Annotated in this window: 51 protein-coding genes and 2 tRNA genes (1 of these 53 running past the window's edge); 23 read left to right on the forward strand and 30 right to left on the reverse strand. The window is 56.8% G+C overall.

From position 1 onward, the window contains the following. Nucleotides 1-1,063: 1,063 nt before the first annotated feature. The 3 genes from QT231_RS12100 to QT231_RS12110 form a co-directional block, all read right to left on the reverse strand. Nucleotides 1,064-1,726, reverse strand: a complete 663-nt coding sequence (locus QT231_RS12100; protein ID WP_007113812.1) for a response regulator transcription factor — start codon at nt 1,724-1,726, stop codon at nt 1,064-1,066. A gap of 255 nt (nt 1,727-1,981) precedes the next feature. Continuing rightward, nucleotides 1,982-3,931, reverse strand: coding sequence for an acetate--CoA ligase (gene acs / locus QT231_RS12105; protein ID WP_308337111.1), 1,950 nt, complete (start codon nt 3,929-3,931; stop codon nt 1,982-1,984). 195 nt (nt 3,932-4,126) lie between these two features. After that, nucleotides 4,127-4,675, reverse strand: a complete 549-nt coding sequence (locus QT231_RS12110) for a SprT-like domain-containing protein (RefSeq protein ID WP_308337112.1) — start codon at nt 4,673-4,675, stop codon at nt 4,127-4,129. 63 nt (nt 4,676-4,738) lie between these two features. Between QT231_RS12110 and QT231_RS12115 the strand changes: the two genes are divergently transcribed. Continuing rightward, nucleotides 4,739-5,398 (forward strand): YecA family protein, encoded by a 660-nt coding sequence (locus tag QT231_RS12115; protein WP_308337206.1) that lies wholly within the window; start codon nt 4,739-4,741, stop codon nt 5,396-5,398. Nucleotides 5,399-5,434: 36 nt separating this feature from the next. Here QT231_RS12115 and QT231_RS12120 read toward each other — a convergent pair whose 3' ends face one another. The 7 genes from QT231_RS12120 to ampD all read right to left on the reverse strand — a co-directional run bounded on the left by QT231_RS12120 (nt 5,435) and on the right by ampD (nt 14,825). Continuing rightward, entirely contained in the window at nt 5,435-6,556 is a 1,122-nt protein-coding gene (locus QT231_RS12120; RefSeq protein WP_308337113.1) for a phospholipase D-like domain-containing protein, read from the reverse strand. 32 nt (nt 6,557-6,588) lie between these two features. Continuing rightward, nucleotides 6,589-7,332: a class I SAM-dependent methyltransferase gene (locus QT231_RS12125; protein WP_308337115.1), complete on the reverse strand. Its 744-nt coding sequence runs from the start codon at nt 7,330-7,332 to the stop codon at nt 6,589-6,591. After that, on the reverse strand, nt 7,329-8,027 hold the full coding sequence (gene tsaB / locus QT231_RS12130; protein ID WP_308337116.1) for a tRNA (adenosine(37)-N6)-threonylcarbamoyltransferase complex dimerization subunit type 1 TsaB: 699 nt from the start codon (nt 8,025-8,027) through the stop codon (nt 7,329-7,331). The genes QT231_RS12125 and tsaB overlap by 4 nt, the downstream gene beginning before the upstream one ends. Before the next feature lie 123 nt (nt 8,028-8,150). Beyond that, entirely contained in the window at nt 8,151-8,804 is a 654-nt protein-coding gene (gene adk, locus QT231_RS12135) for an adenylate kinase (RefSeq protein ID WP_308337118.1), read from the reverse strand. Nucleotides 8,805-9,059: 255 nt separating this feature from the next. Continuing rightward, nucleotides 9,060-11,102, reverse strand: a complete 2,043-nt coding sequence (gene aceF, locus QT231_RS12140; RefSeq protein WP_308337120.1) for a pyruvate dehydrogenase complex dihydrolipoyllysine-residue acetyltransferase — start codon at nt 11,100-11,102, stop codon at nt 9,060-9,062. A gap of 58 nt (nt 11,103-11,160) precedes the next feature. Beyond that, nucleotides 11,161-13,833 carry a pyruvate dehydrogenase (acetyl-transferring), homodimeric type gene (gene aceE / locus QT231_RS12145; RefSeq protein WP_308337121.1) on the reverse strand — a complete coding sequence of 891 codons (2,673 nt, stop codon included), beginning with the start codon at nt 13,831-13,833 and terminating at the stop codon, nt 11,161-11,163. 413 nt (nt 13,834-14,246) lie between these two features. After that, nucleotides 14,247-14,825: a 1,6-anhydro-N-acetylmuramyl-L-alanine amidase AmpD gene (gene ampD / locus QT231_RS12150; RefSeq protein ID WP_308337122.1), complete on the reverse strand. Its 579-nt coding sequence runs from the start codon at nt 14,823-14,825 to the stop codon at nt 14,247-14,249. Nucleotides 14,826-14,918: 93 nt separating this feature from the next. Here ampD and nadC point away from each other — a divergent pair, with 93 nt between their 5' ends. Then, on the forward strand, nt 14,919-15,773 hold the full coding sequence (gene nadC / locus QT231_RS12155) for a carboxylating nicotinate-nucleotide diphosphorylase (protein WP_308337123.1): 855 nt from the start codon (nt 14,919-14,921) through the stop codon (nt 15,771-15,773). On the opposite strand, the gene QT231_RS12160 is transcribed toward nadC, so the two are convergent. Next, nucleotides 15,770-16,294, reverse strand: coding sequence for a GNAT family N-acetyltransferase (locus tag QT231_RS12160; RefSeq protein ID WP_308337124.1), 525 nt, complete (start codon nt 16,292-16,294; stop codon nt 15,770-15,772). The two genes, nadC and QT231_RS12160, sit on opposite strands and share 4 nt — an antisense overlap. Nucleotides 16,295-16,434: 140 nt before the next feature. On the opposite strand from QT231_RS12160, the gene tsaA reads away from it, so the two are divergent. After that, nucleotides 16,435-17,172, forward strand: a complete 738-nt coding sequence (tsaA, locus tag QT231_RS12165; protein ID WP_308337125.1) for a tRNA (N6-threonylcarbamoyladenosine(37)-N6)-methyltransferase TrmO — start codon at nt 16,435-16,437, stop codon at nt 17,170-17,172. A 15-nt stretch (nt 17,173-17,187) separates the two neighbouring features. On the opposite strand, the gene purC is transcribed toward tsaA, so the two are convergent. The 3 genes from purC to dapA all read right to left on the reverse strand — a co-directional run bounded on the left by purC (nt 17,188) and on the right by dapA (nt 19,882). Continuing rightward, nucleotides 17,188-17,904, reverse strand: coding sequence for a phosphoribosylaminoimidazolesuccinocarboxamide synthase (gene purC, locus QT231_RS12170; protein ID WP_088699390.1), 717 nt, complete (start codon nt 17,902-17,904; stop codon nt 17,188-17,190). Nucleotides 17,905-17,936: 32 nt separating this feature from the next. Next, nucleotides 17,937-18,920, reverse strand: coding sequence for an outer membrane protein assembly factor BamC (bamC, locus tag QT231_RS12175; protein WP_308337126.1), 984 nt, complete (start codon nt 18,918-18,920; stop codon nt 17,937-17,939). A 77-nt stretch (nt 18,921-18,997) separates the two neighbouring features. Then, nucleotides 18,998-19,882, reverse strand: coding sequence for a 4-hydroxy-tetrahydrodipicolinate synthase (dapA, locus tag QT231_RS12180; protein WP_088699388.1), 885 nt, complete (start codon nt 19,880-19,882; stop codon nt 18,998-19,000). A 266-nt stretch (nt 19,883-20,148) separates the two neighbouring features. Here dapA and QT231_RS12185 point away from each other — a divergent pair, with 266 nt between their 5' ends. Beyond that, complete coding sequence (locus QT231_RS12185; RefSeq protein WP_308337127.1) at nt 20,149-20,625, forward strand: peroxiredoxin; 477 nt, start codon at nt 20,149-20,151, stop codon at nt 20,623-20,625. 38 nt (nt 20,626-20,663) lie between these two features. Here the strand turns inward: QT231_RS12185 and QT231_RS12190 are convergent, their stop codons facing one another. Further along, nucleotides 20,664-21,776 (reverse strand): AI-2E family transporter, encoded by a 1,113-nt coding sequence (locus tag QT231_RS12190; RefSeq protein WP_308337128.1) that lies wholly within the window; start codon nt 21,774-21,776, stop codon nt 20,664-20,666. After that, nucleotides 21,773-22,036, reverse strand: a complete 264-nt coding sequence (locus QT231_RS12195) for a sulfurtransferase TusA family protein (RefSeq protein ID WP_308337129.1) — start codon at nt 22,034-22,036, stop codon at nt 21,773-21,775. The genes QT231_RS12190 and QT231_RS12195 overlap by 4 nt, the downstream gene beginning before the upstream one ends. A gap of 199 nt (nt 22,037-22,235) precedes the next feature. Here QT231_RS12195 and QT231_RS12200 point away from each other — a divergent pair, with 199 nt between their 5' ends. Then, nucleotides 22,236-23,699 (forward strand): M48 family metalloprotease, encoded by a 1,464-nt coding sequence (locus QT231_RS12200; protein WP_308337130.1) that lies wholly within the window; start codon nt 22,236-22,238, stop codon nt 23,697-23,699. Nucleotides 23,700-23,788: 89 nt separating this feature from the next. Here the strand turns inward: QT231_RS12200 and nadA are convergent, their stop codons facing one another. The 8 genes from nadA to QT231_RS12240 form a co-directional block, all read right to left on the reverse strand. Continuing rightward, complete coding sequence (gene nadA / locus QT231_RS12205; protein WP_308337131.1) at nt 23,789-24,817, reverse strand: quinolinate synthase NadA; 1,029 nt, start codon at nt 24,815-24,817, stop codon at nt 23,789-23,791. 280 nt (nt 24,818-25,097) lie between these two features. Beyond that, nucleotides 25,098-25,173 (reverse strand) — tRNA-Lys (locus QT231_RS12210). Between the two features lie 105 nt (nt 25,174-25,278). Then, a tRNA-Lys gene (locus tag QT231_RS12215) sits at nt 25,279-25,354 on the reverse strand. A gap of 144 nt (nt 25,355-25,498) precedes the next feature. Beyond that, nucleotides 25,499-26,374: a 23S rRNA pseudouridine(2605) synthase RluB gene (rluB, locus tag QT231_RS12220; RefSeq protein WP_308337132.1), complete on the reverse strand. Its 876-nt coding sequence runs from the start codon at nt 26,372-26,374 to the stop codon at nt 25,499-25,501. After that, the gene (gene scpB / locus QT231_RS12225; protein WP_308337133.1) at nt 26,361-27,197 is read right to left on the reverse strand and encodes an SMC-Scp complex subunit ScpB; all 837 of its coding nucleotides are present in this window, start codon (nt 27,195-27,197) and stop codon (nt 26,361-26,363) included. Before scpB ends, rluB begins: the two co-directional genes overlap by 14 nt. Beyond that, nucleotides 27,194-28,144 carry a ScpA family protein gene (locus tag QT231_RS12230; protein WP_308337134.1) on the reverse strand — a complete coding sequence of 317 codons (951 nt, stop codon included), beginning with the start codon at nt 28,142-28,144 and terminating at the stop codon, nt 27,194-27,196. The genes scpB and QT231_RS12230 overlap by 4 nt, the downstream gene beginning before the upstream one ends. A 29-nt stretch (nt 28,145-28,173) precedes the next feature. Further along, nucleotides 28,174-28,422 carry a DUF2442 domain-containing protein gene (locus QT231_RS12235; RefSeq protein ID WP_146875598.1) on the reverse strand — a complete coding sequence of 83 codons (249 nt, stop codon included), beginning with the start codon at nt 28,420-28,422 and terminating at the stop codon, nt 28,174-28,176. A 65-nt stretch (nt 28,423-28,487) separates the two neighbouring features. Continuing rightward, nucleotides 28,488-30,245 (reverse strand): DEAD/DEAH box helicase, encoded by a 1,758-nt coding sequence (locus QT231_RS12240; RefSeq protein WP_374694390.1) that lies wholly within the window; start codon nt 30,243-30,245, stop codon nt 28,488-28,490. A 193-nt stretch (nt 30,246-30,438) separates the two neighbouring features. Between QT231_RS12240 and QT231_RS12245 the strand changes: the two genes are divergently transcribed. Continuing rightward, entirely contained in the window at nt 30,439-30,678 is a 240-nt protein-coding gene (locus tag QT231_RS12245) for a hypothetical protein (protein WP_308337135.1), read from the forward strand. Between the two features lie 74 nt (nt 30,679-30,752). On the opposite strand, the gene purL is transcribed toward QT231_RS12245, so the two are convergent. Beyond that, nucleotides 30,753-34,703, reverse strand: coding sequence for a phosphoribosylformylglycinamidine synthase (purL, locus tag QT231_RS12250; protein ID WP_308337136.1), 3,951 nt, complete (start codon nt 34,701-34,703; stop codon nt 30,753-30,755). 184 nt (nt 34,704-34,887) lie between these two features. Here purL and mltF point away from each other — a divergent pair, with 184 nt between their 5' ends. Further along, the gene (mltF, locus tag QT231_RS12255; protein ID WP_308337137.1) at nt 34,888-36,351 is read left to right on the forward strand and encodes a membrane-bound lytic murein transglycosylase MltF; all 1,464 of its coding nucleotides are present in this window, start codon (nt 34,888-34,890) and stop codon (nt 36,349-36,351) included. 10 nt (nt 36,352-36,361) lie between these two features. Here the strand turns inward: mltF and tadA are convergent, their stop codons facing one another. Next, complete coding sequence (gene tadA, locus QT231_RS12260; protein WP_308337138.1) at nt 36,362-36,832, reverse strand: tRNA adenosine(34) deaminase TadA; 471 nt, start codon at nt 36,830-36,832, stop codon at nt 36,362-36,364. 112 nt (nt 36,833-36,944) lie between these two features. Between tadA and QT231_RS12265 the strand changes: the two genes are divergently transcribed. Then, the gene (locus tag QT231_RS12265) at nt 36,945-37,763 is read left to right on the forward strand and encodes an acyl-CoA thioesterase II (RefSeq protein WP_308337139.1); all 819 of its coding nucleotides are present in this window, start codon (nt 36,945-36,947) and stop codon (nt 37,761-37,763) included. 79 nt (nt 37,764-37,842) lie between these two features. Here the strand turns inward: QT231_RS12265 and QT231_RS12270 are convergent, their stop codons facing one another. Both QT231_RS12270 and rpmE read right to left on the reverse strand, forming a co-directional pair. Further along, nucleotides 37,843-39,114: a malic enzyme-like NAD(P)-binding protein gene (locus QT231_RS12270; RefSeq protein ID WP_308337140.1), complete on the reverse strand. Its 1,272-nt coding sequence runs from the start codon at nt 39,112-39,114 to the stop codon at nt 37,843-37,845. Nucleotides 39,115-39,457: 343 nt separating this feature from the next. Continuing rightward, a complete protein-coding gene (rpmE, locus tag QT231_RS12275) occupies nt 39,458-39,673 on the reverse strand; it encodes a 50S ribosomal protein L31 (protein ID WP_064234439.1) in 216 nt (71 codons plus the stop codon). A 222-nt stretch (nt 39,674-39,895) separates the two neighbouring features. Here rpmE and QT231_RS12280 point away from each other — a divergent pair, with 222 nt between their 5' ends. From QT231_RS12280 to tatC, 13 genes are all read left to right on the forward strand, one after another. After that, nucleotides 39,896-42,154, forward strand: coding sequence for a primosomal protein N' (locus QT231_RS12280; RefSeq protein WP_308337141.1), 2,259 nt, complete (start codon nt 39,896-39,898; stop codon nt 42,152-42,154). Between the two features lie 329 nt (nt 42,155-42,483). Beyond that, nucleotides 42,484-44,169, forward strand: a complete 1,686-nt coding sequence (gene argS / locus QT231_RS12285; protein ID WP_308337142.1) for an arginine--tRNA ligase — start codon at nt 42,484-42,486, stop codon at nt 44,167-44,169. 3 nt (nt 44,170-44,172) lie between these two features. Next, on the forward strand, nt 44,173-44,907 hold the full coding sequence (locus QT231_RS12290; RefSeq protein ID WP_308337143.1) for an SPOR domain-containing protein: 735 nt from the start codon (nt 44,173-44,175) through the stop codon (nt 44,905-44,907). A 158-nt stretch (nt 44,908-45,065) separates the two neighbouring features. Beyond that, the gene (hslV, locus tag QT231_RS12295; RefSeq protein ID WP_007113850.1) at nt 45,066-45,599 is read left to right on the forward strand and encodes an ATP-dependent protease subunit HslV; all 534 of its coding nucleotides are present in this window, start codon (nt 45,066-45,068) and stop codon (nt 45,597-45,599) included. A 51-nt stretch (nt 45,600-45,650) separates the two neighbouring features. Then, complete coding sequence (gene hslU, locus QT231_RS12300) at nt 45,651-46,973, forward strand: ATP-dependent protease ATPase subunit HslU (RefSeq protein WP_308337144.1); 1,323 nt, start codon at nt 45,651-45,653, stop codon at nt 46,971-46,973. A 76-nt stretch (nt 46,974-47,049) separates the two neighbouring features. Continuing rightward, nucleotides 47,050-47,433 (forward strand): DUF971 domain-containing protein, encoded by a 384-nt coding sequence (locus tag QT231_RS12305; RefSeq protein WP_308337146.1) that lies wholly within the window; start codon nt 47,050-47,052, stop codon nt 47,431-47,433. A gap of 147 nt (nt 47,434-47,580) precedes the next feature. Continuing rightward, entirely contained in the window at nt 47,581-48,336 is a 756-nt protein-coding gene (gene ubiE, locus QT231_RS12310) for a bifunctional demethylmenaquinone methyltransferase/2-methoxy-6-polyprenyl-1,4-benzoquinol methylase UbiE (RefSeq protein ID WP_308337147.1), read from the forward strand. A 67-nt stretch (nt 48,337-48,403) separates the two neighbouring features. Next, nucleotides 48,404-49,060: an SCP2 sterol-binding domain-containing protein gene (locus QT231_RS12315; RefSeq protein ID WP_308337148.1), complete on the forward strand. Its 657-nt coding sequence runs from the start codon at nt 48,404-48,406 to the stop codon at nt 49,058-49,060. After that, nucleotides 49,057-50,679, forward strand: a complete 1,623-nt coding sequence (ubiB, locus tag QT231_RS12320; protein WP_308337149.1) for a ubiquinone biosynthesis regulatory protein kinase UbiB — start codon at nt 49,057-49,059, stop codon at nt 50,677-50,679. The genes QT231_RS12315 and ubiB overlap by 4 nt, the downstream gene beginning before the upstream one ends. 31 nt (nt 50,680-50,710) lie before the next feature. After that, nucleotides 50,711-51,085 carry a phosphoribosyl-ATP diphosphatase gene (locus QT231_RS12325; protein WP_308337150.1) on the forward strand — a complete coding sequence of 125 codons (375 nt, stop codon included), beginning with the start codon at nt 50,711-50,713 and terminating at the stop codon, nt 51,083-51,085. A gap of 139 nt (nt 51,086-51,224) precedes the next feature. Beyond that, nucleotides 51,225-51,503 carry a Sec-independent protein translocase subunit TatA gene (gene tatA, locus QT231_RS12330; protein ID WP_308337151.1) on the forward strand — a complete coding sequence of 93 codons (279 nt, stop codon included), beginning with the start codon at nt 51,225-51,227 and terminating at the stop codon, nt 51,501-51,503. A 3-nt stretch (nt 51,504-51,506) separates the two neighbouring features. Beyond that, nucleotides 51,507-52,022 (forward strand): Sec-independent protein translocase protein TatB, encoded by a 516-nt coding sequence (gene tatB / locus QT231_RS12335; RefSeq protein ID WP_308337152.1) that lies wholly within the window; start codon nt 51,507-51,509, stop codon nt 52,020-52,022. Next, the gene (tatC, locus tag QT231_RS12340; RefSeq protein WP_308337153.1) at nt 52,019-52,810 is read left to right on the forward strand and encodes a twin-arginine translocase subunit TatC; all 792 of its coding nucleotides are present in this window, start codon (nt 52,019-52,021) and stop codon (nt 52,808-52,810) included. Before tatB ends, tatC begins: the two co-directional genes overlap by 4 nt. 81 nt (nt 52,811-52,891) lie before the next feature. Here the strand turns inward: tatC and elbB are convergent, their stop codons facing one another. Further along, on the reverse strand, nt 52,892-53,563 hold the full coding sequence (gene elbB, locus QT231_RS12345) for an isoprenoid biosynthesis glyoxalase ElbB (protein ID WP_308337155.1): 672 nt from the start codon (nt 53,561-53,563) through the stop codon (nt 52,892-52,894). 200 nt (nt 53,564-53,763) lie between these two features. On the opposite strand from elbB, the gene hemB reads away from it, so the two are divergent. Further along, nucleotides 53,764-54,774 (forward strand): porphobilinogen synthase, encoded by a 1,011-nt coding sequence (gene hemB / locus QT231_RS12350; protein WP_308337156.1) that lies wholly within the window; start codon nt 53,764-53,766, stop codon nt 54,772-54,774. Nucleotides 54,775-54,894: 120 nt separating this feature from the next. After that, nucleotides 54,895-57,084 (forward strand): polyphosphate kinase 1, encoded by a 2,190-nt coding sequence (gene ppk1, locus QT231_RS12355; RefSeq protein WP_308337157.1) that lies wholly within the window; start codon nt 54,895-54,897, stop codon nt 57,082-57,084. Nucleotides 57,085-57,140: 56 nt separating this feature from the next. On the opposite strand, the gene metE is transcribed toward ppk1, so the two are convergent. Further along, nucleotides 57,141-57,671 carry the final stretch of a 5-methyltetrahydropteroyltriglutamate--homocysteine S-methyltransferase gene (gene metE / locus QT231_RS12360; protein WP_308337158.1) on the reverse strand. 1,767 nt of this gene lie beyond the right edge of the window, so only the last 531 of its 2,298 coding nucleotides appear in the window; the start codon falls outside the window, past its right edge; it ends in the stop codon at nt 57,141-57,143.

The raw sequence follows: 57,671 nt of genomic DNA on the forward strand, positions 1-57,671 counted from the left end.
GAAGAAAGACCGAAGAAGAGCCTTGGAGGGCTGACACCGTCAGCCTATGCCGAGCAACTGGTGGTAAAACACGATAAAGTTACTTCTGACTCTAAACCCAGGTGCTACTGAAGATGGGGTGACGTCGGAACGTTACAGATAACACTCGCATTTTAACGGATACACTAGTCAGATTATGTAAGCATATTCTTAAAAAAATGTAAGACATCTCTTACAAAAACACTTTTGATCTACATTCAGGCTCAATTGTAGGTGGCAGATGAACGCCATAAAGCTTGGATTCATAGAATAACTGCAGCACTTTGGAACACCCGTCAAAATCAAGAGGAACGTCGTCTGCACCATATCTGCCTTATCTACCCAAGTGACGCACAGCACGGGTACCGACAACTGGCAAAGACACAACGATACCGATTTTTGGCTATCGTATGGCCCGCATAAGATAGCCAAGGCAATTGGTTACTACACGCATAACGGCGTTATCAGCGATAGTTGGCGAAGCAGACGGGGTTAGGCAAGATTCCGCATGGTTGGACATCAAGCAGTACCATGCCGAGAGGGGGGAAAACGGCACTATACCTTCACTGGGAAGGCAACACGGTGATCAAGGGTCACAAAGAATCCGGGCTGAAGATGGTGATCGAAAGGCGTAGTGGCTACCTATTGGCAGTGAGGATACTAGCAATCACCGTCACTAGAACGGATAGAGCAATGACCCGGTTATTGACACCACCACGCCAAGGGAATAGTTCACACCATCACCCCAAGGTGGCTAAGGCCGCCTCGACCAAGACCTACTTTTGCAACACGTACCGCTCAGGCCAGCATGGTACTAATGAAAACACCAATGATCTGATGCACCAATATTTCCTGAAAGGACAGAGTTCCAAAACGGCTTCGTGAAAAAACTGGCATTATCATCTATTGAAACAAGTACTTAAGATATTTTTCATACAGGCACTACTGACACGCACGTTACAGGCCAATCGCGCGGCGCGTTAAGCGCGCCGCAGCTAACCACATCAGGTCTTAACAAACAGCAGGCCTCAATAACAACAGCCGCTTAGGAGACAACCTTCGGCGGTTCGACTTCCAGCTTCTGGGCAGCAATCACTGCCTGGGTGCGGGAGTGAACGCCCAGCTTGCGTAGAATCGCTGTCACGTGAGCCTTGATGGTCGCTTCAGAGACGCTCAGTTCGTAAGCAATCTGTTTATTCAGCAGGCCTTCGGTGAGCATATTCAAGACGCGGAACTGCTGGGGCGTTAGCGAGGCAATCGCCTCAGCAAAGCGCGACTCCTCCTCGCTGGTCTCTTCCAAGACGTTGGCCAACGCCTCGGGCAGCCACACTTCGCCCTGCAGGATTTCGCCAACCGCTTCAGCAATAAGCTGCAGTGAAGACGATTTAGGGATAAAACCCGACGCGCCGTAGTCAATAGCACGACGCACCACGTAGGGCTCATCACTGCCTGATACCACCGCCACGGGAATATCGGGCATCTGGCCGCGTAGTTGAATCAAGCCTGAGAAGCCGTGGGCTCCCGGCATATGCAGATCGAGCAGAATCAAGTCGGCATCAGGATGGCGATTCACCACATCGGTGGTGGCTTCCATGGTGTCCGCTTCGACAATTTCCGCCTGGGGGGCCAACTGGCGTAACGCTTGGGTCAGCGCTGCACGAAACAGCGGGTGATCGTCAGCGACGATAAACTTATGAGCTACTGCCATGGATATTCCTCCGGTTCCTCGAGCAGCGGGGTTGTCTGCCGCCGCGACGCTAGGCTCTTACGGTTGTGAAGCATGGTACCCCATGGGCTTCATCATGCCCAAGCATCACATGCACAATTTATAATAGATCGTTCACACAAGTGAAACACGCATCTATAAACGCGTATCTATAAACACAGCCGTGCCGACCTACTCGGGTCGGCACGGCTTTTTCAAGGGGCTGTTGCGGCTAAACAGCCTAATTCGTTGTCGCCATTATTGGTTGGCACGATGCTCAATTAGCTCATCGACCACCGAGGGGTCAGCCAGCGTACTGGTATCCCCCAAACCATCACACTCATTGGCGGCAATCTTGCGCAGAATACGGCGCATGATTTTACCCGAGCGGGTTTTCGGCAAACCTGGCGCCCATTGGATGACATCCGGCGACGCAATCGGGCCAATATCTTTGCGCACCCACTGGGTCAGCTCTTTTTTGAGTTCGTCTGTCGGCTCGATACCGTCATTCAGGGTGACATAAATATAGATGCCTTGTCCCTTAATATCGTGCGGAAAACCAACAACGGCTGCTTCCGCAACGGCGCTGTGGGCCACCAGAGAAGACTCAATCTCGGCGGTGCCCATGCGGTGACCCGAAACGTTCAGAACGTCGTCCACACGACCAGTGATCCAGTAGTAACCATCCTCATCGCGGCGACAGCCGTCACCTGTAAAGTACATACCATCGTAGGTCGAGAAGTAAGTCTGAACATAGCGCTCGTGGTCACCCCAAATAGAGCGCGCCTGGCCCGGCCAAGCGTCAAGGATCACCAAGTTGCCTTCAGCGGCGCCTTCCAGTTTATTCCCTTCGTTATCGACCAGCGCGGGCTTCACACCGAAAAACGGTACGGTCGCAGAGCCAGGTTTAAGCGACGTAGCGCCCGGCAGCGGCGCAATCATGATGCCGCCGGTCTCAGTCTGCCACCAGGTATCCACAATCGGGCATTTTTCATTGCCGATCACGCGATAGAACCACTCCCATGCCTCGGGATTGATCGGCTCGCCCACAGAGCCCAGCAGACGCAGGCTGTCGCGCTTGCTAGAGTCCATAACGTTTTCGCCATGGGCCATCAGAGCACGCACCGCAGTGGGCGCAGTATAGAGAATATTGACGTTGTGTTTATCAACGATATCACCCATACGGCCATGGGTGGGATAGCTGGGAACGCCCTCAAACATCAGGGTCGTCGCACCGTTGGCCAAGGGGCCATAAACGATATAGCTATGCCCGGTGACCCAGCCAACGTCCGCGGTGCACCAGTAGATTTCACCCTCTTGATAATCAAACACGTACTGATGAGTCATGGCGGCATAGGTCAGGTAGCCACCGGTGGTGTGCTTCAGACCTTTAGGCGCACCGGTAGAGCCTGAGGTATAGAGAATAAACAGCGGGTCTTCGGCGCCCATGGCTTCGGCTTCACACTCGCTGGACTGCTTATCGACCAGCTCGTCAAACCAGACATCGCGGCCCTCTTTCCAGTCAATCTCACCGCCGGTGCGTTTCACCACCAAAACGTTTTTGCATACATCAGTGCCGTCACGGGTCAGCGCAGCATCCACGTTCTCCTTCAGCGGCACGTGCTTGCCACCGCGCACTGACTCATCGGCGGTAATCACCAGTTTGGAGTCGGCGCCGATAACACGCTGGGCAACGGCATCGGGAGAGAAGCCGCCAAATACTACAGAGTGAACGGCCCCGATACGCGAGCAGGCCAGCATCGCCATGGCTGCTTCGGGAATCATCGGCATATACAGCGTGACGGTATCACCTTTACCGATGCCCAGCTCTTTCAGCGCGTTGGCTAGCTGATTCGTGCGTGCATAGAGTTCGCGATAAGTAATATGTTTGGATTCATTGGGATTGTCGCCTTCCCAAATGATTGCCGTCTGATCACCACGCTTTTCAAGATGGCGGTCAAGACAGTTGGCGCTGACGTTCAGCAGGCCATCTTCAAACCAACGGATATCGACATTATCACGCGCAAAGGAGGTATTTTTGATTTTAGTGGGCGCTTTAATCCAGTCCAGACGCTTGGCCTGCTCGGCCCAGAAGCCTTCCGGGTCGTCCATCGACTGCTGATACATGGCCTCATATTTGGCTTTATCGGCCCAGGCATTGGCGGCGAAATCGTCGCGCACCGGATAGACGTTCTGTTGATCGCTCATAAAATTGCCTCTGTCCGTGAAAATGCACTCTCTAAGAAACTGTAGTCGATACGACTAGTTATGGGGCTTAATTGGCCATTATCGTAAGTATCGACTGCCATAAATGTTCTCCTAGCATAAACCTCCTCGCGCGGGCTTCCCTTTAGACATTGGTATTATCGTTTTTTATTTAAAAAACAAAGATTTATAAACAAATCACAAGACAACTTCCGGCCTGTAGACCAAGGTCTTAGCACAGTGTCGACAGCGGTAACGACGCCCATTTACCACTAAAGCATGACGCCTCGGGGTAAATTGATGAAAGCGGCAATCGCACTGGTAACGATAAGGTGCGGACTGCGCCTGCTTAATATCAAACCGGTGGGTCACACTGGGCACTAAGCCGAAGAGATCGCGCATCACCGTTTTCCACTCGTGACCGTGGGGTTTCAGGCGCGGGCCATTATCCAAATGAAACACCAGCCAGTGAGCCATTTCGTGGGGAATCACCTCATCAAAAAACGCTGTGCGGTTTTCATTCAGCAGTACCGGATTAAAACGTAAACCACCGTGGCCAAGATGTGCCTGCCCGGCTGCCGCGCCGCGCAGGTTAAACCACACTTTTGGCGCTGGCAGCGACGGGCACACTTCACAGCAGCGCTGCCACGCCTGTTCAACGCGTACCCGCGCGGCCTGGTGCAGCGCTGTCTCCGACATGGCTGCCAATTCAGCGGCAGGCCAGGGGGGCAGTGGTAATGTCTTCATTAGTGATAAACTAGCCGTTAAAGATAACCATTGATGAACGATTGTATAGATGAGGCTTTACTCATGGCAGAGCGCAGCGATACGCCTGAAACGAACACGCCCCCGCAGCCACTGCTCGAGGATGAGCAACTGGACAGACTGGATGACTTCCTCGACTCTGATCAAGTGGATGAAGACGCCCTGGATCTCATCTCCGCCCATGGTTTTTTAGTGGCCCTTGCGGTAGCCCCTAGCGAAGTGCCCACTACCCAGTGGCTGGCTGAGCTGTTTCAGGGCGAGCCTCGCTACGCCAGCGATGCTGAGCGTGATGAGATTACCACCCTGCTCACGCTGCTGCGTGACAATGCAGTGGCAGTACTCGAACAAGGCGGCCTGCCGGAACTACCGTTTGAGCTGACGCTGGGCGGTGAGCCTGCCGAGGAAACGCCTATCGGTGACTGGTGTGCAGGCTTTATGGAGGGCGTCTTCAGCGACGAAAGCGCCTGGTTCCAGGACGATGAAGAGGCCGCCGCCACCCTGCTGCTACCATTTATGCTGCTCTCCGGACTGTTCGACGATGAGCCGGACATGGCCGAACTGGCTAAGGATCAAGCGCGCCAGGAGTCGCTGGTGGTACAGTTGCCGGAGCTGGTGTTGGATCTTTATCTGCATTACCGCGTGCCGCAGGAAACGCCCAAACCCAAACCGCGCAAAAAAACGCCTGCAAAAGGCAAAAAGCGCTAGGTACTTAGATAAGCATAAGCACGCAGGCAAAAGACGCTATTTAAGCCGCATTATCAGCGCGTCAAGCACACCATAGAGCCACTCCCGGACGCGCTGCCCCCAGGGCCGGGCCGCCCAAGCCTCGGCATCTACCTCCTGGCTGGCGGCAAAGTTACGCTCAAACAGCTCGCGTACATCGGCCGCGAGCTTCGGATCCTTCGCCTCTTGGTTGGCTTCCAGATTCCAGTGCAAATTCCAATGGTCAAAGTTACACGAACCAATGCTCACCCACTCATCGGCGAGCACAAATTTGGCATGGATAAAGGTCGGTTGAAACTCAAAAATGCGCACTCCGGCCTTGAGCATGGCGTGATAAAAGCGCTGCCCGGCAAAACGCACGCCGGGATGATCATGCTTTGCCCCCGGCAACAATAAACGCACGTCAACCCCGCGGCGAGCCGCCCGAACCAAGCGCCGACGCAGGGCAAAAGTGGGCACGAAATAGGGCGTACACAGCCAGAGCCGTTCATTTACCTGGCTGACACGATGATGCAGCGAGTGGCGAATCGCTTGATAGCGGTAGCCACGGGCTGACATTGCCCGCCCAGGCACGCCATTAGGGAGCACCTGTGGCTTACGGCGCTCAGGGAGAGTCGCCGGGCGATTATCGCCCTTCTCCGCGCGGGTCAGGCGCGAATGCCACAGCCGGCGAAACAGCAGCTCCCAATCGGCCACCACTGGCCCTTCAATACGTAGCGCAATTTCGTACCAGGCATTGAGAAACTCATCCACCGCGCCAAAACCGCCGGTAAACGCCAGTTCGCCATCGATAACCACTATTTTGCGGTGATCGCGGCTTAAGTTCCGTGCTAAAGAGTGAAAGCCAATAGGGTTAAAAAAGCGCAGCTGAACACCGCCCTGCTTGAGGTGTTGGCGATCACTATTGGAGAGGCCCATGGAGCCATAACCATCCAACATCAGACAGACGCAGACCCCGCGTTTGGCAGCTTTTATAAGCGCATCGCTGACCTGATCGGCAAGCTCCCCCGACTCCATCAAGTAGAGCTCTACCAGCACATAGTGCCGTGCGGTATGCACCGCTTCAAACATGGCCGGCAGAAAGCGCGCAGCCTCGGGCAGCAGCGTAAAGCGATTACCTTCTCGCCACTCGTTCCGCATAGGTGCTCCTGGGTTGATAGGGTGCCAACGATCTAGCGTGCCAATGAGCGATGCACATACAGATCGTAGCGGCTGGTTTTACCCTCAAGGGTATGCTGGGGCGCTGGGCCCGCAATAGGCGGCGCTTTACGGGGGCGTTTAACCACCACCCGGTGAGTGGCCACATCCAGTGCTGCTTCAAGTAATCGCGGGGCATCGTTATCGTCGCCAGCCAACTCGCGAAACAGCCGCATCTCTTTTTTCACCAGCGCCGATTTCTCACGATGGGGAAACATCGGATCCAGGTGTATCACCTGGGGTGAAAAGCGTGCGTTTGCGACGAGTTCAGCCAAGGATTGAGCCGCATCGCCGTGACGCAGCACCATTCGGGCAGCAATATCCGCCGTCTCGCTATGTCTGGAGGCGCGCTTCAGACCATCCTCTAACAGCGCCGCAATCGCTGCGACTCGCTCAATTAACAAAACCTGAGCGCCTAAACTCGCCAACACAAAGGCATCACGCCCCAGCCCGGCGGTGGCATCGACAATACTCGGTGTCACACCCTTGGAGAGCCCACACGCCTTGGCGACTAGCTGGCCTCGCCCACCGCCAAAGCGGCGCCGGTGAGCGGCTTTACCCGCCGCAAAATCAACACTCAGTGGGTTGCCGTAGCGCTTCTCATCACCCACCAGCACCAGCCCTTCCTCACGTTGCTCTAAACGCAGGCCGTCAGGTAGAACAACTCCTTCATGATCGATCTCAACGTCGCCCTCAACATGGCTCTCTACAAAGCTCATGCGGGCTTTTTCCAGGCCACGTCGTTGCGCAGATAAACAGGCTGAACCAAGTGGGCGGCCTGCCCCAAACCAGCGGCAAAATCACGCGCCGCCAGCCACGCCATCTCTTCGGCACGGGGCTCTAAATCATCCAAATGCTGGGGCATGCTGAGCTGCACATCGACAGTAAATTGCTCCCATAGTGCAAAGCCGCTGCCCACGCCCACCCAGTCGGTTTCGTCGCCCGGCAGCCTCAGCCTCTCCGGGGCTAGCACCGCCTCGGCACTCATCGGCGTGATGGTATCGTTAAGACAGTGCCAGGTTGCGGCGTACACCTCACCCATGCGGGCATCCAGGGCGGTCACCACGTGGCGCAGGTGGTAGCGACGGTGGGCCTGAAGGGCCAGCGCCTCCAAGGTAGACACACCCAGTAGCGGGCAGTCGAGGCCAAACGCCAGACCTTGGGCTGCCCCCGCGGCTATTCGCAGCCCGGTGAACGAACCTGGCCCGCGACCAAAAGCCACGGCATCAAGCTGGGAAGGCGGTACCTGCGCTTCGGCAAGCACTTCATCCACCATCGGCAGCAGCCGACGGGTATGGGCACGGGGCGTCATCTCAAAGCGCGCCAGACACTCGGTGCCCGAATCGCCTTGGCGCAGTAGCGCTGCAGAGCAGGCGCTTGAAGAGGCATCAAGGGCAAGCAGATGTAACGGCATAACAAGTGGCCACTCGAAAGAAAAGTTGCAGCATTATACCTTTGCCATGCCAATACGACGATGGCCCGCATTAAGCGGGCCATCGAAACAGGTAAAACGCTCTTTATTAGCTAAGGGCTCTTATCAGCTAAGGGCTTCTTTTACCTGGTGGGTAATATCGGTCACGCTGCCCACGCCTTCAATGCGGTGATACTGGGGGGCATTTTGAGGATCCTGCTTGGCCCACTGCTGGTAGTAATCGACCAGCGGCGCCGTTTGATCATGGTAAACCGATAACCGGTTGCGCACCGTGGCTTCCTGATCATCTTCACGCTGGATCAGTGTTTCACCGGTCACATCATCTTTGCCCGGCTCTTTGGGCGGATTGTGCTCAACGTGATAAACCCGGCCCGAAGCCTGGTGAACACGGCGGCCAGCCAAACGGCTAACAATCTCTTCGTCGGGCACGGCAATTTCCACCACGTGATCCAGCTTAACGCCGCCCTCTTTCATGGCGTCGGCCTGAGGGATTGTGCGTGGGAAACCATCGAACAGAAAGCCGTTTTCGCAGTCGGGCTGGCTGATGCGCTCTTTGACCAGGTCGATGATGATGTCGTCAGACACCAGGCCGCCGCTGTTCATGATCTCTTTTACTTTCAGGCCCAGCTCAGTGCCATCTTTAATGGCCGTGCGTAGCATATCCCCGGTGGAAATCTGAGGAATCTTAAATTGCTCGCAAATAAACTGAGCTTGAGTCCCCTTCCCCGCACCGGGGGCACCCAACAGGATTAAACGCATGGCACTGCTCCTTGAAGTTCTTAGTATGAAAAAAGAGTCTGAAAATGAGAATGTAAATTCTGTTAACTGACAATAACCGCGCCTCTCAAGCGACACAACTCCCCAAAAGCCTGAGAGACCCGCTTTTATGTCATTTTTTTGTCGTTAAAACAGTCAGGTGTCCCAAATCTACCACTTTGGTCGCCCTGCTATAGGCTTAGCAAGCACAAGCGGCGCCCCGAAGGGCGCCGCTTGTAAAATGTTCATCGCTACTCTTTACAGCAGTAAGCGACGAATATCGGTCAGCACATCCGCCAGGAAGGCAGTAAAGCGTGCCGCATCAGCGCCGTTGATCGCGCGGTGATCGTAGGAGAGCGATAGCGGCATCATCAGGCGCGGCTGGAAGGCGCTGCCATCCCAAACTGGCTTCATCTGCGCTTTGGAGACGCCCAGAATGGCCACTTCCGGCGCGTTAACGATCGGGGTAAACGCCGTACCACCAATCGAGCCGAGGCTCGAAATGGTGAAGCAGCCACCGGTCATCTCGTCGCGCTTGAGCTTTTTGGTCTGAGCCTTCTTGCCTAGCTCTGCCATCTCCTTGGCAATCTCGATCAAGGATTTTTTATCGGCATTGCGTACCACCGGCACCATCAGGCCGTCAGGCGTATCGACAGCAATACCGATATGGACGTAGTTCTTCCATACCAGGGTTTCGCCGTCACCCTTCAGGCTGACGTTGAACTGCGGGAATTTACGCAGCGCAAAGGCGCAGGCCTTAACCATAAACGGCAGCGGCGTCAGTTTGGCACCCTGAGCTTCCGCTTCGGCCTTCATCGCTTTACGGAAAGCTTCCAGCTCGGTGATGTCCGCCTCGTCGAACTGGGTGACGTGGGGCACATTGAGCCAGCTGCGATGCAGGTTGGTCGCGCCCATCTTGAGCAGACGCCCCATGGGCTTTTCTTCCACTTCACCAAACTGGCTGAAGTCGACTTCCGGTATTGGCGGAATACCCGCACCGCCAGTGGCCGCGGCTGCCGCGCCAGGCTGGGCTTTACCCTGATTGGCAATCGCCTGCTTCACATAGGACTGTACGTCCTCCTTGAGCACACGATCTTTCGGGCCGCTGGGTTTCACCAGCCCCAAGTCGACCCCCAGCTCACGGGCCAGCATGCGCACCGCAGGGCCAGCGTGAACCAGCTTGCCATCGCGGGGCTTATGGGCTGCCATCTGGGCTTCCGGGCTAGGCGTGCCCACCGGAGACTCAGTGGCCTTGGTCTCTTTTTTAGGCTCGGATTTTTCGGGTGCGGCTTTTTTCGGTGCGGCTTGCTGACTCTTAGAATCCGCTTTAGCACCAGCCACTTCGATATAGCCGATCACATCGCCTTCAGAGACGGTATCACCCTCTTTAACGGTCAGCTCAAGGAGCTTGCCTTTATAGGGACTAGGCACGTCCATAGAGGCTTTGTCGGACTCCAGGGTGATCAACGGGTCTTCTTCGTTGACCTCGTCACCCGCGGCTACGCCGATCTCGATAATCGGCACGTCAGAAGAGCCTGAAAGATCCGGTACGCGAATCTCTTTGCGCTCCGGCTCGCCGCTAGTCGTCTCTTCCTGATCGTCTTCAGAAGACGCTTCCGGCTCGCTGCTGGATTGGTTAGAAGAGAACTCTGCAGAAGCGCTCTCTTCCGGCGCCTCTTCACTGTCGTCGCCTTCGCCAGCGATCTCCATCTGGCCGATCACATCGCCTTCAGAAACCGTGTCGCCCTCTTTCACGGTAAAGCTGACAATCTTACCGCTATGGGGGCTGGGCACGTCCATGGAGGCTTTGTCAGACTCCAGGGTGATCAGGGTGTCTTCGGCCTCGACCTCATCGCCTTCGCTGACGGCAACTTCGATAATTTCGACGCTCTCAGAGCCACCGAGATCCGGCACTTTGATATCCACCGTTTGCTTACCGCCGGCGGACTTTTTAGCCGCGGGCTTCTGCTCTTGCGGTTTGTCTTCTTTAGGTGTTTCTTTTTTCGCTGGGGCCTCTTCAGACTGGCTATCAGACGAGCTCTCTTGTTTCTCGTCGTCGCCACCTTCGACTTCCAGCTCAACGATATCGTCACCTTCCGAGACGCTATCGCCTTCTTTGACCAGCACTTTGAGTACCTTGCCGCCTTTCGGCGCCGGTACGTCCATGCTGGCTTTGTCGGATTCCAGCGTGATTAGGGTGTCTTCCGCTTCGATGACGTCGCCTTCTGACACCGCAATCTCGATGATTTCGACATCGGTATCGCCGCCGATATCGGGAACTTTGATGATTTCGCTACTCAAGGTCGCGCTCCTTCCAAATCGGATCGAGCCGGTGGGCAACCGCCCACCGGTCAGCGGTTTAGCTAGTCAGCGGGTTAGGCTTATTGGCATCAATGCCGTACTTCTTAAGCGCTTCACCAACCTGCTTGCGATCAATCTCGCCGCGTTCAGCCAGCGCACGCAGCGCCGCCACGGCAACGAAGTAGCGGTCTACTTCAAAGAAGTAGCGCAGCTTCTCACGGGTGTCTGAACGGCCAAAGCCATCAGTACCCAGTACAGTGTAGTCACCCGGCACCCAGGCGCGCACTTGATCGGCATACAGCTTCATGTAGTCAGTAGAGGCAATAACCGGGCCATCGCGCCCTTCCAGGCACTTGGTGACGTGGGGCTTATGCGCCTCGGCGTCTGGGTTCAGGAAGGCTACACGGTCTAGCAGCAGCGCTTCACGACGCAGCTCGTTAAAGCTGGTAACGCTCCAGATGTCGGCGCCAATACCCCAATCGTTCTCAAGCAGTTCAGCGGCAGCTTCTACTTCGCGCAGAATGGTGCCAGAGCCCAGCAGTTGAACGCGGCCTTTGTCACCCTTGGTTTCGCGCAGCAGGTACATACCTTTGACGATATCGTCGGCGGGTACGTTTTCCAGCGCAGGGTGCTCGTAGTTCTCGTTCATCACCGTCAGGTAGTAGAAGCAGTTCTCTTTGTCAGTGAACATGCGCTTCAGGCCATCCTGAACAATGACCGCCACTTCATGGGCATAGGTCGGGTCGTAGCTGCGGCAGTTGGGAATGGTCGAGGCCTGAATCAGGCTGTGGCCATCCTGGTGCTGCAAACCTTCGCCGTTAAGCGTGGTACGCCCTGCGGTGCCGCCAACCATAAAGCCGCGTGCCTGCAGGTCGCCCGCCGCCCAGGCCAAGTCGCCAATGCGCTGGAAGCCGAACATCGAGTAGTAGATGTAGAACGGCAGTAGCGTGACGTTGTTGTTGCTGTAGGAGGTCGCGGCGGCAATCCAGGCCGACATGGCGCCCGCTTCGGTAATGCCCTCTTCGAGAATCTGACCTTTTTGATCCTCGCGGTAGAACATGATCTGGCCTTTATCCACCGGCTCGTACTTCTGGCCTTCCGAGGTGTAGATACCCAGCTGGCGGAACATGCCCTCCATACCGAAGGTACGCGCTTCGTCGGGGATAATCGGCACGACTTTCTTGCCTAGCTTTTTATCTTTCACCAGGCCATTGAGTACGCGCACAAACGCCATGGTGGTGGAGACTTCACGACCTTTCGAGCCGCCCATTTGCGAGGCAAAGGTTTTGTCTTCGAGGCTGGGAATCTCCAACGCTTCAAAGTCGCTCTGGCGGCTGGGCAAATACCCCCCCAGACGCTCACGCTGCAGGTGCATGTACTTGAGCTCGGGAGAGTCCTCTTCCGGCTTGTAGTAAGGCACTTCTTTGAGCTGTTCGTCGGTGAGCGGAATACCGAAGCGATCACGGAAGGTCTTGAGCGCTTCGTACTCCATGCTCTTGACCTGGTGCGCTTCGTTGGCCGCTTCGCCATCGCCGCTGCCCATGCCGTAGCCTTTAACGGTGTGCGCCAGGATAACCGTGGGCTTGCCGTTAGAGGTGTTAACCGCTTCGTTGTACGCCGCGTAAACCTTGAACGGATCGTGACCGCCGCGGTTGAGCTTCCAGATATCTTCGTCAGAGAGGTCGTTGACCATCGCCTCGGTTTCTGGGTACTTACCGAAGAAGTGCTCGCGGGTGTACGCACCGCCGTTGGCCTTGTAGTTCTGATACTCGCCGTCGACCGCTTCGTCCATACGCTTCTGAAGGACGCCTTTCTTATCCTTCTCGAACAGCGGATCCCAGTGGCGGCCCCAAACGACCTTGATCACGTTCCAGCCAGCGCCACGGAAGACGCCTTCGAACTCGTCCATAACGCGGGAATTGCCGCGCACAGGACCATCAAGGCGCTGCAGGTTACAGTTGATGACGAAGACCAGGTTGTCGAGGTTTTCGCGACCGGCCAGAGAAATCGCACCCAGAGATTCCGGCTCGTCACACTCGCCGTCACCCATAAAGCACCAGATCTTGCGGTCGTACATATCCTTCAGCTCACGGTGATGCAGGTACTTCATCACGTGCGCTTGATAAATCGCTTGAATGGGGCCAAGGCCCATGGATACCGTGGGAAACTGCCAGTAGTCAGGCATCAACCACGGGTGCGGGTAGGACGAGAGGCCATCGCCATCGACTTCCTGGCGGAATTTGTCCATCTGCTCTTCAGACAGACGGCCTTCCAAATAGGAACGCGCGTAGATACCCGGCGCCACGTGCCCTTGGATATAGATCAGGTCACCGGCAAAGTCGCCCTGGGGGGCGCGGAAGAAGTGGTTAAAGCCCACGTCATACAGGGTTGCCGAAGACATAAAGCTGGCAATGTGGCCACCCAGGCCCGGCTTGGCGCGGTTGTTGCGAATCACCTGCGCAATGGCGTTATAACGGATCAAAGAGCGAATACGACGCTCCATGAACAGGTCGCCAGGCATCGGTGCTTCACGGTGAACCGGGATCGTATTTCGGTGCGGGGTTGTCACCGAGAAGGGCACCCTCATGCCGTCCCGACGCAGGCGATCCGCCAGGCGGGTCATCAGGTAGCGGGCACGATCTTCGCCCTCACGATCCAATACCGATTCCAGGGAATCAATCCATTCCGTGGTTTCGATCGGATCGAGATCTTCTCTTGTCTCCAGACTCATAGAGGTCTCTCCGAATGACGATAAATGACAAAAATCCCCGCTACCCTGAAGGGCCTGGGGCGGCGGTGTGGAAATCCACCACTCGCCAACATTCAGCCGGTGATTAAACGCCGGATAGGGGTTTTAGCTCTACATTCAACAAGCTACGTACTTATTTAGGTACTTATTGATGTAGTAAAGCTACATGATGCTGTTAAGCGTTAGCCTTTTGTATAGGGGAAGATACCTCAAAGTCGCCACGCTGCCAATTCCATCGCGGTGGAAAAGCCTATCGAAAACAAACTATTGCAGTGCAACATAAGTGATATATAGAGTATTGAAGGCTGCCATCAGCAGGCGACAAAATGTAATTAAACTACCGTTTTATTACGTTTGGGGTGAAGCACTTAGCTATTGAAACGCTCACTCGCCCCCTAGCGCAACGCGCGACTCAGCTGCTGGTAAAAATACGCCCAATCAAATGCCGGGCCCGGGTCTGTTTTACGCAGCGGCGCGACGTGGGCATGACTGGTAATACGCTCGCTATTGATCTGGGGGTAACGCGCCATTAACCACACTGTCGCCTCTACCAGCGCGTTATACTGGGCTTTGCGGTAAGGGGTAACGTCATCTCCTTCAAGTTCGATACCCACCGAGAAATCGTTGAGCGCTGTTCGCCACCCTGCTTGGTGAGCGTCCCACCAGCATGAGCGACCGGCATGCCACGCACGATGATCTGTATCAACAAACTGCACACATTCGCCATCACGACGAATGAGCAGATGAGCGGAGACTCTTAAGTGAGCTATTTCCGTAAAAAATGGGTGCTCACCAGCCGACAACCGATTGGTAAATAGCGCCTCAATAGCGTCGCCGCTAAACTGACCGGGAGGCAGACTAATAGCGTGAATGAGTAGTAGCGAGACCTCCTCACTGAGCCGGGCGTCGCAGTTGGGTGAAACGACTTGCCGGGCGCTACTCCACCAACCGCTAAGGGGTTGTTTGTCTTCCATGCGCATGGTCTCCTCTACAGTAACGCGTTCTTCCACGGCTCTCTTTCATTATAATGGCCACCCATAATCGACGACGTTCAGAGAATCACTGCCATGCATTATCAATCCGCTCTTGCTGAAGAAATCCGCGCCAGCGCCGCTCGCCTGTTGGCTGAGGACGTTGGCCCGGGTGATATTACCGCGCAACTGATCCCTGAGCATCAGTGGGCCAGCGCCGACGTGATTAGCCGTGAAGCCGCCATACTGTGCGGAGCGCCCTGGGTGGATGAACTGTTTCGCCGCCTGGATAGTCGGGTAAGCCTGACATGGCACGCCGCCGATGGCGATAAACTTGAAGCTGGTCAGTGTTTCCTAACCCTGGAAGGCCCTGCCCGTATCCTGCTTACCGGCGAGCGGGCAGCGCTTAACGTGCTACAAACGTTGTCGGCCACTGCCACGGCCACCCGCACCTATGTCGACCTGATCGAAGGCACTGGCGTCCGTCTGCTGGATACCCGCAAAACGTTACCTGGCATGCGCTTGGCGCAAAAGTATGCGGTCACCTGTGGGGGCGGGCACAACCACCGCATTGGCCTATGGGACGCGTTTTTGATCAAAGAGAACCACATTGCTGCCTGTGGGGGGATCCAAGCGGCGGTGGCTCAGGCGCGCAAGCTCGCCAGCGACTTGCCTGTGGAAGTCGAGGTAGAAACATTTGAAGAGCTGGATCAGGCGTTGGCAGCGGGGGCTGATATTGTCATGCTCGACAACTTTGCCATCGAAGACCTTCACGTTGCCGTTGAAATTAACGGCGGCCGCGCCACCCTGGAAGCCTCGGGCAACGTGGATGCCACAACTCTGCGGGCAATCGCCGATACCGGCGTTGACTGTATCTCCAGCGGGGCACTGACCAAAGATATCGCCTCGATCGATCTTTCCATGCGGATTACCCGCAGCTATAGCGTCTAAGTTTCAACAGCGTTAAGCCGCTTGGTGAGCTTATAACGCAACAGTCGCTCCCCGCTTCGCTCGACCCACTGCTCGCCGTGGTTCTCCCAGCCACGGCGCAGTAAGCGCTCATAAAGCACTAAGCTAGCCTCTATCTCGACTTCCCCCTTGCCCTCCTCGATAAGCAGTCGCTCGGCATGTACCAGTAGCGTGGTGCCGATACCGCGGCCAGCCAGTGAGGGCCATACGTAGAGGGTTTCAACTCGCCCGGCGACTAAATCCAGCTCAAGAAACCCCACGCAGCGACCATCGCAGGTTGCCACCAAGGTGGTGTAGAGCGCTTGCCTAACTCCCCACGCGCTGCCCTCTCGGGGCAGTGCGTGGGCCCAGGCCTTCCGCTCCGATAGCGTGTAATGTGTGGCCGCACCTTGCATAACAGCGTGGTAAAACACTTCCGCCTGGTCGGCGGCATCCCGGGCCAGCGCTGCGCGATACATTACCCGCGTACCGGCTGGCGCTTGTGGCTCCTCGGTATTCGTCATGCATCACCTCTGAGCTGTTCAACTTTCATTTGATCAAGACACATTCGATCACGCCCCATTTGGTCACGCTTAAGGCATTGGCCTGCTTTATACTACTTGGATCAATTATACGCGAATCAACCCTAGCAAAAGGCAGTGTGATGGACGACGCCCCTAACAGCGAGCACTTTACGCTGACGCCCATTGGTTATGTGGTTAGCGACTACCCCGATAAATTCGGTATCCCGCGTCAGCCGGGGCTCGCCCCGGCTGCCAATGCCCGGCTTGTACTCACTGCGCCTTACAACGACCCGCTCGCCGTGCGCGGTTTGGAAGACTTCAGCCACCTGTGGCTAAGCTTTATTTTTCATCACAGCCCCGAACGTTGGTCACCGCTAGTGAGGCCTCCGCGCCTGGGGGGCAATAAAAAGGTCGGCGTTTTTGCCAGTCGCAGTACCCACCGCCCCAACCGCTTGGGGCTCTCGCTTGCGAGATTAATCGGTATCGACACCCAACACGGCGTAACTCTGCTCCTCCAGGGCTGCGATCTGGTCAGTGGCACCCCGGTAGTCGATATCAAGCCTTATCTGCCTTGGGCCGAATCTCATCCCAACGCACAGGCCGGTTTTGCCCCCGATACACCGTCGCTCATGGATGTCACCTTTCACCCCTCGGCGCTGGACATGCTCGCTCAGCGCCAGGACAGTGCCACACTGCGGGCATTAATTGAACAGGTGCTAAGCCAAGACCCTAGACCCGCCTATAAGCAAAAGGATCGGGGGTCTGAGCGACTTTACGGTGTTCGACTGCGCGACGTGGACGTTAAGTTTTGCTCCCGCCAAAACGGCGAAGCCACCACCTTAGAGGTGATGGCTATCGAACCTTACGCCACGTCATAACTTAAGCGTGGCGGTTTACGCGGGAAAGGTAATACCCAAACGACGGCCAACTTCCTCGTAGGCCTCGATAACGCCACCCAACCCCTGGCGGAAGCGATCTTTATCCAGCTTCTCGCGGGTGTTGGCATCCCACAGGCGGCAACCGTCCGGGGAGAATTCATCCCCCAGCACGACTTCACCTTTGAATACGCCAAACTCCAGCTTGTAATCCACCAGCAGCATATCGCCTTCAGCAAACAGCGCCTTGAGGATATGGTTAACCTTGAAGGTTAATACCTTCATCTTGGCTAACTGCTCGGGCGTGGCCCAGCCAAAGGTCTCCGCCAGCGACTCGTTAATCATCGGGTCGCCCTTCTCGTCGTTCTTCAGGAACAGTTCAAAGGTCGGTGGCGTAAGCGCGATACCCTCTTCGACACCCAGCCGTTTTACCAAACCACCCGCGGCGATATTGCGCACTACGCACTCCACCGGGATCATCTGCATTTTTTTGACCAGACTCTCGGTATTGGAGAGCTGCTTTACAAAGTGAGTAGGAATACCTGCTTCCTGCAGCCGCTCCATAATGAAGGCGTTAAAGATGTTATTGACCATCCCCTTGCGGGCCAGCGACTCCACCTTTTTACCATCGAAGGCGCTGGTGTCGTCACGAAAATTGAGCACCAACAAATCCGGATCGTCGGTGGTATACACAGATTTCGCCTTACCGGCGTAAAGTTCTTGGCGCTTTTCCATGGGGGCTCCGTAAGGGATCAAAGGTCAACAAATTAACGTAAATAGCCGGAGACACGCTCAAGCAGCTCGCGCTGATCATCGGCGCTGAATGCCCGCTCGCTGGCGTTAATGGCACGCAGAATCGTCTGATCGCCGTCAGGCTGCAAGGCAAGACGTATCTGTTGAGACATCTTGCGCACGTCCGCGCTGAAGACAATTTGCAGCGGATTACGGTTACGCTCGGTTTCGGTCATATAGTCAACCAGGAACTCGTGGTCACTGGGGTCGGCGGCCAGCAAATCACGCTGCCCTTCTTGGGCAAAGTCCAGCTCAAGGTAGTGGTTCAGTTCGGCCCAGACACGGTCAACTGGCTGGGGAATAATCACTTCCCACTCGTCGCCTTGCTGGCGAATTTGCAGCGTTTGCTCATCGGTAAGACGCTGCGCCGTCCATGAAGAGGAGACGCTGGCTGACGCGCTGCGCGAACTTAGGTGGCTCTCCAGCGCATCCAGGCAGCTCGCCATGGTTTGTCCGCCACTGACGCAGCGAACTTCGCTGCTGCCTGCGCGTAGCGCGCTCTGTAGCCGTATTTCCGCCTGTGAGGTAACGATAACCCCCTGGGAAGCGCTACTCTGTAGCATGTCCAACTGACGGCTGCGTACAAACTCTTCCAACTGCGGCCAAACTGTACCGGTATCGGCAGCCACCACTAGCCAGGTTTGATCGCCGACTTCACGGCGCTCAACGTACTCAGGCTCCAAGCCGCTACCGATTGCCAGTGACTGCGGAGGGCGAATTTCTGCCGCTTCGTCAAGCCGTGCCCCCTGGGTGGCGGCCTGAGGAACCGGTAGCGCATCGCGGTAGCGTTGGGTATTGCGGGTCTCTGGCAGCACCAGAGGCGGCGCCGGAGCGGCCTCAGTGTAATCCAGGTTACGGTCGTGGTAAAAACCATCCCGCGCACAACCAGAGAGCGCGACAGCCGCTGCAAGTGCCAGCGGAACCCATTTAAGCGCACGTATTTCAAGCACAGAGCTCATCAAGCCACCTTAAGTCAACAAATCAGGTACCCAGCTCAGCGGAAAGTGAGCTGGATAGCAAAGGGTATTGTGTCGGGTTACTCCTCTACGACGCCCGCCAGCTGCAGTGCTTCGCTCACGGTGGCGTGGTACTTTTCCGACAGCCAAGTTAGCGGTAAGCGAATACCTGCGTCCGCGTAACCCATACGATTCAGCGCCCACTTCACGGGGATAGGGTTCGACTCTATACCCAGATTGGTGTGCAGCGGCATCAAACGCGTATTAATCTGATGCGCCTTATCGGCGTCACCGGCTACGGCTGCCGCGCAAAGCTCATGCATCGCTCTGGGGGCAACATTGGCGGTGACTGAGATATCGCCATGGCCACCCATCAACATAAAGTCACAGGCGGTCGCATCGTCGCCAGAGTAGAGCATAAAGCCACTGCCCTTTAGGCGGGTGATTAGATCTTCCGCACGCTCCAGGTTCCCTGTAGCGTCTTTTAAACCGATAATATTATCGACTTCAGCCAGACGTAAGACGGTCTCATTGTAGATATCAGAGCAGGTACGGCCCGGCACATTGTAAAGAATGACCGGCAGGTCGCTTGCCTCGGCGGTGGCCTTAAAGTGCTGAAATAGCCCTTCCTGTGTAGGCTTGTTGTAGTAAGGCGCAACCGTTAGACAATAATCGGCACCGACCTCTTTCGCATAGCGGGTCAGCTCTACTGCTTCGGTAGTGTTGTTCGAGCCGGTACCGGCAATGACGGGGATACGGCCATTGACCTCTTCTACCACGCTGCGAATGACGTCAAAGTGCTCTGCGAAGGACATGGTAGTCGGCTCGCCCGTGGTGCCAGCTGCCACAATGGCATCGGTGCCATTTTCGAGATGGAAGTTCACCAGACGGCGAAGCGCCTCCCAGTCGATGTCGCCATTGACCTTCATAGGCGTCGCCAGGGCGACGATGCTGCCTGTGATCATCCGTTTATTCCTCACCAGCCAAATTGTGATATCAACTATCTAGGTTTTTAAGTGCTAACTGTTTTAGATGCTTGTCGAAACCGAGCGCGATCACGCTATTTCGCCTCACGCGACAATTCGCACAGAGGCCAAATGGTACTCAGGCGATTCGAGCCTGTACAGCGTAAAGCGATGTGAGTTTGTCGTCACGATGTTTTGCGCTTTGACAATGCCCTCTGGCTTGCGTGTAATCACCCTTAACATCCACCGTAAATAAGGATCTCATCATGCCTGTTGAAATCGGCCAGCCCGTCGCGGATTTTTCCGCTACTGCCACCGGTGATACCCAAGTGACGCTGTCGGAACTGCGCGGCAAACAAGTGGTTATTTACTTCTACCCTAAAGCCAGCACGCCCGGCTGCACCACCGAAGGAGGAGATTTCCGTGACCGTAAACCCGCCTTTGATGCCGCCAATACGGTGATTCTCGGCGTCTCTCGTGACGGCCTGCGCGCCCAGGAGAACTTTAAGGCCAAGCAGGATTTTAATTTCGACCTGATCTCCGACAAAGATGAAAACGTCTGCACGCTATTTGACGTTATCAAACTCAAGAAGATGTACGGCAAGGAGCACCTGGGCATCGAACGCAGCACCTTCCTGATTGACAAAGAGGGCAAGCTAGCCCAGGAGTGGCGAGGTGTTAAAGTGCCTGGCCACGCTGACGAAGTGCTTGCTGCGGCTGAAAAACTTAACGCTGCTAGCTAACCCATCATGCCCGCGACCAGCGCGGGCAGTGTTCAGCGCTACTCGAACTCTTTTGCCGGCGCTTGGGCTTGCAACCCCCGCTGCTCATCACGCCCTTGCATGCTGCGCGGCCAAGCGTAAATTAGCGCTTTCAGCAGCGTTGCCAAGGGAATGGCAAAGAAAATGCCCCAGAACCCCCAAATTCCACCAAAGAACAGCACCGCCACAATGATAGAAACCGGGTGAATATTATTGGTTTCAGAGAATAATATCGGTGCCAATACGTTGCCATCCAATGCTTGAATCACGCCGTAAGCCACCAGCACATATGCAAACTGTTCACTAAGGCCAAAGTGAAACCCAGCCACCGCAGCGACCGGCAGCGTGGCCACCGCTGCACCGATGTAGGGCACCAGCACTGAAAACCCCACCAGCACCGCCAATAGCGCCGTATACGGCAAACCAAAAAAAGCAAAGGTAAAGAACGCCACCGTCCCCACGATGATGATTTCAATAAATTTGCCGCGGATATAGTTGGCTATCTGATCGTCCATCTCACGCCAAATACGCGATAGCAGCGTGCGCTTTTGGGGCAGCAGCGAAAGTATGAAACCGACCAGCACGTCGCGATCCTTGAGCATAAAGAAGACCAGAATCGGCACCAGCACCAAGTAAATAATCAGCGCCATAATGTTGCCTAGCGAGGCTAACGAGAGCGTTAAAGCGCGCTGGCCTAACTGGCTAATTTCGCGGCTTGCAACACCTATCCAGCTCTGCATCTGATCAGGCGTAATAATGTTCGGGTAGCGCGCCTGCAGCTCATCCAACCATCCCTGACCACTGGCAAACATCCGCGGCGTCTCTTGCACCAGCCCCACTAGCTGATTCCAGATCAACGGCATCAGAATAAACGCCAGGGTAAGCAGCACACTGATAAAGGCCAGAAAAACCAGTATAACCGCCAGCAGATGTGGCACTCCCCGCCGGGTAAACGCGCTCACAACGCCTTGCAAAAGAAACGCAATCACCAGTGCGGTAAAAAAGGGGGCGAGCATCCGTCCGAACCAGATAATCGCTGCAAAGCCCGCCACCAGTACTACCAACAGAATGAGCGCCTCCTCATCCGAGAAGTAACGCTCAACCCAGCTTTTCAGAATCGTGCGCAGGGTCATGAGTGCGCATCTCCCGCTTTTCTAATCCAGTACACGTAGACGTCATCTCGCTGCTCACGACCCTCCAGCGTATGCGCACTCTGGTCGGTAAACGACGCCATATCCCGCCACGAACCGGCATCCGTTGAGCGTACTTCCAATAATTGTCCTGCCGCCAAGCTTGCCAAAGCCTGCTTCGCTTTTAGCAATGGCAATGGGCAATGCAGCCCACAAGCGTCAAGCACCGTGTCGGGTTGAAAGCCCCCGGTTTGCTCAGACATACACTCTCCCTCAAAATAACTTGCCTATTGACGGCGTAGATTGATCAATGCTGTTGCATAAATATTGTTTAATAAACGCTGCGGCATACACTGTCGTTTAGCGATTGATTTCGCTAGGTAGTCGATTTAACGGCACTTCCCAGCCTTTATCAATGTCACACTATGACTGACGTGCTTAACCATCACTTAAGAGGATGCCATGCCGACCTATCGTACCGCTTACCCTGGCTGGATATGTGCGTTCGCTTGTGCCTGTGGCAGCTTACTGTTTAGTCCGCCAAGCGTCGCTAATAACGATTACGGCTTACCCAGTTTAGGGGCGGCATCTACCTCTGTCAGCAATGAAGAGTATCGCTTGGGCCGCGCTTGGTTGCGTCAGTTTCGTGCCCAGGCCCCTCAGTGGCAAGACCCCATTACCAATGATTATTTGCAAAGTCTGATTGCCCGGCTGGCCCCACACAGCCAGATTAACGGCCTGCGTACCATCACCGTGATGGTCGATAACGGCTCCCTGAACGCCTTTGCCGTACCTGGCGGCGTAGTGGGCATCAATTCGGGGCTTTTCGCGTTTGCCGAAGATGAAGGTGCCTTTGTCTCGGTGCTAGCTCACGAACTGGGCCACCTCTCTCAACGCCACTATGCCCGGGGCAGTGCCCGTGCAGCACAGACCCAACTGCCCGCCATGGCGGCCATGCTGGCAGGTATGCTGATTGCCGCCAGTGGCGGCGGCGACGTTGGCATGGCGACCGCCATGGGCTCCCAGGCGGCACTGATTCAGGATCAGCTCAGCTACTCGCGGCTGTTCGAACAGGAAGCCGATAACATCGGCCTGCAGGCTATGGCCGACGCCGGCTATGACCCTCAGGCAATGGTACGCATGTTTTCAGCCATGCAGCGCATGGCCCGACTGCAGGGCGATACGCCGCCGGAGTTCCTACTCACCCACCCGGTTTCCGATAGTCGCCTTAGCGCCGCACAAGCCCGCGCAGCCCAACTCAATGTCGCCGATGCGTACACCAGCGACACCCTATACGACATGATGCGCGCCCGTGCCCTGCTAAGCATTTACAGCAACACTCCCCAGCAAGCCACGTCTCGCCTTTCTCGGGAAGGCGCCGACCAAGCCGCCCAGGATTACCTAGCGGCACTGATCGATGCGCGCAACGGCCAAACCGACAGTGCTCTGGAGCAGTTGGATAGGCTTGCCAACCAGCATCCCGACTACGCCATGCTGCCCGCCTCTGCAGCCAGCGTGGCGCTGGAAGCGGGGCGCTATGACCAGGCCATTCAGCGCAGCCAGCGATTACTGCGCTTTATGCCCAACTACCTGCCTGCCCAGCTGATCCTGGCTGAATCACAGCTGCAGCGCGATCCTCCTGCGGCCTATCAGTTGCTGAACGATATTACCGCGCAAAATCCGGAAAACCCGCAGGGCTTTAACCTGCTAGCTGAAGCAGCCGGGCGCAGCGGACATGACAGCTGGGGGCATTTAGCGCGCGCAGAGTATCTGCAACTGACTGGCCGGGTTGATCGCGGCATTCGCCAGCTTTCCATCGCCCGGGATGCCGCCGAGAGGGAAAATGACCAGCAGGCGTTGGCAAGAATTGAGCAGCGCCGAGAAGACTTTATTGCGTATCGCGAAACGCTGGAGGAGTTTAATTAAGACCTTGAAGCACCCTACGGCGCCCATGAGTTAAACAGCATGGGCGCCGTATATGTTTAACAGGCTTGGCCTTCAGCTATGCATTGAAGCTATGCATTAAAGTTAAGCATCCGCTCAAGGGGCTTTAAAGCCTGCAGGCGCAGCGCTTCAGCTACCTGAATTTCACCGCTCCCTTCGCGCAACGCGCCCGCCAGATTATCCAGCGCGTTCATCGCCATCCAGGGGCAGTGCGCGCAACTGCGGCAGGTGGCGCCATTGCCTGCCGTCGGCGCTTCAAACAGGGTTTTATCGGGCACCGCTTGCTGCATTTTGAAAAAGATACCCCGATCCGTCGCCACAATCAGCTTATCATTGGGTAGTTCTTTTGCCGCCTTGATCAGTTGCGAGGTCGAACCTGCCACGTCGGCCAGTTTAACCACCGGCTCCGGCGACTCTGGGTGCACCAGCACCGCGGCATCCGGATAGAGGCGCTTCAGGTCTTCAACGCCTTTGGCCTTGAACTCTTCATGGACGATACAGGCACCGTCCCACATCAACATATCAGCGCCGGTTTTATTCTGGATATAGCCACCCAAATGCTTATCGGGTGCCCAGAGAATTTTCTCGCCTTTGGCTTGCAGGTGTTCAATCACCTCGACCGCAATCGACGACGTCACCACCCAATCCGCCCGCGCCTTAACGGCTGCGGAGGTGTTGGCATACACCACCACGGTGCGGTCAGGGTGGGCATCACAGAAAGCGCTGAACTCATCGGCAGGACAGCCAATATCCAGCGAACAGGTGGCTTCCAGGGTAGGCATCAGCACGCGTTTTTCAGGCGAGAGGATCTTGGCGGTTTCGCCCATAAAGCGGACACCGGCGACGACCAGCGTGGTGGCGTCATGGCGAGCACCAAAGCGCGCCATCTCCAGCGAGTCAGCAACACAGCCGCCGGTCTCTTCCGCCAGTTGTTGGATAGCATCATCGGTGTAGTAGTGGGCAACCAAAACGGCGTTGTGGGCTTTCAACAGCCGTTTGATCTCTTCAACCCGAGCCTGATCTTCCGCGGGAATACGGGTCGGGCAGTAGGCCGTAGGTAGCGGAGCGCTTAGCTCAGCTTGAGTAGTCATAATAGTCATTGTGTCTACCACTGTGACGAACAGGGAATCCCCCTGTTAAACACTGGGTCACGGCCCATGCACGCCTTGTACATGCGCCGCTCGTATGAGCGATGGGCCGCTGCGTCTCTCGCGATGGCCAATCACTTAAAATCTATTCTGGACAGATTTATTCTAAACCATTTTGGCGGGAAATAGCGTTTGACTGCAAACAGATTGTCACACCCAGAGCGCTTTCCAAACCCATATCCAGATACATAGCAAAACGCCCCTGGCAGTAAACTGCCAAGGGCGTTGAATTTGGTGGGTCGTGCAGGATTCGAACCTGCGACCAATTGATTAAAAGTCAACTGCTCTACCAACTGAGCTAACGACCCAAACTTGCTGCGCTACTGATTTCCTAGCGCTTCCACACACTATCTACATTAAACGTTCATCACTTAATTCAAACTGACTTGATTTAAACTGATCAGTTGTTTGAATGGTGGGTCGTGCAGGATTCGAACCTGCGACCAATTGATTAAAAGTCAACTGCTCTACCAACTGAGCTAACGACCCGCCTGAACGGATGCATATCCTACGCTTACACCTCATTGATAGCAAGCGTTTTTTAGCTTTAGACACTACAAACAGGCTATTTTCGTGCCTGACATATCACGCTATGCTATCAGGCACGTTAACTACTTTCGTTCAAGAACGCGCTTAGCGGGCTTTGCTTTTCGGTTTGCGTAGCGCCTGCACCGGCTTACGCTTGTGCTTATCGCGGTTCCAGCGATTCTTCTCATCCGGCGTTAGCGCGGGCACCTTACGGGTCTCTAGGTTAGCCAGCGTGGCTAAGTCATCCACCTCATCCTGGGTAAGCTCAACCCATTCGCCGGCTTTTGCCCGCTTATCGAGGAAGATATTGCCGTAGCGCACACGCTTAAGGCGACTCACCGTCAGCGCCTGAGACTCCCAAAGGCGCCGTACTTCACGGTTGCGGCCTTCCAGGATCACTACATGGAACCAGGTGTTGATGCCTTCGCCACCAAACTCCTGCACGTCGGTAAAGCGCGCCGGACCATCTTCCAGCATTACGCCATCGACCATCGCCAAGATATGCTCGCGCTTTACCTCTCCCATCACACGAACCGCGTACTCCCGTTCCACCTGGGTAGAGGGGTGCATCAAGCGGTTGGCTAATTCGCCATCGGTAGTGAATAGCAGTAAACCGCTGGTGTTGATATCCAAACGGCCAATTGCAATCCAGCGCTCGCCTTTCAGGCGCGGCAAGCGGTCAAACACCGTGCGACGACCTTCAGGATCTTTGCGGGTGCACAACTCGCCTTCCGGCTTGTTGTACATAATGACCCGGCGCGGCACTTCCTCTTCCGGGCGCAGTGCCACTGGGCGGTCATCAAAACTGACTTTGTCCCGCGCTTCAACGCGGTCGCCCAGCTTGGCCACCTGGCTATTCACTTTAACCCGGCCGGCGGAAATCGCCGTTTCCATCTCACGCCGCGAGCCAAGGCCTGCACGGGCCAAAACTTTTTGCAGCTTTTCGCTGGTAGGGGGCGTGGTGTTATTACTCTGATTCATGGTCGTCTGACCTCACATCGGTAGTCTGCGTGCTTTCGCGCTCATCTTGTTGGCGCTTGGCACGTGCCGCGAGCCGTGCCTGTAGGTCGGCAAAACTCAACGGCTGGGTTAACGCCGTCTCGGCGTGGGTCTCGGCTGGCTCAGCCGAGCTTAACTCATCGTTCTGGGGAGGCGCATCCTGCACGGTTTTGCTCGTTTCGTCCAGTGCTTCATGGTCTGAGCCGAAGCCATTCTCTTCATGAGTGTCAGCACCCTTCGCCATTCCCGGCTCTTCAGGTATTTCGTTCTCGTCCCAGCTCGCCAGGGTGTGCATGGGCGGCAGCGCATCGAGAGTTTTTAAGCCAAAATCGTCCAAAAAGCTGCGCGTGGTGGCGTAGACCGCCGGCCGACCGGGCACATCACGATGACCGACCACGCGAATCCAGCCACGTTCTGCGAGGGTGCGCATGATTGAGCTACTCACGCTGACCCCACGCACCTCCTCAATATCCCCCCGCGTTACCGGCTGCCGGTAGGCGATTAATGCCAGGGTTTCCAGCAGCGCCCGGGAGTAACGCTGAGGACGCTCGTCCCATAACCGCGACACCCACTGGGAAAGCCGCGGACGAATGCGCAGCTGGTAGCCCGAAACGGTCTCTAACAGCTCCAGCGCGCCCCCCGAATGGCGCTGCTGCAAGCGCTCAAGAATGTCACGCAACTCCTTGCGCGTGGGACATTCGTCCTCCAGAAAAAGCGTCTCCAAGCGCTCAAGGGGCAGCGGTTCGCCAGCGGCCAGCAGTGCCGCTTCAATAATGTCGTCTAACGCGGTGACGGCGTCACTCATGACGTCTCCTCGCCAGGTTCAAAAGCGGACTCACCATAGGCATCATCTTCTATCTCGCCCTCATCAAAAGCGCTCTCCTCGTCGTCAGCAAGGGCAGCACGCCGCGCACGCACGTGAATAGGCGACAGCGGGGCATTCTGGACAATTTCAATCATGGATTCTTTAGCTAGCTCTAAAATAGCCATAAACGTGACCACCACGCCTGCACGCCCCTCTTCCAGCGTAAACAACGCCTCAAAGGGGGTATAGCGCTGATGGGCGTCGTCGAGACTTAGCTGTTCCATAATTTTGAGCATGCGCTCGCGGGTAGACAACACCTCACGACTGATCTGGTGAGCCTGCACCAGTTCGGCACGCTTGAGCACATCGGAGAGCGCGCTGAGCAGCTCATCCAACTCCACCTCGGGGTGAATCACCCGGGATTCCAGCGGTGGTAAGCCCGCCTGTACACTGAACCAGTCACGCCCCATGCGCGGCAGCGTATCCAGTGTCTCTGCGGCTTCTTTAAGGCGCTCATACTCTTGTAGCCGACGGATAAGCTCGGCGCGGGGATCTTCTTCATCCTCGCCCTCTGCTTTAGGTGGGCGGGGCAGCAGCGTGCGCGACTTGATTTCCGCCAACATGGCGGCCATTAGCAGGTACTCCCCCGCCAGTTCGATCTCCATGGCCTTCATCAGCTCCACATACTCGATGTACTGGTGGGTGATGGTGGCCACATTGATAGTGAGGATATCCAGGTTCTGACGGCGAATCAGGTAGAGCAGCAGATCCAGCGGGCCTTCAAAGGTCTCCAGAAAGACCCGCAGCGCTTCCGGGGGAATATACAGATCCTCCGGCATTTGCGTAATCGGCTCATCAAACAGACGCCCAAACGAAGCCGCCGCAGGCTCAGTGACCGCAGCATCAGGGTTTTCTAATTCGACAGTATCGCTTGGCGTCTCGCTCACGCGGGTCGGCTCTCTTGAGGTGGTTGAAATCAGGCAACAGCCTGACGGTGACGCGTTAAATCGCCTTGCCCGGCCAGAATCCCATCAATAGACACATCTTCATCCAGCGCATCCCAGTGAATTCCGCGGGCACTCAATTCATAGCAAGCCAATTGTTGGGGTGATGCTTTAAGAAGCCGCGGGTACCAAGCCAGTGGCACGCCGACCGTCCGCCCATCGCTTAACTCAACCCAAAAATTATCTTCATCAAACGTAACTCGCTTAGGAGAAGTAGTCATGCTTGTTACCTTCTTAATTCGTCGAGGTACTGAATAATAGATGCTTTATTGCCACAAGGCACATGCTACCCCGCCTCAGCTGCTTTGCGGTAGCGGCCAACATAGTCAAACAGCTTGTCACGGATTTGGAAGTGGCGCCCGACTTTGCGCCCCACGACAAAATCAGGGTGGCGCAGACGGCGCTGTTCGGCGACGACTTCGTCGGCGCTTAGCGGCTGCCATTTACCGCCTGGGGCGCGCAGGTGGTAGCGCAGAAAGGCGGCGTAGAAGGCGCGCCGTTGGGCGGGGGTTTCCAACGCAAACCACTCGGACAAGTGGCTGCCGTCTTCGTCGTGGTAGGTGACTTTTAAACGCGGCAAGCCGCGCCCATTAGTCGTCGCTTCCAACTGCATGCCGCTTACCCGCAATACCTTGGCGTCTTTTAGTTTCAGGGCATCCTTGAGTTTGTCATCCGCGTCCACCAACAGTTTGTCGCAGCCGTGGCAGCGACGGGCGGCGATGTCATTTTCAGCCCCACACTCATCGCAGACTTTAAAACGAAAGCGAAACTCACACTGCTTTTTATAGGCGCCCGAAGCCGCGCCGCGTGAGCCATTTCCTGGCCTTTCTGGCTTATCTGGGTCATCAATCAGCCCCTGGCACCGACGCCCAAAGTGCTCAATGACGACATCGCCATCGCGCTTGCCCCAATAGAGATTGGCGTGGCCACAGGCGGGGCACTCCACCTGCACCGGCTCGCTGTCGCTATCCGGCTTCGGCTCGCCCACTTCGGGGGCATAGATATCCCAGGGGTTACCAGCGTAGTCCAGAATTAGACAGTCGCTTTTCCCCGGTGATAGGCGCAGTCCTCTGCCCACCATCTGTTGATAGAGGCTCACCGATTCGGTGGGCCGTAAAATAGCGATCAAATCCACGTGGGGCGCATCGAAACCGGTGGTCAGCACCGCCACGTTGACCAGATATTTCAGTTGCCGCGCTTTAAAGGCATCGATCAGCGCCGTGCGCTCCTGGGAAGGCGTTGCACCGGTAATCAGCGCCGCTTCTGCCCTGGGCAAATAGCTCATAATTTCTTCGGCGTGAGCCACGGTGGCGGCAAAAATCATCACGCCCTGACGCTCAACCGCGCGCTCGATAATTTGATCAATGATGCCCGGCGTTGCGCGACTACCCGCTACCACGCGATTAAGCGCTTCCTCCGGAAACAGACCGCTTGAAGAGGGCTTGAGCGCAGAGAAGTCGTAGCCTTCAATGGCCATATCCAAGCGCTTGGGCTCGGCGAGATAGCCCTGCTTGACCATCAGGCGCAGCGGCTGCTCAAACACGCAGTCGCGGAAAAAGCTCTCTTCACTGCCTCGCACCATGCCGTGGTGGTGGCGATAGTAGATAAACCCCTGCCCCAAGCGGTAAGGGGTCGCCGTTAAGCCAAGTATCTTGAGTTGCGGGTTGTGCTGGCGCAAATGCCCGATCACCTGGCGGTAGCTGGCGTCTTCGTTGAGCGATACACGGTGGCTCTCATCGATCACCAACAGGGTAAAGTTAGCGTCGTTAAAGCTATCCAAGTTGCGCACCACCGACTGCACCGAGCCAAATACCACTTGGCGGTTGGCCTCTTTACGCTTTAAGCCGGCGCTAAAAATATCCGCCTCAAGCCCATAGGCCTGGTACTTGGCGTGGTTCTGCTCTACCAGTTCCCGCACATGGGCGAGCACCAGCACACGCCCTCTCGCCAAGCGAGCCAGCTCCGCAATGACTAGGGATTTGCCGCTACCGGTAGGCAATACCACCAAAGCAGGATCGCTGGAGGCGCGAAAATGCACCACCACGCGCTTTACCGCTTCCTGCTGATAGGGGCGAAGCTGGGGCGTTAAAGAGGACGCTTGCAAGGAGTTAAGTGTCGGCAAATTAATTAGCCCGCTATTGAACTATTACGACTTTAGTCGCGTCGTAGTAATGATGGTTTAAATAATCCCTGAACTCGCAACGTCTATCAGCGAGAAGATAATAGTGAGGTGAGCCATGACAACCAATCATTTCAGCCCTGAATGCCCCGAGTGCGGTAGCCGCTTAAAACGCTTGCCCGCCACACGGCGTGATCAAGCCCATGTATTTTGTATGGATTGCGGACATGATTTTGGACGCTTTGAATACCTCGTTGAGCGCTACCGGCTAGAGCTTGAAACCCTCGAGGCAAAGCTCGGGCTGCCGCTAACAGGCGCAGAGGAAACACCGGCGAGCGCTCCCCAACCGCACTCTTAACAATTGGCCTAATAGATAACGGCGGCAAAAAGCCGCCGTTTACTCCTACCATGCTGCTTCGAACGTTACTGAAATCAGTTGAGCCACACCCGAGCGTTGCGGAATAGCCGCAGCCAGGCACCATCTTCCGTCCACTCCGCCGGGCGCCATGAGTTGGTGACCGCCCGAGCAACACGCTCGGGGTGGGGCATCATAATAGTCACCCGGCCATCCGGCGTGGTCAGGCCGGTAATGCCCGCAGGCGAGCCGTTGGGGTTGGCCGGATAACGTGTGGTGGCCTGGCCATAGTTATCGATGTAGCGCAGAGCGATTTGGCTGCTCGACTGCATACTGCGCAGGTGAGCGCTATCGCGGAACTCCGCCCGCCCTTCGCCATGGGCCACGGCGATGGGTAACTGAGAACCTTCCATACCCGCCAGCAGAATCGATGGGCTCTTCTCGACCCTGACCATGGAGACCCGCGCCTCAAACTGCTCGGATTCATTGCGCACAAAGGTCGGCCAGTTTTCAGCGCCGGGAATCAGCGATTTCAACTGCGACAGCATCTGGCAGCCGTTACATACCCCCAACGAGAAGCTGTCCTCACGGGCAAAGAACGCCGCAAACTGCTCCCGAGCACGCTCATTAAACAGCACCGACTTGGCCCAGCCACCGCCGGCGCCCAGCACGTCGCCATAGGAGAAGCCGCCGCAGGCCACAAGCCCTTTAAACTCTTCCAGTGAAACGCGTCCCTCCAGGATGTCGCTCATATGCACATCCACGGCGTCAAACCCAGCCTTATCAAAGGCCCAGGCCATTTCCACCTGGCCATTGACGCCCTGCTCACGCAGCACGGCCATGGCGGGCTTGGCTGTATTAACGAACGGCGCGCTGATATCTTCACTAATATCAAAAGTGGGGGATGCGGAGAGCCCTGGGTCGCGGCTATCGAGCAGATTGTCGTATTCGTTTTTGGCGCATTCGGGATTATCGCGCAGCGCCTGCATGCGGTAGCTGGTTTCTGCCCAGGTACGCTGGGTAAGCTGGCGAGTGGTTTCCAGCAGCGGCTCTTCAAATAGCGTGACGCGCACCTGGTCGTCGTAACGCGGGCGAGCAATGACGCCGCAGGTTTCGATACCGGCCACGGCAAACTGCGCCAGCACTTCTTCGGTGTGCTCACGATTAACCTGAATCACCGCCCCCAGCTCTTCCGAGAACAGCGCGTTCAACGCCTCCACTGGCTCATCGATCATCCAGTCGAGCTTGATCTCAAGCCCGGCGTGGGCCGCGAAGGCCATCTCCAGCAGCGTGACCAGCAGGCCGCCGTCGCTACGGTCATGGTAGGCCAATAACTTACCGTCGCGGTTAAGGCCCTGAATGACTTCGAAGAACGCCTTGATATCTTCCGGATCGTCCACATCGGGGCAGTCGTTACCTACTTGACCGTACACCTGTGCCAATGCCGAGCCGCCCAAGCGATTTTGACCATTCCCCAAGTCGATCAAAATCAGATCCGATTCATCCTGATCCAGATTGATCTGCGGTGTTAGCGTCGCCAACGCATCAGTCACCGGGGCAAAGCCGGTCACCACCAACGAAAGCGGCGAAGTGACGCTTTTGTCTTCATGCTCACCCTGCTCAGTTTTATCCTGCCAAGCAGTGCGCATCGACATGGAGTCTTTGCCCACCGGGATGGCAATGCCCAGTGCCGGGCACATTTCCATGCCCACCGCATAAACGGCGTCATACAAGGCCTGGTTTTCACCCGGATGATCGGCGGCGCTCATCCAGTTAGCGGAGAGCTTGATATCGCTTAGCTTGGCGATTGGCGCTGCGGCCAGGTTGGTAATCGCTTCGGCGACCGCTAAACGGGCGCTGGCTGCAGGGTTGATCAACGCCACCGGCGGACGTTCGCCCATGGCCATGGCTTCACCGGCGTGGGTATCAAAACTTGCCGTGGTGACCGCTACATCGGCCACCGGCACCTGCCAGGGGCCGACCATCTGGTCGCGGGCCACCTGGCCGGTAATTGAGCGGTCGCCGATGGTAATCAAGAAGCTTTTAGAGGCTACGGTAGGCAAGCGCAGCACCCGATCCAGCGCTTCGCGCAGGTCGAGGTTATCGAGCATTACCCCAGAAAGCTCCGGGTCGTGACGCTCGAATTCGCGCTGCATCTTAGGCGCTTTGCCGAATAGCACGCTCATCGGTAAGTCAACCGGCTTACTATCAAAGTGGCCGTCGCGCACTTCAAGGTGATGCGCGTCCAACGCTTCGCCAACCACCGCATAGGGGCAGCGCTCGCGCTGACATAGCGCGTCAAAGGTATCTAAATCCTCCGGCGCAACGGCAAGCACGTAGCGCTCCTGGGCTTCGTTACACCAGATCTCCAGCGGGCTCATACCCGGCTCGGCATTGGGTACCGCGCGCAGCTCAAAGCGGCCGCCGCGGTTGCCGTCTTTGACCAGCTCCGGCAACGCGTTGGAGAGCCCTCCAGCACCCACGTCGTGGATAAAGCGGATCGGGTTGTGATCGCCCAGCGCCCAGCAGCGGTCAATCACTTCCTGGGCACGGCGTTCGATCTCGGGGTTTTCACGCTGCACCGAGGCGAAATCCAGATCGGCGCTGGAGGTGCCGGATGCCATGCTGGAGGCTGCTCCGCCGCCCAGGCCAATCAACATCGCCGGGCCGCCCATTACAATCAGCTTGCCACCAACGGGGATATCGCCCTTCTGAACATGGTGGGCACGAATATTGCCGTAACCGCCGGCAAGCATAATCGGCTTGTGAAAGCCACGCCGCTCGATGCCGCCGTCGTTAAGCGACTCCTGCTCGTAGGTGCGAAAATAGCCGGTTAAGTTGGGGCGGCCAAACTCGTTATTGAATGCAGCGCCGCCAATGGGGCCGTCGAGCATAATATTAAGCGCCGACTGCATGCGCTCGGGCTTACCATAATCAAAAGCCTCCCAGGGCTGCACAAACTCAGGAATGCGTAGGTTGGACACGGTATAGCCGGAAAGACCCGCTTTGGGTTTGCCGCCGATACCGGTAGCACCTTCGTCACGTATCTCCCCCCCGGAGCCGGTCGCCGCTCCCGGGAAAGGGGCAATCGCGGTGGGGTGATTATGGGTCTCCACCTTCATCAGAATATGGATGGGCTCCTGATGAGTGGTGTAGAGCGCGCGCTCGTCGTCAGCGCCAGTCAGCGGCGTGGCAAAGAAGCGCCCGGCCTGGCTGCCCTTGATCACGGCGGCGTTGTCGCTGTAAGCCGAGAGCACGTTATCTGGCGATGACGCAAAGGTATTCTTGATCATTTTGAACAGCGAGTGGCTCTGCGGCTCGCCGTCGATCACCCAGTCGGCGTTAAAGATTTTGTGACGGCAGTGCTCGGAATTGGCCTGGGCAAACATCATCAGCTCAACGTCGCTGGGGTTACGCCCCAGTTCATTGAAAGCATCGACAAGGTAGTCGATTTCATCTTCTGCCAGTGCCAGCCCCAGCGCCTGGTTGGCCGTTGCCAGCGCATCACGGCCACCCTCTAGAATATCCACACTGCCCAGCGGGGCCGGGTCGTGTTGGGCAAACAGCTTAGCGGCGTCTGAAGCATCGGCCAGCACCGTTTCAGTCATACGGTCGTGCAGCAGTGCCGCCAGCGCGTTCAACCCCTCTTCATCCGGCATAGTGGTAAAGCCGACCCGATAATCGATGCCGCGCTCGATGCGGCCAACTTGGCGCAAGCCACAGTTGTGAGCAATATCAGTGGCTTTTGACGACCAGGGTGATTGGGTACCCAGTCGCGGCACCACTAAAAAGCGCTGGGCACGCTCGGGAACCTCTACGCTCGAGTGAGTACCATAATCCAGTAATTGCACCAAACGTTCGCGGGCAGCATCATCTAACTCATCGCGGCGGTCATGGGAGCGAATATCGATAAAATGAACATAGTGGGCAGACAGCGCTTCCACCTCGGGAACACGTTCACGCAGCACCGTTAACAGCCGAGCATGACGGAAGGCAGAAAGGGCGGGCGCGCCTCGCAGTTCGAGCATATCCTGAAGCCTCTAGAGCAGGGAAATTCGAGCAGGGAAATCACCGGGCCGCTATGCGGCCATGCTTTTATGGTGCCGAAAATAGCCTATGATACTGGAAACCACCCGCCACACGAAATCAACAAGGTGACAGCCTGCCTCTGGCTGGGTATCGTGGCAGCTTGTTTCATGCCGACAAGACGCCATGCTGACGTTGATTTGCCGACATTTTGTAGCCCGAGCCAGCGCTTATTATGCGCTGATAGCTATTACGCTTTTGACTCTGGTGCCGACTCTCTCCCTGATTCCCCCCGGCGAGCATCTGACGCAGATCACTGCAAAAGATTTTATTACCGTTCACTCCCGTAATACACCCACCACTTATTACGAGGGTCGCCAAGGCCCTACCGGCTTTGAGTATGAGCTGATGCACCGTTTTGCCGACTACCTTGGGGTGAGTCTTAATCTTAACGCCCGCCACCACCCTGAAAGTGTGCTGCCAGCGGTACGTGAGAGCGGCGACCTGGGCGCGGCAGCGTTACCGCTGCTACCCAACCCTTCCGGCATTTACTACACCCGACCGATTATTCAAATGCAGCCGCTGGTAGTCTACCGGCGCGGCCTTAATGGCATCAGTGAGCCGAGCGACCTGGTCGGCTTGGAGCTTGGTACACTTAGCAAAGCGGGTACCAGTGAAGCACTGCGCGACCTTCAGCATCGCCACCCCACCCTGAGCTGGAAAGAGTCCCACGAACTGGAAGTCGCCGAACTACTGGCGCGGGTTGAGAATGGCACCCTGGACGCAGCGGTTATTTTTGAGCATCAATTCCGTTTAAACCGGCTGTTTTTTCCTAACGTTGAACGCGGCTTTATCCTCGGCGACCCGCTCTCCATGGCGTGGGCGGTGCCCAGCGGTCGCGGCTTGGGTCTCCTTGAGGCCGCTAATCGTTTCCTCCAAGACCTGCAGGAAAGCGGCACGCTGGATCGGCTGGTAAGCCGCTACTTTGGCCATGACGACTACTTAGAGTATGTCGGCACCCGTACCTTTCTTGATCACCTGGACGCGCGCTTGCCCCGCTACACAGACCTCTTCCAGCAGTCTGCTCGGGAAACGGGGTTTGATTGGAAGTTGCTCGCGGCCGTGGGCTACCAGGAGTCTCACTGGGATCCGGACGCGGTTTCACCAACGGGGGTGCGCGGTTTGATGATGCTGACCAACCCCACCGCCAGCGAGATGGGCGTCAGCGACCGTACCGATCCGGCTCAGAGCATTGATGGCGGTGCCCGCTATTTACGCAGCATTAAGGATCGCTTACCGGAAAGTATCACCGGTGATGATCGCCTGTTTATGGCTATGGCTGCTTACAACGTGGGCCTGGGACATTTATACGACGCTCGCAAGATCGCCGAAATGCGTGGAGGTGACCCCGACAGCTGGGTGGATGTTCGCGCCGCGCTCCCTCTGTTACAACAGCGTGAATGGCATAGCCAAACGCGTCACGGCTACGCCCGGGGCGGGGAGCCGGTAATATACGTACGCAATATTCGTCGCTACTACGAAATGATTGAGTATGTTGAGCGTAGCCGCCAGCAGTTTTTCCAACTAGAACAAACGCCTGTCAACGACGATCCACTGCTGTTGTTCGAGCTGGTGCCGCCGCTTAATTAACACTGCTTAACTATTTCTGGTTCAGTTGATCACGTCGCGCGGTGAAAAAACGCTTCAGCAATTTTTGCGAGGGTGCCGCTAATACACCGCCCGTCACCGCGACCTGATGGTTGAACCACGGCTGCGCCAGTAGATTAGCCTTCGATTCAACCATGCCAGCCCGCGGCTCCGCAGCCCCGTAAACCAGACGGGCCAAACGTGCATGTATCATCGCGCCTGCACACATCATGCACGGCTCCAAGGTGACAAACAGGGTGCAGCCCTCAAGGCGGTAATTACGCTGATGCTTGCCCGCCTCGCGCAGGGCGCGAACTTCCGCGTGACCGCTAGGATCGCAACTGGCCACCGGCGCATTGCAGCCGACACCAATGATCTCCCCCTGAGCATCGACCACCACCGCCCCCACGGGCACCTCGCCCGCCGCAGCAGCGAGATGGGCTTGGTCAAGCGCCCGGTACATGTAAAATTCATCGCTGCGCATAAACGTAAACTCCGCTAAGGTAGCTAAACGATCGTATGAAAGGGTTGCCCCTGCCGTGGCAACTCACTTCCACCGACAGCCTCTTATAGAGACAGCCGCAAGGATACCGAGAATGACAGACGCGCTGAACAAACTGGTAGCGTTACTAGAGCTAGAGACCCTGGAAGAGACGCTATATCGTGGCCAGAGTCAGGATCTAGGCTTTCCTCAACTCTATGGCGGCCAGGTGCTCGGTCAGGCGCTGGCAGCCGCCACACGTACCGTGCCCAGTGAACGCCGTCCCCACTCTCAGCACGGCTACTTTCTACGCCCCGGTGACCCCCACCGTCCCGTTGTCTATCAGGTGGATACCATTCGCGATGGCGGCAGCTTCACCACCCGACGCGTTACTGCCATTCAAAAAGGCCGGCCCATCTTCTTCTGCAGCGCCTCCTTTCAAAGCGAAGAGGCGAGCTTTAGCCATCAGCGCGCCATGCCAAATGTGCCGACACCCGAAGCGCTAATCAAAAACGGCGAGGCCAAGCACGAGCGCTTTCCCGGCCACCCAATTGAGTTTGTGCATCTCCCCGGCAACCCCGACAACGGCACGCCAGCAGGCCAATGCTTATGGTTTCGCCTTGCCGGTACGCTGCCAGACGACCCGGCACTGCACCGCCACCTGCTCTCTTACGCCTCAGACTTCAACCTGCTGACCACCAGTCTGGTTCCCCACGGCATTGCGTACCGCGACCCCAAGCTGCGCATAGCAAGCCTTGACCATGCCCTATGGCTGCATCAGGACAGCCGCCTGGACGACTGGCTGCTCTATGTTATCGACTCCCCTTGGGCAGGCGGTGCTCGCGGGCTGGCGCGGGGGCATATCTACAGCCGCGATGGCCGCTTGGTGGCCTCTACCGCTCAGGAAGGACTGACACGCTATACGAAAGACTAAATAGGCAGTCTCTCAAAACACTTACGCCCGCAAGAAGCGGGCGTAAGTCATCGAACAAGTCATCCAACAAGCTACGGGCTTAGCCGCCGTAGACGTCCTTAATTGACTGCAGCGGGTAGTGCGCCGGGAATGGCTTGCGCGCTACGCCAGAATCAACCGCGGCCTGGGCTACCGCCGAGGTGACCCGCGCCAGCAGGCGAATATCGACAGGCGTGGGAATAATGTACTCGCGGCCAAAGCTCATCTCGGTGCGCTCGTAGGCGTCCAGCACTTCCTGGGGAACCGGCTCACGGGCCAGGTCTTTCAGGGCATGCACCGCGGCCAGCTTCATCTCTTCGTTGATGCGCGTGGCGCGAACATCCAAAGCGCCGCGGAAAATAAACGGGAAACCCAATACGTTGTTGACCTGATTGGGGAAGTCAGAGCGGCCGGTCGCCATAATGACATCCGGACGTACTTCACGGGCAACGTCAGGGTGAATTTCCGGATCCGGGTTAGTGCAGGCAAAAATGACCGGATCTGGCGCCATTTTCTTCACCTGATTGGCGGAGAGTAGCCCTGGGCCAGACAGGCCAATAAAGACATCAGCGTTGTCGATAGCATCGTCCAGGGTGCGCATCTCGGTATCACGGGCGAACTCGGCTTTATATTCGTTAATGCCTTCGCGGTCGGTGTGTATAACGCCACGCCGATCCAACATCACCAGGTTCTCTTTACTGGCACCACAGGAGATCAGCAGCCGCATGCAGGCAATCGCCGCCGCCCCTGCGCCCATACAAACGATCTTAACATTTTCGATTTTTTTGCCAGCGATATCCAAGGCATTAAGCATGCCGGCCGCCGTCACAATGGCTGTACCGTGCTGGTCATCATGGAAGACCGGGATGCTACAGCGCTCAATCAGCGCTTTCTCAATTTCAAAGCACTCCGGCGCCTTAATGTCTTCAAGGTTGATGCCGCCCCATGTATCGGCAATCCGCGCGACGGTATCGATAAACGCCTGGGGGCTCTCCGCATCCACTTCGATATCCACCGAATTGATACCGGCAAAGCACTTGAATAACACGCCCTTGCCTTCCATCACCGGCTTGCTCGCCAGCGGCCCCAGATTACCCAACCCCAGAATAGCGCTGCCATCGGTAATCACGGCGACCAGATTACCCTTGCCGGTATAGCGGTAGGCATTTTCCACATCCCGGGCGATTTCAAGCACTGGCTCAGCCACGCCTGGGCTATACGCCAGTGCCAAATCCCGTGCCGTCGCGGTGGGTTTGGTCAACTCCACCGAAAGCTTACCGGGAATCGGTTTCGCGTGATAATCCAAAGCAGCCTGCTTATTTGCATCCGTCATGGTCAGAGTCCAGTTAACATAAAGTAGAATAAGTTGTTTCAGAATATAGAAAAAACCATAACGCCTCAAGCGCGCCGTCAACTTACTACAAAACGCTCGTTTAACTGAATTTTACCTTCATATTCGTAACTTTTAACCACTATTTGCTGAAACTTATGCAAACAGGGTTCACTCATAATGGTTTGCTTATTGATGCAACACAGCATTTATGGAAAATCTTTCCATATAAATATTGCGCAACGAGTCTACCCGAGAAACAAAAAACCCACGCCGAGGCGTGGGTTTTGCGCGAGCTTCGCCTGTTCTGAACAGGCATGCTGGCGATATGGCTATCCGACTGGGATTAGCCGCGCTTAACAGCTGCGCCGAAACGCTTGTTGAAGCGCTCTACGCGGCCACCAGTGGTCGCTTGCTTCTGCTTACCAGTGTAGAACGGGTGGCAGTTGGAGCACACATCCAAAGAGAAGTCCTGACCAGAGGTCGTACCTACCTGGAAAGTGGCGCCGCAAGAACAGTTGGCGGTGACCGTGTTGTAATTCGGGTGAATACCTTGTCTCATTTCGAGCCTCACGAAGCTATATGCCGCCACCTGATCTCTTGCCAGGTACCGCATACGGGTTTGGAAAAAACGACTAACCGGTTAGCCGCTCTGTCGTTACGATGGATCTTTGCAATAGTTCTTTGCGATAGATCTTTGCAATAGACCTTTACAATAGATCGACAAAGATCGTTAAGATTCAGAGCGGTCGCATATTCTAGCAAAACTAACGCCGGAGGCCAATTGGCTGACTCTTTTTCTTCACAGGCCCCTTTTCAAGGATCTGCTCAAGCACTCGAACTAGTGCTGAAAGTAGCGCTGCCCTCGCCGCTGCGCCGCTTGTTCGATTATCTGCCCTCTCGGGAAACGCCACCCTGCGGTTGGCAGCCGGGCCTGCGAGTGCGGGTGCCGTTTGGGCGGCGCGAAGTGGTTGGCGTGGTCGTCGAACTGGCCGGCAGCAGCGACCTGCCGCGCAGCCAGCTCCGTGCGGTTAGTGAGACACTTGATGATGGCCCGCTGCCGGAAGATTGGCTATGGCTATGCCGCTTTGCCGCCCGTTACTACCAGCACAGCCTGGGCGACACTCTGCACCACGCCATGCCAGCACGGCTACGCCAGGGCCACCCTATGGCGGGACGCACCCAAACCCTTTGGCTCCCCCAAGGCGAAGGCGCAGAAGAGATACTTAGCCGAGCACCCAAACAAGCGGAGTTATATTCGCTGCTACGCCAACACCCCCATGGTCTGCCCAGTCGCGCGGTTAGCGCCCACGGCTTTGCCCGCGATCAGCTATTGGCGCTGGAGAAGAAAGGCCTCGCCACGAGCCAGGAACACATCCTCACCGCCCCAGCGCCTCCTAGCGGCAACTTATTGGCAACACCGGCGCTCCCCCTTAACCGCGAGCAGGCGACGGCGCTGGCAGCGCTGCACGAAAAGCTCGACGGCTACCACCCCTGCTTGCTCGAAGGCGTCACCGGGAGCGGTAAAACGGAAGTCTATCTTCAACTGATTGAAGCCATCGCCGCCAAGGGCAAACAGTCGCTGGTACTGGTGCCGGAAATTGGCCTCACACCACAGACGCTTGCGCGCTTTAGAAGCCGCTTTCGCGTTCCCGTGGTGGCGCTGCATTCCGGCCTCACCGACCCCGAACGTTTAGATGTGTGGGAAGCCGCCGCCAGCGGCCGTGCGCTGATTATTATCGGCACCCGTTCGGCGATTTTTACCCCGCTGGCCAATCCCGGCGCGATTATTGTCGACGAGGAGCACGACGGCTCCTACAAACAGCACGATGGCTTGCGCTACCACGCCCGTGATTTAGCCGTAGCACGCGCCCACTACCATAAGATTCCGCTGCTAATGGGCAGCGCCACCCCTTCTCTGGAGAGTCTGCATCAGGCGCTTGCTGGCGCCTACCGCCATCTTCGCCTGACTCAGCGCCCCAGTCAGCACCCGCCGGCCAAGCTAGAGCTGATCGATCTACGCCATCAGCGCCGCCAGGGCGGTTTGCTACCCGGCGCCATTAAGGCGATTAAAAGCACCCTCGCTGCTGGCAAGCAGGTGCTGATTTTTATCAATCGCCGCGGTTTTGCTCCGACACTTGCCTGCCACGCCTGCGGCTGGATGGCCGATTGCAACCAATGTGACGCGCGCATGACGCTGCACCGCCAGCCACCGCTGCTGGCCTGTCACCACTGCGATAGCCGCCGTGCCCTACCGGACGCCTGCCCCGAGTGTGGCAGCGGCGACCTGCGCGCCCTGGGTAGCGGCACAGAACGCACCGAAGAGACACTACAGACGCTGTTTCCGAAGGCCACCATCCACCGCATCGACCGCGACAGCACCCGACGCAAGGATAGCTTTGAGCAAGTGTTAAAAGAGATTCAACGCGGTGAGCCCTGCGTGTTGGTCGGCACTCAAATGCTTGCCAAAGGTCACCACCTCCCCCATGTCACGCTGGTCGTGGTAGTCAATGCCGACGGCGGCCTTTACGCCGCTGATTTCCGTGCTCTCGAACATAGCGCCCAGTTGCTTGAACAAGTGGCGGGCCGTGCCGGTCGCGCCGCCCACCCAGGCCGCGTGCTGGTGCAAACCCTGCACCCCGACGACCCTCACCTGGGCCAGTTGGCCGAACATGGCTATGGAGCGCTGGCGCGCAATATGCTCGAAGAGCGACGTATCGCCCAACTGCCGCCGTTCTGCTTTATGGCGCTGCTACGCATCGAAAGCCCCAAAGAGGAGGCTGCTTTGGCGATGGCGCAACAGGCCGCCCAGGCCCTGCGCCAGTGGCTCAAAGAGTCCCGCGTAGCCACCCGCTGCCTGGGGCCAGTACCCGCGCCGATGGAAAGACGCCAGAACCGCTACCATTTACACGTTATGCTAGCGGCCGATAAACGCAGCCAATTACACCCCGCCGTTAGCTGGCTGGTGCAGTGGCTGGAAGCCAATCGCGAAGCACGCAAGGTACGCTGGTCGATTGATATCGACCCACAGACACTCGCCTAGCGCTTTTTTGATAGCAGTGAATACATTGATTTACATAACCGGAGCCAGGGCAGGTTGTAGTGAGGGTCTTTTTCCAGGGCCGGAAAGTGCTCCCGACAATTCCGGCATTTCCGCCATCCATGGCGGTCAGATGGAAAAAGTAGCGCCCAAGGAGGGGTTAACAGCGCCCTCGCGAAAACCTGCCCTGGCTCCAATACGTGTTCAGAACCGCTTGTTTAGTAACACGCCTTTGAAACTGCGGCCCAATTGCCGATAATAGCCGCTTTAATCGACGCACCCTTATAGTTGCGCGTTAGCACACGCCGCCACCGACGACACCGGATACCTCAATGAAAGATACGATAGTTTCACTGCTCGAAGGCGCGGTCACCGCGCTCAAGCACCAAGGCGTGCTGCCCAACGACCTTCAGCCCACCATCAAAGTGGATCCAACCAAAGACAAGGCCCACGGTGATTACGCCACTAACTTGGCACTGATGCTGGCCAAACCGGCAGGCAAAAATCCGCGTGAATTAGCCAGCGCGCTGGTTGAAGCGCTGCCCGAAAGCGACGCCATCCAAAAAACCGAGATTGCGGGCCCCGGCTTTATCAACTTCTTCGCCGCCGCCGACGCCGCGGCGCAAATCGTTGCCCAGGTGCTCGACTGCGGCGACACCTTTGGCCGCAGCATGGCGGGTAAAGGGGCAAAAGTTCAGGTCGAGTTCGTTTCCGCCAACCCCACTGGCCCACTCCATGTCGGTCACGGTCGCGGCGCGGCGATTGGCGACTGTCTCTGCCGCCTGCTCGAGGCCACCGGCTACGACGTTACCCGCGAGTTTTACTACAACGACGCGGGCGCCCAGATCGCCAATCTGGCCCGCTCGGTGCAGGCGCGGGTAAAAGGCCTGGGCCCTGACGATGAAAGCTGGCCCGAAGATGGCTATCGAGGCGAATATATCGTCGATGTGGCCAACGACTACCTGGCAGGTAAAACGGTCAGCGCCGATGACCGCGAAGTCACTGCCAAAAAAGATCCTGACGATTTAGACGCCATTCAAGAGTTTGCCGTGGCGTGGCTGCGTCGCGAGCAGGATCTGGATCTCAAAGCCTTCGGCGTCGAGTTTGACGTCTATTTCCTGGAGTCATCACTCTACGAAGATGGCAAGGTAGACGCCACCGTTGAGAAGCTGGTGAGCGCGGGCCACACCTATGAAGATGACGGCGCCATGTGGCTACGCACCACCGACTTCGGTGATGACAAAGACCGCGTGATGCGCAAACGCGACGGCGGCTACACCTACTTCCTGCCCGATGTGGCCTACCACCTGGACAAGTGGCAGCGCGGCTTCAAAACCGTGATCAACGAACAGGGCGCCGACCACCACTCCACCGTCACCCGCGTGCGCGCCGGTTTACAGGCGCTGGAGGTGGGCATCCCCAAAGGCTGGCCCGACTATGTGCTCCACCAGATGGTCATGGTCACCCGCTCTGGCGTCGAGGTTAAACTCTCCAAGCGCGCCGGTAGCTACGTGACCGTACGTGACTTGATCGACGAAGTGGGCCGCGACGCCACGCGCTTCTTCCTCGCCGCGCGCCGCGCCGACTCCCAGCTCACCTTTGATATCGACCTGGCCCGCTCGCAGTCGAATGACAACCCGGTGTATTACATCCAGTACGCCCACGCCCGGGTATGCAGCATGCTGCGCAAGGCCCAGGATGCCGACCAGCCGTTTGATCACGCCCTGGCACTGGCCAACCTAGCGCTACTCGATAGCGACCAGGAGAAAGCCGTGTTGAACCGCTTGGCGCGCTTCCCTGAAGTAGTGGAAGCCGCCGCCAGAAACCGCGAGCCCCAGCAGGTTGCCCAGTATCTGCTCGATCTTGCCGGCGATTTTCACACCTGCTACAACGCCGTCAAAGTGATGGTCGAGGACGACACCCTGCGCAATACCCGCTTGGCGCTGGGCCTCGCCACCCGTCAAGTGCTGCGCAACGGGCTTGATTTAATGGGGGTTAGCGCCCCAGAGGAGATGTAAGCAATGGCTAGCCCGCGCAAAAAGCCCGCCCCTCGCCGCGGAGCCACATCGCAGCGCAAGTCCAATCGCAGTTCAGGCGGGGGGTTCCGCCTACCCGGCTGGCTGTGGGGTCTTGCCGGTGTGGCGGCAGGCTTCTTTTTGGCTCAGCACCAGCACGGCACCGCCCCCTGGCAAGAGCAGAGCGAAACGCCCCAGGCCACGGTTCTGCCTAAACCTTCGGGTAGCGAAGAGCGCGCCGCCGCAAGGGAAACCGAGGAGGCCGCCGAGCCGTCGATGCCGACGTTTGAGTTTTACACCCTGCTGCCGGAAACCGAGGTCATTGCCCCAGGCGTTTCGCTGCCGTCAAGCGTTGTGCGCCCAGAGGCTCCCGAACAAACAGCCGATAGCGGCGCAGCCTCTGGCGCCGCAGGCGACGACCCCATCGCCCAGGTCATTGCTGCCAATACCCGGCCTGAAGATCAGGTCTCGGCAGCCCAAGAGAATGAAGCGGCCACCAACACCCCAGGGCGCTATATGCTTCAGGCGGCCTCGTTTCGTGAAGCAAGCGACGCCGAACAGCTGCGCGGCCGACTGCGCAATTTAAGTCTGTTGGCGGAAATCAGCGAAGTAAAGGCCGATGGCAATACCTGGCACCGGGTACAAGTCGGGCCTTACGAGGACACCCGTGAGCTGAACCGGGCTCAGGATTTAATGAATACCCAAGGTATCGAGCCCCTGCTTATCCAACTGCAAAACTGAGAATTCCCTCTTGATCACCTGCGGGCGGTTGATTTTTTATCAGCCGCCCGCATTTTGTTGTGAATGCTTACACAACGGTCGCTTCCAGGAACAGTTTGCTAAAGAGTAAGTGATCAGCCAGTCATCGGGAGCGCGTCTCCCCCCAAGGAGTTATCTCCATGACCACTATTGTCTCCGTTCGCCGTGGAAATCAGGTCGCCCTCGCCGGCGATGGCCAAGTATCACTGGGCAATACCGTAATGAAGGGTAACGCCAGCAAAGTGCGCCGCCTCTACCGCGGCAAGGTACTGGCCGGATTTGCGGGTGGTACCGCGGACGCCTTCACACTGTTTGAGCGCTTTGAAGCGCAGCTTGAAAAGTACCAGGGCCATTTGACCAAGGCAGCGGTTGAGCTTGCCAAAGATTGGCGCACCGACCGGGCGCTGCGCCGCCTGGAAGCGCTTCTCGCCGTCGCGGATCATAGCGCCTCGCTGATCATTACCGGCAACGGCGACGTGGTCGAGCCTGAGCGCGGCATTATTGCCATTGGCTCGGGCGGCAACTTCGCCCAGGCCAGTGCCCGAGCGCTACTGGAAAACACCGAGTTGTCGGCGCGTGAAATTACCGAGAAGTCACTTTCGATCGCTGGTGATATCTGTGTATTCACCAACCACCACGTGACCCTCGAAGAGCTGTCGATTGACGATCGCTAATCAACTCACGCGATCCCCAAACGCCGCTCACTGCACACTAAGGTTACTTATATGACTCAGATGACACCCCGCGAAATTGTTCACGCTCTAGACCAGTACATCATTGGCCAGCAGGATGCCAAGCGAGCCGTCGCTATCGCCCTGCGTAACCGCTGGCGCCGCATGCAGCTCGATGACGATCTGCGCCCGGAAGTCACGCCCAAAAATATTTTGATGATTGGCCCCACCGGCGTGGGTAAAACCGAAATTGCCCGCCGTTTAGCCAAGTTGGCCAAAGCACCGTTTATCAAAGTTGAAGCGACCAAGTTTACCGAAGTTGGCTATGTGGGCCGCGACGTTGAGTCGATTATTCGCGACTTAATGGAAGCCGCGATCAAAATGGTGCGCGAACAGGCCAAGGAAGAAGTCAGCCACCGCGCCGAAGATGCGGCTGAAGACCGCGTATTGGATGCCCTGCTGCCGCCGCCGCGGGGTCAGGAAGATAAGCCGCGCGAAGACAGCGGCACCCGCCAAACCTTCCGCAAGAAGTTGCGCGAGGGCCAATTGGACGATAAAGAGATCGATATCGAGATCTCCTCCCAGGGCCCAGGCATCGATATCATGACCCCGCCGGGCATGGAGGAGATGACCAGCCAACTGCAGAGCATGTTCTCCAACATGGGCCAGCAGAAGCGTGAACACCGCCGCGTTACGGTGAAAGAGGCGCTGGTACTGCTGCGCGATGAAGAAGCCGGCAAGCTGGTCAACGAAGAAGAGATCAAGGCCCGTGCGGTCTACTCGGTGGAACAACACGGCATCGTGTTCCTGGACGAGATCGATAAAGTCGCCAAGGGCAGCGGTCAGTCCAGCGGTGGCGAAGTCTCCCGCGAGGGTGTTCAGCGCGACCTGCTGCCGTTGATTGAAGGTTCTACCGTTTCAACCAAGTACGGCATGGTCAAGACCGATCACATCCTGTTTATCGCCTCTGGCGCGTTCCATCTGTCGCGCCCGTCGGATCTGATCCCTGAACTTCAGGGGCGGTTGCCGATTCGCGTTGAGCTCGACGCGCTAACGCCCAACGATTTCAAACGCATCCTTACCGAGCCTTCCGCGTCGCTGACCAAACAGTATCAGGCGCTGCTGGCCACCGAAGGGCTCGACATTGAGTTTACTGCCGATGGTATCGAGCGTATCGCCCAGATCTCCTGGCAGGTCAACGAAGGCACCGAGAATATCGGCGCCCGCCGCCTGCACACGGTAATGGAGCGGCTGTTGGAAGAAGCCTCTTTCAGGGGCGGCGATATGGATAGCCCGCTGGTCATTGATGGCGACTACGTCAATGCGCAGCTTGGCGAATTGGCGGTCGACGAAGATCTATCGCGCTATATTTTATAAATTGAGCTAGCCGGTCACAGCAGCTTGCCGCCCTTGGCGGGCAAGCTGCTGTGGCAATCAGCATTGAGGTCTCTTTATGAACGCCCCTACCCCCACCCGGGTTCACTACCATAAGCAGGCCCGCGAACTGGAACTTGGCTACGCCAATGGTGAGAACTTCCGCCTTCCGGTAGAGTTCTTACGCGTCTATTCACCTTCTGCCGAAGTACGTGGCCACGGCGGCGACTCCGCGGTGCTGCAAGTGGGCAAAAAAGATGTCGGCCTGCAGAATATTACCCAGGCGGGTAACTATGCATTGAAGCTGCACTTTGACGATGGTCACGACAGCGGGCTGTTTAGCTGGAACTATCTGTATGACCTCGCTACCCACCAGGAAGCTTACTGGAACAACTACTTACAGCGGTTAAAAGAGGCCGGGGCCTCGCGAGAGCCCGCCAGCATTCAATTCAAGCAACTGTGACCACCTGACTCAGGCTCCTTACAAGGAGCCGGGCAGACAAGTCAGGGTGGAGAAGGCTACAATGGCGTTAACTTTTAATCGCGTCGGCCCAGGTTCAAAGACTTAGGGTTGATTTGCCACCGCCTCGAATTCGGGAGCTACTGCCCAATGAGCCCCACAGAAAAACGCACCACTGACTTTGGTTTTCAGGAAGTACCTGTTGAAGAAAAAGCCTCCCGAGTGGCCGATGTTTTCCACTCTGTGGCTGCCCGCTACGATGTCATGAACGACCTGATGTCCATGGGCATCCACCGGATATGGAAGCGCATGACCATCGAGCGCGCAGGGGTGCGCCCCGGCCACCACGTGCTGGATATCGCTGGCGGCACCGGGGATTTAACCCTTAAGTTTTCCCGCCTGGTAGGCCCCAGAGGCAAAGTCGTACTCGCCGATATCAACGCTTCGATGCTCAAAGTTGGCCGCGACAAACTGATGGATAACGGCGTAGGCGGCAACGTTGAGTATGTGCAAGCCAACGCCGAAAGCCTGCCTTTTCCCGATAACAGCTTCGACTGCATCACCATTGCCTTTGGCCTACGTAACGTCACCGACAAAGACGCCGCACTGCGCTCCATGGCACGGGTACTCAAACCCGGTGGTCGCCTGCTGGTGTTGGAGTTCTCCAAGCCCAACAACCCGCTGCTCACCAAGGCCTACGATGAGTACTCTTTCCGCCTGCTACCCAAGATGGGCGAACTAGTGGCGGGTGACGGTGACAGCTACCGCTACCTGGCGGAGTCGATTCGCATGCACCCGGATCAGGAAACGCTCAAAGCCATGATGGAAGAGGCCGGGCTTGAGCGGGTCGAGTACACCAACCTGACCGGCGGTATCGTGGCACTGCACCGCGGCATTAAGCTATGATTTTTTATGCTCTGATTTTTTATGCTCTGACGTTTTGTGCCCTGACATTGCCTGCCAAGAGGTCAGCATGCTGGTAACCCCAACCCTGCTGCTGGCCGGTTGTGAACGCACGCTCAATGCCCTACTCGCCCGTGACCCGGCGGCGCCTGCACGGCTGGCCCAATTGGCAGGCAGTCGTTTACTGGTGCGCCTGGAGCAACCCCATTTAGCGTTGGTCATTCACTATCACCACGCCGGGCTCGACCTGATGCGCGGCGACGACGTTGATGAAACCGACGTAGACGCCGTGGTCGAGCTCACCCCGGAAACATTTTCAGAGTGGCTCAGCGGGGCATCGGTTGAGCGTCTTATGTTTGACGGCAAGCTGGCCGTACGCGGGCGTATCCATCTGCTTGAAGCCACCCGCGACCTGCTCTTCGACCTGGATATCGACTGGGAGAACGAGCTGGCCCGCTGGCTGGGCGATATGCCCGCCCACTCCCTGGCCGAAGGGCTGCGTCGTGCTGCCCGCTGGGGGCTGCGCGCCAAAGACGAGCTGATGCAGGATGTGTCTGAATATGTCTTTGAAGAGGCCCGCCTGCTACCCGGGCGACAGCAGCGTAATCTACTCCGCGAACACCTGACCGAGTTAGAGGTAGCGACCGATCGTCTGGAAGCGCGCCTAAACCGCTTACAGCGGCGCCTGGAACCGCTTCAGCCCACGCCACAGGAGTCGCACCCATGAGCCTGCGCCTGCTGCGGATAAGCTGGGTGATCAGCCGTCACCGACTGGACACGCTGCTGCCCTTAGAGCGGCTGCCCTGGTGGCTTCGAGCGCTGCTATGGTTCTCTCCGCTCCGCTTGGTGCCTGTTGGCAAACGCTCACGGGGCGAGCGCCTGCGCTTGTCGCTGGAAGCTCTGGGGCCGATTTTTATTAAATTCGGCCAAATGCTCTCGACCCGTCGCGACCTGCTGCCTGCGGATATCGCCGATGAGCTGAAACGCCTGCAGGATCAGGTGCCGCCTTTTCCTGGCGAGCAAGCCGCCGCTCGGGTCGAGAAAGCGCTGGAGATGTCGTTGGAAGTGGCCTTTGCTGAGTTCGACCGAGTGCCATTAGCCTCGGCATCGATTGCCCAGGTGCACGCAGCAAGGCTGCACGGCGGTGAAGACGTGGTGGTGAAAATTATTCGCCCCGGCATTGACCGCGTGATGCGCCAGGATATGGCGCTGATGTACCAGGTCGCCAAGCTCTTCTCCAAAATCCCCGAGGCGCGTCGTTTACGCCCGGTGGAAGTGATTCGCGACTACGAAGCCACCCTATTTGACGAGCTGGATCTTTACAAAGAGGCCGCCAACACCTCCCAGCTCAAGCGTAACTTCAAAGACTCGCCGCTGCTGTTTGTTCCCACCATCTATTGGCCCTTCACCCGCCGCCACGTGATGGTGCAGGAACGTATTCGCGGCATCCCGGTCGCCGATTTAGACACCCTGATTGCCCGGGGCACCAACCTGAAAAAACTCGCCGAACGCGGCGTTGAGCTGTTCTTTACCCAGGTATTCCGTGACAACTTCTTCCACGCGGATATGCACCCAGGCAATATCTTCGTCAACTGTGACAACCCCGAAGACCCTCAATACATTGCCATCGACTGCGGTATTGTGGGTAGCCTGACCCGGGAAGATCAGGACTATCTGGCGCGTAACCTGCTGGCATTTTTCCACCAGGACTATTACGAAGTCGCTGCGCTGCACATTGAGTCCGGCTGGGTAGGTGAAAACACCCGTGCCAATGAGTTTGCGGCGGCGATTCGCACCGTTTGCGAACCTATTTTAGAGAAACCGTTGAAAGATATATCCTTTGGGCAGGTGCTATTAGGACTATTCCAAACCGCACGACGCTTTAATATGGAAGTGCAGCCGCAGCTGGTACTGTTGCAGAAAACGCTGCTCAATATCGAAGGGTTAGGGCGCCAGCTCTATCCCGATCTGGATCTTTGGAGCACCGCCAAGCCCTACTTAGAGCAGTGGATGAAAGAGCGTGCAGGGGTCAGCGGATTATGGGAGTCGTTAAAGCGTCAGGCGCCGGAGCTTTCGCACCAGCTGCCCGAACTGCCCGTACTGGCTCACCAGGCGCTCAGCCGAATGGAGCACGAACATCGCCAGCGCCACCAGCAGGTCGACTCGATCAACGCCATGCGGGTGCAGATGGCGCGTCAGGGCAAACGCCTTTACCGCCTGCGGCTTGGCTTGATTCTACTGGCGTTGGCACTGGCGTGGCAGCCGTTAAGCGGTTGGATTGCGCTTCAGGAGTGGCCGATACTAGCGGCCGCCGCCATCGGGCTACTGCTGTTGGTATGGCAATAGAGTGACGCATTAAACGTTTACAAGGATTCCCATGGACAGCAACGCATTATCGCCTGACAATTCGACTAGCCGTACCGATGTGCTGGATACGCTCAATGAGGTATTAAAACAGCGGCGCCATGCAGCGGCGGAAGATTCTTATGTTGCCTCCTTGCATCATAAGGGCTTGAACAAGATACTCGAAAAAGTCGGTGAAGAAGCAACCGAAACGGTGCTAGCAGCAAAAGATGCCGAGCACGGTGGCGAGGCTGAACGCCAAGCGTTAATTTCTGAAACCGCCGACCTATGGTTTCATAGCTTGGTGATGTTGTCGCACCTGGGAATGGATCATCAAGCTGTTTTAGACGAACTGGCCCGGCGCTTTGGCATTTCCGGGCACGCGGAAAAAGCCTCCCGCCAGCCATAGCTCTTGCATCGTTGTAATAGTAATGGTGGTAAAAGAGACCGTGGTAAAAAAGATAGTGGTAAAAAGGACAGTGCTAAAAGCGAGAGCGGTAAAAGCGCTAGTATAAAAGAGACAGTTAACCATCCGTGAGGAAACGCATATGTTAGGTGGTATTAGTATTTGGCAGTTGCTGATTGTGCTGGGCATTATTATCCTGATTTTCGGCACCAAAAAACTGCGCAACGTGGGCACCGACCTGGGCGGGGCGGTCAAGGGCTTCAAGAAAGCCATGCACGACGAGGAGAAAAACAAAGAGGCAGATAAAGAAGACGCTGACCAACCCCATGCCAAAGTGAGCCATGAAGAGCCCGGCAACACTTATGACGTTCAAGCCGAAGAGAAACAGGCCGCAAGCGACCGCAACGAAGAGCGCAAATAAACCATGCTGGATATCGGCTTTCTTGAACTGATGCTGATTGGCATCGTCGGGCTGCTGGTGCTTGGCCCGGAGCGGCTGCCCCGCGCTGCCCGTACGACGGGCATGTGGATTGGCAAAATTAAGCGCACGGTATCCGGTATGCAGCGTGAAATCAGCGCCCAGCTGGAAGCAGAGGAGCTGCGTCAAAAGCTCAACGAACAGCAGAAGAAGCTCGATGACAGTTTGAAGAAAGCAAAACTGGACGTAGAGAGTATTGCCGACTCCCCTGCCAGCTCTGATGCTGTGCCGCCAAAAACACCGTCCACCCAGGCGGCGCAGAGCGACACGGAGCAGCGCGTTGCCAAGGCCAGCGCTCGATTGGATGACGCCCTGCAAACGGTGCGTGAAGAAACGCCTCCGTCATCTTCCGCGCCTGACGCCTCAGCAGCGCCCCCCCGCCAGGCCGAACCGGACACGGCTAAACCTGAATCGGCGGCACCTAATAAGGCTGAATCTGAAAAGGATCGTAATCACCAATGAGTATGTCTGGCGATTCAAAGGAGCCGCAGGAAGAACAGAGCCAAGCCCCCCTGATTGAGCACCTGATAGAGTTACGCTCACGGCTAATGCGCGCCGTGATAGTGATTTTGGTGGTCTTTTTGGGCCTCTACTCCTTTGCCAATGATATCTATACCTTTGTTGCCGAGCCGTTGATGGCGCTGCTGCCTGAAGGCTCGCAAATGATCGCCACGGAAGTCGCTTCGCCATTCTTGGCGCCGTTCAAGCTTACCCTGGTGGTCGCGGTGTTTATCGCTATTCCCTTCGTACTGCATCAGGCCTGGGCGTTTATTGCCCCGGGGCTTTACGATAATGAGAAAGCGCTGGCGATTCCCATTCTGGTCTCGAGCGTTGCGCTTTTCTATGGCGGCGCGGCGTTTGCCTACTACGTGGTTTTTCCACTGCTCTTTGAGTTTTTCACCCAAACCGGGCCGGAAAACGTCGCCGTAATGACCGACATTAACCAGTATCTGAACTTCGTTCTTAAGCTGTTTTTTGCCTTTGGCGTAGCGTTTGAAATTCCCATTGCGACCTTCTTGCTTATCCTCTCTGGCGCTACCACCGTAGAGAGCCTGTCTAAAAAGCGCCCCTATATTATCTTAGGCTGTTTCGTGTTCGGTATGCTGCTAACGCCTCCAGATGTGATTTCTCAGAGCCTGCTGGCAATTCCGATGTACCTGCTTTACGAAGTCGGGCTGCTGTTCGGCCGCCTGGTGCGCAAACGCAAACGGGAGCAAGAGGCGGCTGAAGATCAAGAAGCCGACGTATAGCGCTGGCAATTGACCGCATAAGTAATTAAAAAAGCCGCCGCCATCAATGATGGCGGCGGCTTTTAAATGGCTCACAGTTATTTAAGCCGTGGTTAAATCCATCATTTCATTGATGCGGTCTACCAGCTTAAAGATACCGGTCGCGGCTTCACTGATACGCGTTGCCAGCATATAGGCAGGCGTAGTGACCACACGGTGCTCAAGGTCAACCACAATATCTTCTACGCCGCAGCTGCGGTGCAGGCCGCCCATGGCGCTAATGGCACCGGAAGCCGCCGGGTCGTTACCCACTGTCACCGCAATGCCTTCATCCAATAGGCGGGGCACGAGGACGGGGGAGATACACATCAAACCAATCGGCTTGGCCTCCTCGCGAAACCCCACCAAAGCCACTTTTAATGCATCTAGCACCTGCATACTGTCACCGGCGCTGGCGAAGTCCGACAGGTTCTTGGCGACGCCAAAACCGCCCGGCACGATCACAGCGTCAAACTTGTCAGCATCTAACTCCTCCAGCGGGCTGATCTCGCCCCGCGCCAGGCGGGCAGATTCCAGCAGCACATTGCGCTGCTCGCCCTCTACCACCTCTTGAGTGAGGTGGTTAACTACATGGTGCTGCTCTATATCTGGGGCAAAACAGCGGTAACCGATACCCAACTGATCCAAGCGCAGCAGCGTTAGCGTGGTTTCATATATTTCCGAACCATCGTAAACGCCGCAGCCGGCTAAAATCACTGCCACCTGTTTGGTCATGCCTATCTCCTTATCCCAGGGTCTGCCGAACGCAATACAGCAAAGCAATCGCTCACTTTAGTCAGTCTGTCGTATTGTCACAAGGCGGCTTTCGCCGCAAGGCATGGCTGATATACTCCCTCCAAGCCTTCGGGCATGTTTATTTACGATCCTTAATGTTCACGTTACCTGATTTTTACGACGTCTAATGGAGAGCCTCCTTGAGTACACCCACTGCCCGTCATTTTCCCGCCACGCGCATGCGCCGCATGCGCCGCGATGATTTTTCACGCCGGTTGATGCAGGAGAACAGCCTAACCCCATCCGACCTGATTCTGCCGGTGTTTGTGTTAGAGGGAGAAAATCAGCGCGAAGCCATCGCCTCCATGCCCGGCGTTGAGCGGCTCTCGATCGACCTGTTGATCGAGCAAGCCCGCGAGGCGTATGCACTGGGCATCCCGGCGCTGGCACTGTTTCCTGTGGTCGGGCCTGAGCACAAGAGTGAGCTTGCCGAAGAGGCCTATAGCGCCAGCGGCTTAGTTCAACGCAGCGTGCGCGCCCTTAAAGAAGCCCTGCCCGAGTTAGGTATTATCACGGATGTGGCCCTTGACCCTTATACCAGCCACGGCCAGGACGGTATCCTTGATGAGCACGGCTACGTGCAGAATGACCGCACGGTGGACACGTTGCTTAAACAAGCGCTTTCCCATGCCGAAGCCGGTGCCGACGTGGTCGCCCCTTCCGATATGATGGATGGCCGGATTGGCGCGATTCGCCAAGTATTAGAGCAAGAACACCTGCACAACGTACGTATTATGGCCTACAGCGCCAAGTACGCGTCGCACTACTACGGCCCTTTCCGGGATGCGGTCGGCTCGGCTGCCAACTTGGGCAAAGCGGACAAGCGTACCTATCAAATGGATCCCGCTAACAGCGATGAAGCGCTGCACGAAGTGGCCATGGATATCGCCGAGGGCGCCGATATGGTGATGGTCAAACCCGGCATGCCCTACTTGGATATCGTCCGTCGGGTTAAGAGCGAACTGCAGGTACCCACCTTCGCTTACCAGGTCAGCGGCGAGTACGCCATGCACCGCGCCGCCTTCGACAACGGCTGGTTGGCAGCGGAGCCGGTGATACTTGAGTCGTTGATGTGTTTCAAACGGGCAGGCGCGGATGGCATCCTGACCTACTTTGCCCTCGACGCCGCGCGGTTACTCCAGCAACGCTAACCAGTAACGCTAAGATGACAACCAGGTGACACTTATTTGTCATCTTCTCCCCGCATACTGCACTGATATACCAGTATCAGGCTATGATACCTTCGAGCTATCAACGCGGGGAGATCCACCATGGACGAGCAAGCTTCAGAATCCTTACCACTATCGTCTACTGATCACACCAGCAGCGACGGCGATATGCCACTACGGATCAATCGCACCCCGACTGGGGTTCAGGCACGCGAAGTGCTGCCTGAAACTGATCTTGATGATACCCAGCTCTACTTTAATCGCGAGCTGTCACACCTCCAGTTCAATATCCGCGTGTTGGAACAGGCGTTAGACGACGTCCACCCGCTGCTCAACCGGTTAATGTTCCTGCTGATTTTCTCGTCAAATATGGATGAGTTCTTCGAGATTCGCGTGGCGGGCTTAAAGCATCAAATTGCCCTGGGCGACGACACCACCGCCGCCGATGGTCGGCTGCCTAAAGCAGTGTTGGCGGAGATCTCGCAGCTTGCTCACGCCCAAATTGACCGCCAGTATCAGATACTCAACGACAACTTATTGCCCGCGCTTGAAAGCCATGGGCTACGTTTTCGGCGCCGAGATCAGTGGACTTCCAAGCAGAAAGCCTGGGTGAAGGCGTTTTTCGATAACGAAATTATGCCGGTCATCAGCCCGATTGGGCTCGACCCCTCGCACCCCTTCCCGCGTCTAGTGAATAAAAGCCTCAACTTTATCGTTGAGCTGGAGGGCAAAGATGCCTTTGGCCGCGCCGGGGGTATGGCGATTCTTCCTGCGCCGCGCTCGCTGCCACGCCTGATGGCACTACCTAAAGAACTCTGCGAAGAGGGGTTTTCCGAGTATGTTTTCCTCTCGTCGATGATCCATGCCCACGCCGAAGAGCTGTTTCCCGGTATGAGCGTACGCGGCTGCTACCAGTTCCGGCTGACCCGCAACGCGGATATGAGCGTTGATCCTGAGGAGGTCTCGGATCTCGCCTCGGCGCTGCGCGGTGAACTGCTGGCACGCCGCTACGGCAGCGGCGTACGCCTGGAAGTCGCCGACAGCTGCCCCGATGACTTGAACAACTTTTTGCTGCGTCAATTTGAACTCGAGAGCGGCGACTTATACCGTGTAAAAGGGCCTGTCAATTTAACCCGTATGATGTCGGTACTGGGTGATGTGGATCGCCCCGAACTGCTCTATCGGCCGTTCACCCCCAGCATTCCCAAAGCGCTCAAAGCGGGGAGTCTGTTTGATGCTATTGCCAAGAACGACATACTGCTCCATCACCCCTTCCAGTCGTTTACGCCGATTGAAGACCTGCTGCGCGAAGCCGCTCGTGACCCCCATGTACTAGCGATAAAGCAGACCCTTTACCGCACAGGAGCAGATTCGGCCATTGTTAACGCCCTGGTGGAAGCGGCCAGCCAGGGGAAAGAAGTCACCGTGGTCATTGAGCTGCGCGCGCGCTTTGATGAAGCCGATAACCTGCAGCTGGCTTCACGCCTTCAGGAGGCGGGCGCAATCGTTGTCTACGGCATTATGGCGTACAAAACCCACGCCAAAATGCTCCACATTGTGCGCCGCGAAAAGGGTGAACTGTGCTACTACGCCCACCTGGGCACCGGTAATTATCACTCCAAAACCGCCAAACTATATACCGACTACAGCCTGCTGACCGCCAACAAAGCATTGTGTGCCGATGTGCATAAAGTATTTCAGCAGCTGTCGGGGATGGGCCGCGCACGCAAAATCGACACGCTGCTGCACGCGCCTTTCACGCTGCATGAGCGGTTGATAGAGATGATTGATCGAGAAGCGCAGATAGCACGCAAGGGTAAGCGCGGGCATATCATCATTAAGTGCAACTCGTTAACTGAACCAAAGCTTATCAAGGCGCTCTACCGGGCCTCCCAGGCGGGGGTTGAGTGCGATTTGATTATCCGCGGCATGTGCTGTTTGAAGCCAGGAGTGCCAGGGGTTTCCGACAACATTCGCGTACGCTCGATTATTGGCCGTTTGCTGGAGCACACCCGGGTATTCCATTTCCACAATGACGGCAAGCCGGAAACCTGGTGCTCAAGCGCTGATTTTATGGCACGCAATATGTTTCACCGCGTAGAGACCTGCTTTCCGCTATTGGATAAGAAGCTCGCCACCCGGGTACGCAAGGATCTCGAAACCTACCTGGTGGATAACTGCCAGAGCTGGCTGCTGCAGACCGACGGCAGTTATCAGCTACAAGACCCCGGTGATGCCGACGCGATCAGCGCCCAGGAAACCCTGCTCTACGCTTATGCATCGAAAAGCTAGGTATCTAAACACCAGAAACCCCGCTGCTTAGCGGGGTTGATTTTGACCTCTAACCATTATGCATAACGTTGGCGAAGTAACTTGGCCGCTTCCACCATATTGGCCAGCGCTGGCTCTACTTCCGCCCAGTTGCGGGTTTTTAGACCGCAGTCCGGGTTGATCCACAGCCGTTCGGCGGGGATCTTCTCCAGGGCTTTCTCCATCAAATCGACCATCCAGCTCACCTCGGGAATATTGGGGGTGTGGATATCGTAAACCCCAGGGCCGATTTCGTTGGGATAGGCGAAATCCTGAAAGGCATCCAACAGGTGCATATCGGAGCGCGACGTTTCGATGGTGATCACATCGGCATCAAGGGCTGCAATCGCCCCAATGATGTCGTTGAACTCCGAGTAACACATATGGGTATGAATCTGGGTGGCATTGGCCACGCCCGCGGCGCTTAGCTGGAAGCTCTCCACCGCCCAATCAAGGTACCCCTGCCACTCATGCTGGCGAAGCGGCAGCCCTTCACGCAGCGCCGGTTCGTCAATTTGAATAATCTTGATCCCCGCTTTTTCCAGATCCAGCACCTCATCGCGCAGCGC

The organism is Halomonas sp. SpR1 (genome assembly GCF_031010175.1).
Taxonomy (GTDB): domain Bacteria; phylum Pseudomonadota; class Gammaproteobacteria; order Pseudomonadales; family Halomonadaceae; genus Vreelandella.

Bases quoted from the DNA above. Each gene is read 5' to 3' on its own strand.
- hslV (WP_007113850.1), top strand. From the start codon at position 45,066: ATGACCACTATTGTCTCCGTTCGCCGTGGAAATCAGGTCGCCCTCGCC.
- purL (WP_308337136.1), bottom strand. From the start codon at position 34,703: ATGCTCGAACTGCGAGGCGCGCCCGCCCTTTCTGCCTTCCGTCATGCT.
- argS (WP_308337142.1), top strand. From the start codon at position 42,484: ATGAAAGATACGATAGTTTCACTGCTCGAAGGCGCGGTCACCGCGCTC.
- scpB (WP_308337133.1), bottom strand. From the start codon at position 27,197: ATGAGTGACGCCGTCACCGCGTTAGACGACATTATTGAAGCGGCACTG.
- rpmE (WP_064234439.1), bottom strand. From the start codon at position 39,673: ATGAGACAAGGTATTCACCCGAATTACAACACGGTCACCGCCAACTGT.
- QT231_RS12120 (WP_308337113.1), bottom strand. From the start codon at position 6,556: ATGCGGAACGAGTGGCGAGAAGGTAATCGCTTTACGCTGCTGCCCGAG.
- ubiB (WP_308337149.1), top strand. From the start codon at position 49,057: ATGAGCCTGCGCCTGCTGCGGATAAGCTGGGTGATCAGCCGTCACCGA.
- dapA (WP_088699388.1), bottom strand. From the start codon at position 19,882: ATGATCACAGGCAGCATCGTCGCCCTGGCGACGCCTATGAAGGTCAAT.
- tatA (WP_308337151.1), top strand. From the start codon at position 51,225: ATGTTAGGTGGTATTAGTATTTGGCAGTTGCTGATTGTGCTGGGCATT.
- QT231_RS12195 (WP_308337129.1), bottom strand. From the start codon at position 22,036: ATGTCTGAGCAAACCGGGGGCTTTCAACCCGACACGGTGCTTGACGCT.
- ppk1 (WP_308337157.1), top strand. From the start codon at position 54,895: ATGGACGAGCAAGCTTCAGAATCCTTACCACTATCGTCTACTGATCAC.
- QT231_RS12245 (WP_308337135.1), top strand. From the start codon at position 30,439: ATGACAACCAATCATTTCAGCCCTGAATGCCCCGAGTGCGGTAGCCGC.
- hslU (WP_308337144.1), top strand. From the start codon at position 45,651: ATGACTCAGATGACACCCCGCGAAATTGTTCACGCTCTAGACCAGTAC.
- QT231_RS12190 (WP_308337128.1), bottom strand. From the start codon at position 21,776: ATGACCCTGCGCACGATTCTGAAAAGCTGGGTTGAGCGTTACTTCTCG.
- QT231_RS12125 (WP_308337115.1), bottom strand. From the start codon at position 7,332: ATGAGCTTTGTAGAGAGCCATGTTGAGGGCGACGTTGAGATCGATCAT.
- QT231_RS12100 (WP_007113812.1), bottom strand. From the start codon at position 1,726: ATGGCAGTAGCTCATAAGTTTATCGTCGCTGACGATCACCCGCTGTTT.
- ubiE (WP_308337147.1), top strand. From the start codon at position 47,581: ATGAGCCCCACAGAAAAACGCACCACTGACTTTGGTTTTCAGGAAGTA.
- QT231_RS12160 (WP_308337124.1), bottom strand. From the start codon at position 16,294: ATGACGAATACCGAGGAGCCACAAGCGCCAGCCGGTACGCGGGTAATG.
- purC (WP_088699390.1), bottom strand. From the start codon at position 17,904: ATGGAAAAGCGCCAAGAACTTTACGCCGGTAAGGCGAAATCTGTGTAT.
- nadA (WP_308337131.1), bottom strand. From the start codon at position 24,817: ATGACTATTATGACTACTCAAGCTGAGCTAAGCGCTCCGCTACCTACG.
- QT231_RS12290 (WP_308337143.1), top strand. From the start codon at position 44,173: ATGGCTAGCCCGCGCAAAAAGCCCGCCCCTCGCCGCGGAGCCACATCG.
- nadC (WP_308337123.1), top strand. From the start codon at position 14,919: ATGCATTATCAATCCGCTCTTGCTGAAGAAATCCGCGCCAGCGCCGCT.
- QT231_RS12110 (WP_308337112.1), bottom strand. From the start codon at position 4,675: ATGAAGACATTACCACTGCCCCCCTGGCCTGCCGCTGAATTGGCAGCC.
- QT231_RS12235 (WP_146875598.1), bottom strand. From the start codon at position 28,422: ATGACTACTTCTCCTAAGCGAGTTACGTTTGATGAAGATAATTTTTGG.
- acs (WP_308337111.1), bottom strand. From the start codon at position 3,931: ATGAGCGATCAACAGAACGTCTATCCGGTGCGCGACGATTTCGCCGCC.
- QT231_RS12305 (WP_308337146.1), top strand. From the start codon at position 47,050: ATGAACGCCCCTACCCCCACCCGGGTTCACTACCATAAGCAGGCCCGC.
- QT231_RS12315 (WP_308337148.1), top strand. From the start codon at position 48,404: ATGCTGGTAACCCCAACCCTGCTGCTGGCCGGTTGTGAACGCACGCTC.
- bamC (WP_308337126.1), bottom strand. From the start codon at position 18,920: ATGAGCTCTGTGCTTGAAATACGTGCGCTTAAATGGGTTCCGCTGGCA.
- adk (WP_308337118.1), bottom strand. From the start codon at position 8,804: ATGCGTTTAATCCTGTTGGGTGCCCCCGGTGCGGGGAAGGGGACTCAA.
- tadA (WP_308337138.1), bottom strand. From the start codon at position 36,832: ATGCGCAGCGATGAATTTTACATGTACCGGGCGCTTGACCAAGCCCAT.
- aceE (WP_308337121.1), bottom strand. From the start codon at position 13,833: ATGAGTCTGGAGACAAGAGAAGATCTCGATCCGATCGAAACCACGGAA.
- QT231_RS12115 (WP_308337206.1), top strand. From the start codon at position 4,739: ATGGCAGAGCGCAGCGATACGCCTGAAACGAACACGCCCCCGCAGCCA.
- tatC (WP_308337153.1), top strand. From the start codon at position 52,019: ATGAGTATGTCTGGCGATTCAAAGGAGCCGCAGGAAGAACAGAGCCAA.
- QT231_RS12185 (WP_308337127.1), top strand. From the start codon at position 20,149: ATGCCTGTTGAAATCGGCCAGCCCGTCGCGGATTTTTCCGCTACTGCC.
- elbB (WP_308337155.1), bottom strand. From the start codon at position 53,563: ATGACCAAACAGGTGGCAGTGATTTTAGCCGGCTGCGGCGTTTACGAT.
- QT231_RS12325 (WP_308337150.1), top strand. From the start codon at position 50,711: ATGGACAGCAACGCATTATCGCCTGACAATTCGACTAGCCGTACCGAT.
- rluB (WP_308337132.1), bottom strand. From the start codon at position 26,374: ATGAATCAGAGTAATAACACCACGCCCCCTACCAGCGAAAAGCTGCAA.
- tatB (WP_308337152.1), top strand. From the start codon at position 51,507: ATGCTGGATATCGGCTTTCTTGAACTGATGCTGATTGGCATCGTCGGG.
- tsaB (WP_308337116.1), bottom strand. From the start codon at position 8,027: ATGCCGTTACATCTGCTTGCCCTTGATGCCTCTTCAAGCGCCTGCTCT.
- tsaA (WP_308337125.1), top strand. From the start codon at position 16,435: ATGGACGACGCCCCTAACAGCGAGCACTTTACGCTGACGCCCATTGGT.
- QT231_RS12200 (WP_308337130.1), top strand. From the start codon at position 22,236: ATGCCGACCTATCGTACCGCTTACCCTGGCTGGATATGTGCGTTCGCT.
- mltF (WP_308337137.1), top strand. From the start codon at position 34,888: ATGCTGACGTTGATTTGCCGACATTTTGTAGCCCGAGCCAGCGCTTAT.
- QT231_RS12265 (WP_308337139.1), top strand. From the start codon at position 36,945: ATGACAGACGCGCTGAACAAACTGGTAGCGTTACTAGAGCTAGAGACC.
- ampD (WP_308337122.1), bottom strand. From the start codon at position 14,825: ATGGAAGACAAACAACCCCTTAGCGGTTGGTGGAGTAGCGCCCGGCAA.
- QT231_RS12270 (WP_308337140.1), bottom strand. From the start codon at position 39,114: ATGACGGATGCAAATAAGCAGGCTGCTTTGGATTATCACGCGAAACCG.